The following is a 56,267-nucleotide window of genomic DNA, read 5'->3' as shown; positions in this document are numbered from 1 at the left end:
CTCGGCCCAGCGGCCGACGATGTCGATGCCATCGGACAGCCGCGGGGTGTGGAACCCGACCTCGACCTGAACCGGATCGAAGACCGGAGCGAAAACGGCGCCGCCGCGGACTTTGCTCTTGCGCTCGGCCTCTTCTTTCTCAGCGATCTGATTGCAGTAGAGCTCGAAGCGCGACAGCTGCTCGGGTGTGCCCGTGATCACTACCGAGCGGCGGCCGTTGCGGATCGACAGCACCGGGGGCAGCACGGTGCGGACGTCGGCGGAGAATTCCTCGAGCAGTTCGTAGATTCGCTCGGGCTCGGCGTTGGTGACCGACACCATGGGCGGCCGGTCGCCGAGCACCGTGATCCCGCGGCGCCGGGCCACGAGGGTGCCCGCGGCGCCGATCAGCTGAGCCAGCGCAAGCAGCTCGACGTCCTTGGCACCCTTGGCGGCGAGCGCCTCGACCCCCAGCACGCCCTGAGAGTGTCCTGCGACGGCGACCGGCGGGGTGGCGACCAGATCCATGCCCTGGCGCGCGAGCGCGCGCACGGCGGCGATCTGGGTCAGCAGCACGCCCGGCACCGACACGGCGGCCGAGGTCAGCTGCTTGTCGGACGGCACCGGCTCCTCGGCCGCATGCGCGCGAACCCACTGCAGTGGCTCGAACCCGATGGGCCGGACGACGACGAGCTCCTTGGCCACCGGCTCGAGCAGCAGTTCGGCCTCGCCGGCCAGGGTGGCCAGTTCGGCTTCGATGCCTGCCGAGGACACGAGTTCCTCAAGCGTCTCCAGCCAGGCGCTGCCCTGGCCGCCGAATGCGACGGCATACGGCTCGCCGGCACTGAGCCGATCGACGAGTGCGTGGGTGGCTTCGGTCTGCGAACCGTCAGATCCGGACTCGTCGCTCCAACCGGCGGACACCCGGTCGTGTTCGTAGATCGTCACTGGCGCTATCTCCTCGTGCTGCTCTCGTTTTGTCGCGTCTGCCTTGTCGCGTGTCTGCGTGTGTCTGCGGCGTTGTCTCAGGGGGCGGCCTTGCTCCCCGGGCGTCAGGCCAACGGCGATTCAGCGTCGAATCCGGCGGGGCGAGGTCCGCCCGGGCGTGGGTGGGTTCCGCTCGCATTCCCGCCGTACTAAGAGTGGCATAAGAGCACACGGGCTTTTTCCGCCCAGATTGGTTACTGGCGAGTTCTACGCATGGGTAACCGCCGGTAACGTAACACCGCGCCGAGTGGGGATCGAAGCCATTCGGGACAAACGTCCTGCATGCAGGTGGTTACGGTCGAGTAGCCACAACAGCGCAGATCAAAGCAGTATTGTTATCGAATCGTTATCTAAATTTTTCCCTCGGCAGAACGCCTGGAAGACGGCCGTGACGGGTCAACATTCGGGCTCGAACTGTCTAGCGAACCGTACTGGTTCTCAGCCATAGTTTGCTGGCAAGCCTTACTCGTCGGTAAGTTTTTCGGTCCCACCGCCCATGGCGCGGGTTCAGGATGAAGTTGATGTCCACCGCGACGGCACCGGCGCTGGTTACGGCGATCGCCACAATCACCACATCAAACGCCCCGGGATTCATACGATGAGCCATGCCCTCGGGGACGGTCAGCTCACCACTCGACCCGGCCGCCGAGACCACGCACACGACACCCGGCATCGAACTGCTCGGCGTCCGGAAAGTGTTCGGCGAGCACCGGCACCCCGTGGTCGCCATCGATCACGCAGACCTCGAGGTCGACGACGGCGAACTGTTCGCGATCCTCGGGCCGTCCGGTTCGGGCAAGACCACGGTGCTGCGCATGATCGCCGGTTTCGAAGCACCCACCGCGGGCACGATCAGGTTGGGCGGACATGACGTGACGACGACTCCCGCCCGCCACCGCGACGTCAACACGGTGTTCCAGGAGTACGCGCTGTTCCCGCACATGACGGTCGCGCAGAACGTCGAGTACGGCCTGCGGGTGCGGGGGGTCGCGAAGGCCGAGCGCAGGCGCCGCACGGCCGATGCTCTCGACATGGTTCGGCTGGCCGATCAGGCGGCCCGGCGACCCGCGCAGCTGTCGGGCGGTCAGCGTCAGCGCGTGGCACTGGCCAGGGCGCTCATCGGCCGTCCGCGGGTGCTGCTGCTCGACGAGCCGCTCGGCGCACTCGATCTCAAACTCCGCGAGCAGATGCAAGTCGAACTCAAGTCGATCCAGCGCGAGGTCGGGATCACGTTCGTCATCGTCACCCACGACCAGGACGAGGCACTGACCTTGTGCGACCGCTTGGCGGTGTTCAACAACGGACGGATCGAACAGGTCGGCAGGGCACGTGACGTCTACGAACATCCAGCCAACCGCTTCGTGGCCGATTTCGTCGGCACGTCCAACGTGCTCGACGGGCCAGCCGCCGCAGCGGTGTTCGGCACGTCCGGCACGCTGGCGGTGCGTCCCGAGCGGATTGCCGTGCTGGACAACGAATCCCCGCCCGCCGCCGGTTGCCGGACCGTTGCGGCGACGGTCACCGAGATCATCTACGCCGGCCCGCTCACCCGCGTCGTCGCCGCCACCGCCGGCGGCATCGCGCTCAGCGCGAGCGTGCTCACGGCGAACACCGCGCTTCCGGCCGGTCTCGCCCACGGCTCACCGATCACGCTGTCGTGGCCGGAATCTGCCGTTCACCACCTTGACGATTGATCGACGACGAAAAAGGATCCGACGATGAAATGGCCTGCCCTGCACACCGGTCTGGTTCTCGCGGCCTGTGCGACCCTGGTGGTCGCGTGCGCGGGATCGCAGAGCCCGGGCGGTGAGAGCGGATCTCCCCCGGAGCTGGAACCGCTGAGCGCCGTCGGCGACGGCGAGGGACAGCTCAACCTGGTGGCGTGGGCGGGCTACGCCGAGGACGGTTCCAACGACAAGGCCGTCGACTGGGTGACGCCGTTCGAACAGCAGACGGGCTGCCAGGTCAACGTCAAGATCGGCAACACCTCCGACGAGATGGTGCAGCTGATGCGCAGCGGTCAGTACGACGGGGTATCGGCATCGGGCGACGCGACGCTCCGGCTCATCTATGCCGGTGACGTGGCACCGGTCAACACCGATCTGGTGCCCAACTACGAGACGATCTCGTCGTTCTTGAAAGACCAGCCGTGGAACTCGGTCGACGGGCAGATGTACGGCATCCCGCACGGCTGGGGCGCAAACCTGTTGATGTACAACGTCAACGTGGTGCGCGATGCACCGAACTCGTGGGCGGCGGTGTTCGACGATGCGAGCAAGTACAAGGGCAAGGTCACCGCCTACGACTCGCCGATCTACATCGCCGACGCGGCGCTGTACCTGTCGAAGACCAAACCCGAACTCGGTATCACCGACCCGTACTCGCTGACCTCCGAACAACTCGATGCCGCAACCGAATTGCTCAAGGCCCAGCGGGAGAACATCGGCGAGTACTGGTCGGATTACACGAAGGAGGTGCAGGCGTTCGAATCCGGGACCTCGGTGATCGGCACGAGCTGGCAGGTGATCGCCAACACGATCGGCGCCGACAACAAGGTTCAGGTCAACACCGTGCTGCCCAAGGAAGGATCCACGGGCTGGTCGGACACCTGGATGGTGTCGGCGAAGGCCGCCCACCCGAACTGCATGTACAAGTGGATGAACTGGATCTCGTCGCCGGAGATCAACGCCCAGGTCGCGGAGTACTTCGGCGAGGCGCCGGCCCAGACCAAGGCCTGTGAACACACCACGCAGAAGGACTTCTGCGACATCTACCACGCGACCGACGCCGAGTTCGCGTCCCGGATCCACTACTGGACCACCCCGCAGACGCAGTGCGTCGACGGCAGCGGCGACGACTGCACGGCCTACAGCGAGTGGGTCGACAAGTGGCAGCAGATCAAGGGGTGACCCGCCGCGTGCGGCTCGCGTTGCTGTTGACGCCGCCGCTCGCCTGGCTCGTCGTGGCCTACCTCGGATCGCTTGCGGTTCTCCTGGTTTCGGCTTTCTGGAGCACCGATGAGTTCACCGGCGCCGTGGTCCGCACGTTTACCGGCGACAACATCGTGCGAGTCCTCACCGACGACGTGTTCCGCACCGCGGCGCTTCGCACCGTCGGCGTGGCGTTGACGGTCACCGTTGTCTGCGCGGTGCTCGCGGTGCCGATCGCGCTGTACATGGCCAAGGTCGCCACGCCGAGGCTGCGGCTGATGCTGGTGATCGCCGTGACCACGCCGCTGTGGGCGAGCTACCTGGTGAAGGCCTACGCGTGGCGCATGCTGCTGTCCCCGGAAGGGCCGCTGTCGTGGGCGACGGGCTACACCCCCGGCTACGGATTGATCGCCACCGTCATCACCCTCACCTACCTGTGGCTGCCCTACATGGTGATTCCGGTCTACGCCGCATTCGAACGCATACCGGACACTCTCGCCGACGCGAGCGCCGACCTGGGCGCATCGGACTTCGCGACCCTCCGAATGGTGCTGGCGCCATTGGTGTTTCCCGGCATCGCCGCCGGGTCGATCTTCACCTTCTCGTTGTCGCTGGGCGACTACATCGCCGTGACCATCGTCGGAGGCAAGACCCAGTTGATCGGCAACATCATCTACGGACAACTCGTCACCGCCAACAACCAGCCGCTGGCGGCTGCGCTGTCGATCATCCCGCTCGTGGCGATCGTGGCCTATCTGCTGGCGATACGCCGCACCGGCGCGATGGAGAACGTCTGATGTTCTCGCCGACCGGGCGCCGGGCGTTGCGGATCTGGACCGCGGTGGTCCTGGTGTTCCTCTACACGCCGCTGCTGTTGGTTCTGGTCAATGCGTTCAACGCATCCCGGACGTTTGCCTTTCCGCCGACCGGCTTCACCTGGGCGTGGTGGGCCGATGCCGCGCGCAGCACCGGAATGTGGAAGGCGCTGGCCAATTCCGTTGTGGTCGGGTTGGGTGCGACCGCCATCGCCTTGGTCCTCGGGACGATGATCGCGTTCGCGGTGCAGCGCTACCGGTTCTTCGGCCGCAGCGCGGTGAGTTTCCTCGTGGTGCTTCCCATCACGCTCCCCGGCATCGTCACGGGTATCGCGCTCAACGCGACGTTCACCTCGGGGCTGGCGATGACACTGGGTTTGGCCACCGTGATCATCGGCCATGCCACGTTCTGCATCGTCATCGTGTTCAACAACATCGCGGCCCGGCTGCGCCAGATGGGCACGAGCCTGCAGGACGCGTCTGCCGATCTGGGCGCGTCGTCCTGGCAGACGTTCCGGTTCGTCACGTTGCCGATGGCGCGTGGCGCGCTGGTGGCCGGCGCCATTCTGGCGTTCGCCTTGTCGTTCGACGAAATCGTGGTGACGACGTTCACCGCGGGACCTACCGTGCAGACCCTGCCGATCTGGATCTTCTCGAATTTGTTCCGGCCGAACCAGGCTCCGGTGATCAATGTGGTGGCCGCCGCGCTCACTGTGCTGGCGATCATTCCGGTGTGGCTTGCCGGACGGTTCGGCGGCGATCCCGGCACGCGGGGCGCGTAGACCGTTCGGCCGATACCCGAACGGAATCTGCGGGGCTTATTCGGCCGCGGCGAGCCGCTGTTTCAGGGCTCGGTCGAGGCTGTCGGCGACGACGGTCTTCGCGAGCTCGCGACTGCCGGGCGGTGCCGCGCCTTGCGTGAGTGCTGTCGCGGTCAGGTCGGCCAGACCGTTGACCGCGGCGACGGTCGATTTGGCGACCTGCACCATGGTGCGGACATACGACCGCCGATCGCTCGCATGCTCGATGAGGTCACCCAATGCCGGATCGGTCAGCACCACCGAACCGTCGGAGACCTCGGCCAGTCCGCAGTCGACGAGCGCGCGGGCATCGTCTCCGGCCGGGTCCATCTCGAGCGTGACCGTCTGTGTGCCGAGCTCGGTGCGCTCGATCCCGAGGATGTCGGCGAGGTCCTGGCCGCGGCGCAGACTGTCGAAGAACTCGGCGATGTGAGCGGAGTTGTATCCCTTGCCCAGTAGCTGACTGATCGCGTTCAACTGCGCCAGGTGCGGTTCGCCGTAATAGGCCGAGCGTCCGACGCGACGCGGCGGATCGAGTAACCCGCGCTCCCGGTATGCCCGGATATTGCGGGGGCTGACGCCGGACAAGCGCGCCAGGTCCTCCAGGCGATACTCAGCCAACCCGACGCCGCCCACGCCGACTTGAACAGCAATTCATACCGACACCCTACCTTCGGCCGAACGTTGCGAGCGAATTTGCTACCACTCTAGGCCATCCCCTCGCTGACCAATAGGCAAAGCTTTTATCTGCACGAATGTAGATTTATCCGCACCTAGCTCCACATCGTCGTGCAATTCCAGCCAACTCGCGAAGCGATTTGCCCCAGGCACGGTGAGTGAATTCACCCCGGCCGAATTGGAATCCCGGGCCGGTCCTGGGCGACGATGGATCAGGACATTAAGACAAATCTGCTCGGCGAAAGGCTCCGTGTGCGTCCCTGGATCGTTTGGACCACCGGACTACTCGCCTACATCGTCGCCGTGCTCGACCGGACCACTCTCGGCGTTTCCGGCCTGCAGGCCGCCGACAGGTTTGCCGCCAACCCGAGTGTGCTGTCGACGTTCGTCGTTCTCCAGGTCGTCGTCTACGCCTGCGCCCAGGTACCCGCCGGGGTTCTGCTGGACCGGTTCGGTTCGCGAGTGCTCATCGTCTCCGGTGCGGCGTTGATGGCCGCCGGCCAACTGGTCCTGGCACTCAGTGAGTCATTGCCGGCCGCACTCGCTGCGCGCGCGATCGTCGGCCTGGGCGACGCGGTCACCTTCATCTCGGTGTTACGCCTCGTACCGCACTGGTTCAAACCCGCCCAGGTGCCGTTGCTGACCCAGCTGACCGGCATCTGCGGACAACTCGGCCAGGTGCTCTCGGCGGTGCCGTTCCTGGCGCTGCTCACCGCGGCCGGCTGGACCCCCGCGTATCTGTCGGTGGGCGCGTTCGGATTGCTGGCGATGGCGTTGGCGTTCGCGTTGGTGCGCAACACCCCGCATGGCTCCGTGGTGGCTGCTGAGACCACCACCGTGCGCGACACGTTGGCCAGCGTGCGGACCGTGTGGCTGCGCCCGGGAACCCGGCTGGGCTTCTTCACCCACATGGGCACCCAGTTTTCGGTCACGGTGTTCGCGCTCATGTGGGGCGTTCCGTATCTGACCGTCGCGCAGGGACTTTCGACAACCGCGGCCGGCACGTTGCTGACCATCTCCGTGGTCACGGCGATTTCCGCGGGCATCGTCATCGGGATCTTCACCGGCCGCCATCCGCACCGCAGATCCCGCCTGGTGCTCGCGATCATCGCCAGCAACGCACTGGCCTGGACGGTGGTGCTGGCCCTGCCCGGCCCGGCTCCGCTGTGGCTGCTGCTGGTGCTCATCGTCGTCATCTCCGTCGGTGGCCCCGGTTCGATGGTCGGATTCGACTTCGCCCGCACGTTCAATCCGAGCGCGACCCTCGGCACCGCTCAGGGCATGGTGAACATGGGCGGATTCCTGGCCGCGCTGCTGGTGATGCAAGCGATGGGCGTGATCCTGTCCCGCGCCGGCAGTTACTCGTTCGAGTCGTTCCGGGTGGCCTGGACCGTGCAGTACGCGGTGTGGGTCCTGGCCACGATCGGCATTCTCATCACGCGGATGAAGGCCCGCCGACTGATGAAGGCCGAGCAGGAACGAATGCTGCTGGAGGGGTTCGAGGCTCACCCCTCACGTTGATCCGCCAGCCGCCTTGCGACGATTCGCCGGGCATGCCGATGGCCGATCACCTCGTAACCGACGACGACCACCACCGGCGCACCCGTCACCACGAGCAGACACAGGGCCATCGAGATGCCGGCCGAGGCCATCGCGACCGCTGCCCCCAACGCCACGCCGGCCAGCACCAGCAGCCCGGTGTGCAGGACGTCGATTTCGCCGACCAGGACCGAGTAGATGACGAACATCCCCACGAGGTAGATCCCGACCGGTATCGCGACCGCGAGCACCGTGGCAACCGAATCCAGCTCGGAATGATCCTCGATGTAATAGGCGGCCACGTGCAGGCCGGCGCCGGTCGCCACGATCGACCCGAACACCACCAGATGCAGGTAGCCGTACCAGAACGACAGCCTCCGGTGCGCATGCAGAAGTTCCGCCGCCGGCACCAGGAAGTAGACCCACCACATGCCGAACGTCAGGCCGGTTCCGGCGATCACGAGCAGGATCGCATCGGTGGACCAGCCCTGCTCCCCGACCGCGGCCGTCAACGAGGCGACCGTGCCGACCACACCCTCACCGAGCGCGATGATCGCGAGCAACCCGTACCGCTCGGCGATGTGATGGGCATGCCACGGCGTGCCGCCCATGCGCCGCTCGGCCAGGAACGGACCCGACATCTCCACCACGACGAGGACCGTCGCGGACAGGAAGAACACCAGAACCGACGTATGGGCGAAGATCTGAACGATCCAGCCGATCTGCGCCACGACCACCGCGGCCGCATAGGTCAGGCACGCCGACCGATGTTCCGGATCCTGTTTGGCCGCGCGTAACCACTGCCCCACCAAGGCGACTCGCATCACCACATAGCCGGCCACCAACACGGTGTTGTCGACGTGCCCGCCGTGCTCGACGGAGGCGAACATCTGGGGCAGACCGAGCGCGAGGATGATGACGCCGACCATCTGCAGCATGGTCATCGCCCGGTACACCCAGTCGTCGGTGTCGAAGGCCGACGCGAACCAGGTGAAGTTCATCCACGCCCACCAGATCGCGAACGACGCGAACCCGAACGCCACCAACCCGGCACCGACATGTCCTTCGGCCATCAAATGGGCCAACTGCGACGCGGCGACGCCGAAGGCGATCACGAACGTCAGGTCGAACAGCAGCTCCAACGGAGTGGCCACGCGGTGCTGCTCGTGTGGATCGCGTCCGGCCATCCGGTTGAGCCGGTGTGCACGCACGGGGAGCTTCGGTTCGCTGTCGTTCACCTGTTCCGTCCCTTTTCTGTTCGCCCGCGGGAAGGCGGCCGCCCTCAGCCGTCAGGCCCCCGCAACCGCTCCATTTCACCGCATAGTTGCCGCGCCCACACGGTTGCCGCCGGATGGGGTCCCGCCGACGAAAAACGAGTAGTGCACTACTGGTGTCACAGCGACTGCCGCGCTCGACGATTGAACGCATGTCCAAGCAGTTCGCGCTGAACCTGGTGGGTGAGTTCGCCGTATACCGTGACATGAAGCCGTTGGTGTTACCACCGTCGTGTCGCCGGGTGGTGGCTTTGGCCGCCGTGAAACGCCGGGAGCTGCACCGTAGCTGGGTGTGCGCCACGCTGTGGCCGTACAGTCCCCCGGCCAAAGCGGTCGCGTCGTTGCGTTCGGCGCTGTGGCGCCTGCGCCCGCTGGGCGCCGACCCGTTGCTGGTGGTGAATCGCCATCACCTGGGGCTCGCACCGCACGTGTGGGTCGACTGGCACGAGGTGCTGCACCTGGCCGGACGCATGAGCCCGGATTCGGATCCGCGACTGCGCCGCCTGCTGGGCGACGGCGATCTGCTCGACGGCTGGACCGAACCGTGGTGTGTGACCGAACGCGCTCGTTTCCGCGCGCTCAAGCAGGCGGCGCTGGCGTCACCCGCGATACGACATCCGAATTGCGGAGCGATGCCATGACTGCGTTACTCGTCGCCATGGCCATTGTCGGCGTCCCGCTCATCGCGTTCGGGCTCCATGAACTGCAGGCCCGGCTCGAGCGTTGGGAGTACGAACGCCACGCGGAGGACTGAAGCCGCGATTCGGCTCTACACCGGGTCGAACGTCGAGATCAACCAGTTGCCGTCGATCTTGCTCAAGCCGACTTTGACGCTGCTGACCGCAAACGCCCCGTCCGGGTTTTCTTCGCTCGTGGTCGTCTGGTTGATGAACAGCAGAACCACTGCGGAATCCGGCGTGATTTCCGCGACCGCGCCATTGACTACCGTGGCGTTCGTCTTCACCTTCTTCTGCTGGGCGGCCGGCGTGACGACCTTGGTGGTGAAGTCGGTGTAATAGGACAGGAAGTCCCCGGTCAGATGCGATTTCGCGTTGGCAAAGTCCTTGTCCAACGTGTCCGGGGCGTACGACAGCAACGCGACGGTGCCGTCGGTGGCCGCCTTGACGGCCACCTCCGCCGCTGCGGCGTCGGTCTGCTGATCGACCCGGAACTGGGTGAAGTACAGCACCGCCGTCACTGCCGCCGACGCGATCAACGCCACCGCAACCATTATCGGTACGAGCTTGCCCTTGATCCGCCGTGCGGCGATCCCTTTTCCCCGCTGGGGTGATTCGTCGTCGTCGGTGCCGGCACCTGCCGGCTCGTCCCGTCCTTCACCGTCTTCGAACTTGGCGGTGGACGGTTCGTCCACCGCGTCGTCGACTGCAGTGTCCTCGAAGGCGGCGGTGTCTGCGGTGTCCTGATCCACGGTCACGGTACGAACTCGACTTTCGACAACTTGATCTGGTCACCGTCGCGGGCGACGCTGACACTCAGGCGCCAGTTGCGTGGGTCCTGCTTGGCCCCCGCGGCATTGGTGATGTGGGACGTCGCGGCGACCAGGACGACGGCGGAGTCGTCGGTCATCGAATCGACGGCCGTCGAGTTGACGGTCACATCGGTGACGACCTTGGACTGCTCGGCCACCTTTGTGAAGTCGTCAGCGGTCGCCTCGAAGTCGGCTTTGAACTGTCCGGTCGAGCTGTCGATGATCCGCTGGACGTCCTCTTTGGCGTGGTTGAAGTCCAGCGACATCAACGTGACGACGCCCTGCCGTGCTGCGGCGGCGAACTCCGCGGCCCGTTGCTGCTCGGCCTGCACCTGGCGGTGATTGACGACCATGAAGCCGCTGGCCGACAGCAAGGCGATTGTCGCAAGGGCTGCCACACCGACAGCCAGGCGCTTCCAGAAGCGGCTCCCCGGTGCACGAAGTCGGCGATCATGCTCGATCGCAGGCGCTTCCTCGGCCGCGCTTTCCTTGATCTCATCGACGACGGCATCGTCGGCGTCGGCGTCGGCGGCCACCTGCGCGGTCTCAACGCCGTCGGACGGCGGGTCAGGTTCGCTCTTGGCCGCCTGCTCAGCTTCCCGGCGCAACCGGATGGCACGGGCCCTGGCCCGCGCGGCGGCGGCTATCGCCTCGGCCTCCTCGGCTTCGGCCTCGGCCTGCTCGGCCAACGCGAGCGGGTCGCTCGGCGACGCCGCGTCGACATCGATGTCGTCTCCGGTATCGAGTACCGGCGGCGAAGGCTTGCGGGACGGCATGTCGACCTCCTGTCCGTTCAGCAGCCTGCTTAATGAGAATCACGTTATCAGTTTTTGACAGTGTTCCGACCATACATCATTCACAAAGGGCACGGATATGCCGTTCTTACTGCGGAAATGATGTTTACATGCTGTGCGAACGCTCAGCCGATTCTGATTGGTCTTCCGTCCGTAACCGGGTCTGCAGCTGATCCTTCATGACCTTGCCCGTGGCGTTGAGGGGCAACTCGTCGAGAAACTCCACGTACCGCGGAACCTTGTAGCCGGCCATGCGTTCACGGCTCCAGGCAATCAGATCCTCGGCCGAAACGGAATCCCGCGTCGCATCCGGCCGTTGCTTGACGACCACGAAGGCCTTGCCGACTTGGCCGAGCCGTTCGTCGTCGACGCCGATGACGGCGGCTTGCGCAACGTCCGGATGCTCCAGCAGGAAACCTTCGATCTCCGCGGGGTAGGCATTGAAACCGCCGACGATGAACATGTCTTTCTTGCGTCCGACGATGCGCAGCCGACCGTTGTCGTCGAGCGTGCCGAGGTCTCCGGTGTGCAGCCAGCCGTCGCCATCGATGGCTTCGGCCGTGGCGGCCGGATCGTCGAAGTAGCCCTGCATCACGCTGTAGCCGCGGACCAGTACCTCACCGTCCTCGGCCACGGTGACCTCAACGCCGTCGCACGCGGTGCCGACCGTGGTGGCGATGTCCTCGAACGAATCCCCCGGCCGCGACAGGGTTGCGGTTCCGGCCTCGGTCAGGCCGTATCCGGTCGCCAGAGTTTGGAACGGCAGTTCCTCATGGATGCGGCGGACGAGTTCGACGGGTATGTCGGCGGCGCCCGTCACGCCGGCCCGCAGGGTGGCCAGCTTGGTCTTGTCCGCAACCGCAAGCAGCGAGTGATACAACGTCGGCGGGCCGGGCAGCATCGTGATGCGTTCGGCCGCGATCAGTTCCACCACGGCGTCGACGTCGAACACCGGAACGGGCAGCACCGTGGCGCCGCGGATGAGCGAGGCGATGCAGCCGGCCTTGTAACCGAACGTGTGAAAGAACGGGTTCACGATGAGGTAGCGGTCGCCCTCGCGCAGATCGGCGAGATCGCACCATTCGGCGTAGAGCCGCAGCGTCTGCCGATGGTTCATCATGACGCCCTTGGGGCGGCCGGTGGTTCCCGAGGTGTAGATGATGTCGGCGATGTCGGTGCCGCTCAGGTCCGGCGCTTCATACGCGGGCCCGCTTTCGAGGAAGTCCGACTTCAACTCGATCGCCGGTACCCCGGTGGGCACCTCGAACTCCTGGCCGAGAAAACCTTGTTGACGCAGAACGGCTTTCGCGCCGCTGCGCCGGATGACATCGCCGGCCTCCTCGGCCTTGAACCGGGTGTTGACGGGTACCACCACCGCACCGGCGGTCAGTGCCCCGAACGCGGCGATCATCCACTCCGCCGAGTTCGGCGCCCAGATGGCGATCCGATCGCCCCGGTCGACGCCGAGCCGGTTGAACGCGCCCGCCGCGCGGCGGACCCGCTCGGTGAGCTGGCTGAAGGTCAAGCGCAGCGGACCGTCGACGACGGCTTCGGCGTCGCCGAACCGGTCCGCTGCGCTCAGGACCATCTCGGGGATGGTCTGCCAAGGAACGCCGGTCACGTCGTGACGAGACGACCCAGGTTGCCACCCATGATTTTGGCCTGATCTTCGACGGACAGGTGCTCGAGCGCGGTCACGTAATGCGTCGGTTCGGCCAGGCCTTCGGGATGCGGCCAGTCCGAGCCGTACAGCACCTGATCGACGCCGATCAGGTTGATCAGATCGTCGATGCCCTCCTCATAGAACGGGCTGACGTAGATGCGGTTCTTGATCTCCTCGATCGGGTTGCCCAAGAACGCTTCCGGTGCCTTCTTCCACACCTCGGCCATGGAGTCGAGCAGCGGGAACATCCACTTGGACCCGGCTTCGACGATGCCCACCTTGAGCTTCGGATGCCGGAACAGCGCGCCGTGGATCACCCACGAGGCCACCGCGTCCTGGATCGGCCGCCACTCGTTGAGGATCGCCATGGCGTTGGTCTGGAACGGCAGCATCTCTTGCGCGGCGCCGTCCCACTCGGACGTGTACCGGGAGTAGCCGCTGTCCGAGGAGTGCATGCCGACGAACACGTCGTGGTGGACGACCCGCTCCCAGAACGGGTCGAACTCGGGCAGCGCGAACGAGCGCGGCCCGCGGAAGCCCGGCACCGGCGCGGGACGGATCAGGATGGCACGGGCGCCGCGCTTGACGCACCATTCCAGCTCTTCGATCGCCTTCTCGACGATGGGCAGGGTGATGACCGGGGTGGTGAAGATGCGGTTCTGGTAGTTGAAGCCCCACACCTCGTCCAGCCACTGGTTGAGGGCGTGGATGAGCACATGGATGGCGACCGGATCGTCGGAGAGGCGTTCCTCGATCAGGCTGGCCAGCGTCGGGAACATGAGGCTGCGGTCGACGCCGAGTTCGTCCATGACCTTGATGCGCGGCTCGGGCTCGAAGAATGCCGGGATGGCCTTCATCGGCTCACCGAACAGTTCGCGCTTGCTCTTGCCGTCCGGGTTGCCGTACTTGAAGTACTCCTCCCAGGCTCCCGGCTTGGCGACCACCGAGAACGTGGGGTTGGGGATGTAGTTGCTGATCTGGCCCTTGAGCGCAATCTTGGTGCGGCCGTTGACCTCGACGTACTGGACGACGTCCTTGTACTCCTTGGGCAGGTACTTGGTCATCGCCTCCGGCGGCTCGTACAGGTGGTTGTCCGCGTCGAACAGCGGGAACGGGATGTCAACCCGATGCGACAGTTGCCCCATGAAACACTCCTTTTCTTATCACGAGAATCGTATTCTCATTGTACGGATGTCGCAATATCCCCCGCGGCGGCCGACTCCCGTACGGCCTGGCGGACGCGGAATTTCTGCACCTTGCCGCTGGCCGTCCGCGGGAAGTCCTGACCCTCCGGCACCTCGTGCAGTTCCTCCGGCCATTTCTGCCGGGCGACCCCGGTGTTCTCGAAGTGCGCCCGCACCTGCTCCAGCGTGGGCATGGCCTCACCGGACTTGATCCTCAGCACCGCGGCGACGCGTTCGCCGAGACGCGCGTCCGGAGCGGCGACCACGATCGCCTCGATCACCTGCGGCATGGCCAGCAGCACCTCCTCGACCTCGAGCGCGCTGATGTTCTCGCCGCCGCGGATGATGAGATCGCCCGCGCGATCGGTGATCGTCAGATAGCCGTCGTCGTCGAGAATCCCGACATCGCCTGTGCGGTACCAGCCTTCGTCGTCGAACACCTTGGCGGTCAACGCGTCATCGGTATAGCCGAGGCACAGATCCGGTCCGCGGCTGAAGATCTCGCCGTCAGGGCCCAGCCGGATCTCGACTCCCGGACGCGGATTGCCGTCCGTGTACAGCCGTTTGGCCTCGGGTGCGGACGGGGACGAGCCGGTGATCGACGGGTGCTCGGTGCTGCCGTATGACCGGAACACGAAGATCCCGAGATCGGCCAGGCGCCGGGTGACCGCCGTGGGCACGGTGGACCCGCCCAGGCCGACGGTCTTGAAATGCGCCATGTGCTCGGGTGTGCAATCCGGGTGGTCCAACAGGCTGGTGACGAAATACGGTGGCCCGCCGCCGATCGACAAGCCGTCGGATTCGATCAGCTTGAGGACCTTGCCCGGATCCCATACGTCGCACAGGTCGATGGGCGCGCCTTCGAGCACGGGGATCAGAAAGGCACCCAGCATGCCGATGAAGTGTCCGACGGGCGTCGCGGTGAGCTGCCTGCCCCGGTCCGGCGGGTAGTTCTCCAGCAGCTGGCGCGTCTCGAAGCCGAGCGTCTGATGGCTGTGCACAACACCTTTGGGATCGCGCGTCGTACCGGAGGTGAATGCGATGAGTGCCGGGGCGGCCGGATCGGTGGCGACGGTGCCTGTCATGGGTTCGTCGGCGAGCAGCTCGTCGAACGACGGTTGGCCCACGAGCCCGACGATCGGCACCTCGGCACACAGGTCGGGGTGAAACGTCATGCGACCGAACCGTTCAGTGGTGAGGAAGACCTTCGGCTCGGCGGTCGCCAGGATGTGGCCGAGTTCCTTGCGACCGTAGAAGTGCACGATCGGCACCGTCACGGCACCGAGGAAGGCCGAGGCCCAGAATGCGGCCGCCGCCTCCATCCAGTTCGGCAGCTGCAACGCCACCACGTCGCCGGGTCCGACGCCTCGGTCCCGCAGTCCGGCGGCGAGCCGGCGGCCGATCAGCTCGACATCGTGGAAGGTCCCGGTGTATGGCCGCACGTCGGAGTGGACGTGAAACGCGGCGTCGGGGTTGGCCGCCAAGCCGTCGGCCAGTATCTGGCCGAGCGTCTCCGGCGTCCACCATCCTTCTTCGACGTACCGTTTGGTCAGCTCAACGGGGATGTCGCGCACGACGGTGATGCTATTCTCAGCCAGCGAGAATGCCAATACCGGAACTGGAGAACGATTGATGGTCGACCTGGAACTCGACGGTGAATTGGCGGTCGTCACCATCGACCGGCCCCATGCCCGCAACGCCATCTCGCTCGACACCATGGACGAGTTGAACAAGGCGCTGGACGGCGCCGTCGGATCGCGCGCCCTGGCGATCACCGGCGCAGGCGACCGGGCCTTCGTCTCCGGAGGCGACCTCAAGGAACTGGCCGCCCTGCGCACCGAGCTCGAGGCGGCGTCGATGGCGTGGCGCATGCGCGCGATCTGCGACCGCATCGCCGGGTTTCCTGGACCGGTGATCGCGGCCCTCAACGGCCACGCCCTGGGCGGCGGCGCCGAAGTGGCGGTGGCAGCCGACATCCGGATCGCCGCCGACGACATCAAGATCGGCTTCAATCAGGTCGCGTTGGAGATCATGCCGGCCTGGGGCGGCGCCGAGCGCCTGACCAAGTTGGTCGGCGGTAGCCGGGCGCTGCTGCTCGCCGGCACCGGGCGCATACTGGGCGCCGCCGAGGCCGAGCGCCTCGGCCTGATCGACCAGGTGTTGCCGCGCGCCGAGTTCGCCGACGGCTGGCGGGCCATCGCACGCTCGCTCGCGAGCAGGCCGGCCGGGGAGATCAAGCGCGTGATGGCCGGTGTGCCGACCACCGAGGCGGTGGCCGCGTTCGCGCGCCTGTGGGTCGCCGACGAGCATTGGGCGGCCGCCGACAAGGTGATGAACCGCGGGAAGTGACAGACCCTCGCCGAGTGGCGCGTCAGCCGGCGGTCAGTTCGCGGACCGGATCGCTGCCGTCCCACCGCGCTGCGGCCTGACGCACGAATGTGGCCATGCCCTGTGAGGCGTCGGTCAGTTCCATGATCTCGACGATGGCCGCCCCGGCGGGCGGCTCGAAGTAGGCGAAACGCACCCCGTCCTCTTCGCCGCCCCACCACACCTTTGGCCAGCCCGCGTCGTCGAGCTTGGCCATCGCGCCGTCGAAATCCGGTGCCCAATAGGCGAGTTGGTGAAACCCACCGCCCGTGGTGTCGAGGAACTCGGTGAAGACACTCCTGGTGTCGTCGAGCTGTTGGATCAGCTCGATCTGGAGATCGCCACTGTTGGACAGCGCCATCGACAGCGTCACCGCGCAGGGCTCGCCACGGAAGGTGACCCGCTGCGGCAGCCCGCGGATGACGAACCACGGGCCGACGCCCATCTGGAGCCAGCCGGAAATGGCGTCATCGAGATCGGGCACCACATAGCCGATCTGGCAGACCGTCCCGGGTAGGACGGACTTGTCGGAACCCATGCGTGCAGCCTAATTGGTAGTCGGTTCTCACTAGACGAGAATTGCATTTCCCATTATCGTCAGCGACGTGTCAACACAGAAAGCTCTGGCGCCGGAGATCTCCACCTGGCCCGAGGAGAACCCCCAGCTCATCGGTAGCCGTTGCGCGGACTGCTCGGCCACCACCTTCCCCGCCCAGGCCCGCTGCCCGCGCTGCAGCAGTGCCAACACCACCGAGACCCTGCTGCCCCGCCGCGGCACCCTCATCGCCTGGACCACCCAGGGCTTCCCACCCGGACCGCCCTACAAAGGCCCCACCGGAAAAGACTTCGTCCCCTTCGGCGTCGGCCTGGTCCAACTCGGCGACACCATCCGAGTCGAAGGCCGACTCACCGAAAACGACCCCGCCAAACTGCAATTCGGCCAACCCGTCGAACTCACCATGATCCCGTTCACCACCGATGAGGACGGCAACGAGATCGTCACGTTCGCCTTCACCCCGGAGGTCTCCCAATGACCAACGATGTTGCCATCATCGGGGTCGGCATCCACCCCTTCGGCCGCTTCGACAAGACCGCGATGCAGATGGGCGCCGAGGCGATCCAGGGTGCGCTGGCCGACGCCAAGCTGGAATGGAAGGACATCCAGTTCGGGTTCGGCGGCAGCTATGAGGTGTCCAACCCCGACGCGGTGACCCGCCTGGTCGGGCTCACCGGCATCACCTTCACCAACGTGTTCAACGCGTGCGCCACGGCCGCCAGCGCGATCCAGCAGACCGCCGACACGATCCGGCTGGGCAAGTACGACATCGGCATCGCGATCGGTCTCGACAAGCATCCCCGCGGGGCGTTCACCGACGATCCGGCCAAGCTGGCCCTCCCCCAGTGGTATGCCGAGAACGGCCAGTTCGTCACCACGAAGTTCTTCGGGATGAAAGCCAACCACTACATCCACAAGCACAACATCTCGCAGGAGACGCTGGCGCGCGTGGCCAACAAGAACTTCCGCAACGGCGCACTGAATCCAAACGCTTTCCGCCGCAAGGAGATTTCGGTCGACGAGATCCTGAACTCGACCGTGCTGAACTATCCGCTGACGCAGTACATGTTCTGCGCACCCGACGAAGGCGCCGCCGCGGTGATCATGTGCCGCGCCGACATCGCGCATCGTTACACCGACAAACCGGTGTATGTGCGGGCCAGTGAGATTCGCACCCGGACATTCGGCGCCTACGAGGTGCACGCCACCTCGGCCCCGCTCGACGAAGACGCCTCACCGACCGTGTACGCCGCCAAGGCCGCCTATGAGGCCGCGGGCATCGGGCCTGAGGACGTCGACATCGCCCAGTTACAGGACACCGACGCCGGCGCCGAGGTGATCCACATGGCCGAGACCGGGCTGTGCGCCGACGGCGAGCAAGAGAAACTCCTGGCCGACGGCGCCACCGAGATCCACGGGTCGATCCCGGTCAACACCGACGGCGGGCTCATCGCCAACGGTGAACCGATCGGCGCGTCGGGCCTGCGCCAGATGCACGAGCTGGTGCGCCAATTGCGCGGCGAAGCCGGCGACCGCCAGGTGCCCGGCAATCCGCGCGTCGGCCTGGCTCAGGTGTACGGGGCGCCCGGCACCGCGTCGGCCACGATCCTGTCGCTGTAATTCCTTGCACGAGCAGACGCAGACTCGCACCAGAACGCTTGCCATAGTGCGATTCTGCGTCTGCTCGCGGAAAGAGCGTCACCACAAGTAAATGGCGAGCACGGTCGCAGACAGCGCCGCGAGCCAGGCGTCGGTACCGAATCGCAGCCATGCCGGTGCGGTGCGCACCTCCATGAACTCGCGAATGATCAAGCGGCATTTGATCGCCGCGAGCGCCACGACCGACACGGTGATCGGGACGCTGGCCACTGCCGCGCCGTGACCGAGCCACCACGAGACCACGGTGACCACGCACAGGATTGCCCAGACGACGGTGATACGCCGAATCACGTTCATCGGTCACCTCATTACGTAGACGAGCGCGAAGATGACGACCCACAGCAGATCGACCATGTGCCAGTAGGTCGCGCCGGTCTCGATCACGGACATCCGATTGCGCGTCGAGGTTCGCAGCTGATACCAGCTGACCCCGAGGAACACCAGGCCGAGCGCCACATGGAAACCATGGATTCCGGTCAGCAGGTAATAGAACATGAAGAAATCGTTGCTGGGGAACGTATATCCCTCGGCGATCTTCGTCGACCACTCGAAGGCCTTGACCGCCAGGAACAACACGCCGCACAGACCGCAGTAGACCGTGAGGCGTGTCGCGCGGGCGATGTCGCCGTCGCGGGCGGCCATCACACTGCGCGCGACAAACCATGAACTGGTCAGCAGCACAAGAGTGTTGACGGCGCCGACGGTGAGATCGAGATGCTGCTGGGATTGCAGGAAGAGCTCGGGCTGCTGGGCCCGGTAAACCATGAAGACGACGAAGTAGCCCGAGAAGATCACGAGGTCGCCGAGGACGAAGACCCAGATGTCCTTGCCGCCCGGCACATGTGGCGTACGGGTGCCCGTCGACTGTTGGTGCAGTTCGGGCGTTTGAGTGTCCGTCATGGCTAGTCCTGAACCTGTTCATCGACGGGCTGGGTCTTGATCGCGGAGTAGAGCAACCGGATGATGCAGATCTCCCAGAGCACGAACACTGCGGTGCCCATCCAGAAGCTGATCGAGCCGTTCCACGCCAGCGGTCCGGCCTTGAAGATGAACACCGGGCCGGCCAGGATCTCGGTCACGATCATCCAGATGCACATGTAGCCGAACCACTTCGGGAAGATCTCGTTGCGGTCCAGAAAGATCGCCAGGGCGAGCACCATGTTCTGCGTGGCGAAGCAGCCGAGCGACCCGACGAAGGACAGCAGTGCCAAGTCGTAGAGCATCGCGATGATCTGCGGGTCGCGATCCGGCCGGAACGCCGCCACAAGGAATGCGAACGCGGGGATCAGGCACCCGGGTACCGCTCCGACGACGAGAGCGGCAATGTAGCCGTAGGCGAAGACCGGTGCGACCGACATCCGTTTGATCTGATAGGCGATGAGGCCGTTGGCCACGCCGGTGAATCCGATCAGGAACATCAACAGCGCAAAGCCGATCCGGATCGTCAGCGAATGGTCATCGAAGAAGCCGGCGATCTGATCCGGGCCGATGTCGGGCCGCGGGGGCGGCATCACGCGGGTGAGGACGCAGAAGATGAGCCCGAACAGGTTGTAGAACACCGGCAGTGTCCACCAGCAGATCCACAGGTCGAGCTTGGGCCGGTCGGCCCAGTCCGAGCGGGCGTTCCCGGTGGACAGCGCCAGCGTGGCACTCACGACGCAACCACCGCGGATGCCTTGTCCGGCAAGGTTTCCTCGGCACGCTGTCGACGGATCGCGCCGTGCACGGCGACGAACATCAGCACCAGATAGACGACGAACGCGCCCCACCGCAGCCAGAACGAGACCACTCCGTCCCAGGCGAACGGACCGGACTGCACGATCACCGAGCCGACCGCGGGCGTCATCGCAGCCGCCGCAACGAGATTGACAACGACCACCCACCGGGCGAACACCGGCTCAGGCCGGGCATCGAGCCAGACCGCCAGTGCCAGAATGAGATTAGCGACGACGACGAATCCGACCGGTGCGACGAATATGAACCAGGCGAAATCGTTGAGCAGCATGGTCAGTTGCGGATCGCGCTCCGGCCGGAATGCGGCGACGAGCCAGAAGATGTCGGCGATCGCGAACATGGTGGCACCGGTGGAGACCGCGGCAAGATAGCTGTAGGCCAGCACCGTGCTCGGTGTCGCCATCCGCTTCATCTGCACCACGATCACCATGAAGAACGGGACCAGCATGATGGCGCACAGGTTGAGCGTGATCATGCTGAACCGGATCATCGTGCTGTTCTGCCGGTAGAACTCGGCAACCTGCTCGGCGGTCAGTTGCGGTGACATCGGGGGCCAGAAGCCAGGAAAGGCGAGGACCGCGATGAGCAGGACACCACCGAAGAACGGGGTGATCCACAGGCTGATTCGCTGCGCGGTGGTGTTCATCGGTGCACCACGTCCCTTCGCGTCGGCAGGGCCCTAGCCGATCGGCTACTCTCGGCGACCGTAGCCGCACGGCTACCCGGGAGTCAACGTCTCGGCGGATAAAAATCGGCCTTACCGTAACGCCGTACGGAAATGACGTTCTACAATACGAAAATGATGTTTCCGCACGCTGCCGCGCCGGCGGGATGAGCGGCTCAGGCAGACACTTCGATCGGCTGCGGTTCGCCCTCCAGGCGGCGCAGCCAGCTTTCGCAGAACTCCAGGACCTCGGCGTGACCGGCGGACATGCCCAGGGCCTGCTCCATGACCATCACGCGCGAGACGCTCGTCGCGAAGATCGTCCAGACGATAGGCGGCACGTCGGAGGAGTCGACGCCGTACCGCCGAAGCGCAGCCGTCATCGCCTTGGTCTGCTCCTCGCGGAATTTCTCGGCGTAGTGCGCGATCTCGGTGCGCAGCGCCTTCCGATGATTGGCCAGACCCATGATCTCCATCGTCAGACGCGTGGCGCCAGGGTCGGTGCCGAACCGCCACAACGCCCACAGCGGTTGCGCCGAATCCAGTGCGCGCGCCTGTTCGACGAGGCCCTCCTCGGCACGCCTGCGGAACACTGCGAGGAACAGGTCGTCCATCGTCCGGAAGTAGTAGTGCACCAGCTGGGGCTTGAGACCGGCGTGCTCGGCGACGCGGCGCGACGTCACCGCGGCATAGCCCTCTTCGATCATCAACTTTTCGGCGGCGTCGAGCAGGACGATGCGGTTCTTCGCGTCCGGCGCCCCGATCCTTCGCGCCGATGCCATACCCCGGCCCCTCTCCTCGCAACTCGAACGATGCCTCAGCCAGATCGTAACTTCGGCGCGCCGAGTGATCTTGACCACGACTCTAGCGCCATGCTAAGCAGGTGCTCAGCACTTTTCGTGTTTTTCCATTCGCGCGGTGCAGCCCGCCGCGAAAACGCCGCAGCGCATATTGAATTCGGAGGCAGTGCATCATGACCGAGGCCGCGACGCCCGACTACGACTCGATCGATTACTTCACCGACCCGTCGTTGGTGCCCGACCCGCATCCGTACTTCGACCACCTGCGCAGCAAATGCCCCGTGGTGCGCGAGCCCAACTACGGTGTCCTCGCGATCACCAGCTTCGAAGAAGCCACCCACGTACTCAAGGACACCGACACGTTCTCGTCCTGCATCGCGGTGGCCGGTCCCTTCCCGCCGCTGCCTTTCACCCCCGAGGGCGACGACATCACCGAGCAGATCGCCGAGCATCGCCCGCAGATGCCGATGTTCGAACACATGGTCACCATGGATCCGCCCGACCACACCAACGCCCGCTCCCTGCTCAATCGGCTGCTCACACCGCGGCGGTTGAAGGAGAACGAGGACTTCATGTGGCGACTGGCCGACCAGTGTCTCGACGATTTCATCGCCGACGGCAAGTGTGAATTCCTCAGCGCCTACGCAAAGCCGTTCTCGCTGCTGGTGATCGCCGACATGCTGGGCGTCCCGGAGGAAGACCACGAGGAGTTCCGCACGGTGCTGGGCGCGCCCCGGCCCGGTGCGCAGGTCGGGTCCCTCGACGGCGACCTCGTGTCGAGCAACCCGTTGGAATGGCTCGACGAGAAGTTCATCGGTTACCTCGAAGACCGTCGGAAGACACCCCGCGACGACGTGCTCACCGCACTCGCCACGGCGAACTACCCGGACGGTTCCGTACCACCCGTCATCGAGGTCGTTCGGTCTGCGACATTCCTCTTCGCGGCCGGTCAGGAGACCACGACCAAACTGCTGTCGGCGTCGCTGCGGGTGCTCGGCGACCGCCCCGACGTCCAGGAGGCACTGCGGCAGGACCGCAGCCGCATCCCGACATTCGTCGAGGAGGCCTTACGGATGGATGCCCCGGTCAAAAGCCAGTTCCGGTTGGCCAAGAAGCACACCCAACTCGGTGGGGTCGACGTGCCTGCCGGGACGACGTTGATGGTGTGCCCCGGCGCGGTCAACCGCGATCCGGTCCGCTTCGAAGACCCGCACACGTTCAGCCTGGACCGCAAGAATGTCCGTGAGCACATCGCCTTCGGCCGTGGCGTACACAGCTGCCCAGGCGGGCCGCTGGCCCGGGTCGAGGGCCGGGTGTCCATCGAGCGGATTCTCGACCGGATGGCCGACATCTCGATCGACGAGGAGTACCACGGCCCGGCCGACGACCGTCGCTACACCTACGAGCCGACCTTCATCCTCCGCGGCCTCACCGACCTGCACATCACGTTCGACCCGGTGCGGTAGCCGGCCGACCCGTTCGGAATCTCGCCAGCGTCGCGTTGCTATTCTCCGACAGTGAGAATGTGACTCTCACACCGCGAGGGTGAGATTCTGGTTCCGGCCTGCTGGAGCTGGTTCTCGTTCTATAGTCAGCCGAGCAGCTCCGAAACCTGGAGGGGGCCCGTGAAGTCCGGCTTGTTCAGCACAGCGATGAGCGCCGTTCTCGTATCGGCAGCAGTCCTCTTCGCGCCGCCCGCTTCCGCCGCCATGCCGTTTGGCAACTATGACCTGCACATCCCGGATCGGCGGGATTTCCACACCTGGGTGTTGTCGGCCATTGCCCCGTGTCGAGGAGAGAACAACTCGAAACGGCACGACTGCCTCAACGTGGGACTGATCCCCAGGCCGATTGCCAAGGCCGTGCAGCCCACCGGCGAGGCCAATCTGGTCGACGGTCGCTACACCTTTGTTGTCAATGACCCCTTCGGGCTGCGCTGCGGCGACATCTATTACGGTCCCACCATTCCCACCCACGATGTCTACAGCTGGGACGCCAATACGCTGGCCGGCGAGATGGTTTCAACCTTCGACGTCGGGTGCGACAACGCACCGGGCGGTTCATTCACCTATCCCATCACCCTGACGAGGATGTGATCGATGCGGCCCGTCTCAGCCCTCGCCACAGCCGCTGGTGCGCTGACGTTGATCGGCGGTGGATTGACGGTCGCGGTCCCGGCGGCCGCCGATACCCCGGCGCTACATCACGTCCGATATACCGTGACGGCAGACGCCCCATTCTGGGCCGAGATCTACTACCGCGCCACCGATCCGCCCACCTGGTCTGATTACAGCCACAACCCCTACCAGTTCAGCCCAAAGGCGGAAGCCGACATCGGGCCGAACCAGCCCTGGGTGTACGACGCGATGCTGGCCGATCCAGACTCCTGGGCCATGGTCACCGTGCAGAGTGGCGACGCGCCGAGTATTGAACCGCCACGGTTCCACTGCCGACTCGAGGTCGACGGTGCTGTCGTCAAGACCAACAGCGGCAACAAGGGCGCGCTGTGCTCGCTACGCAACTGGTGAATGCACGACCCGGGCACCAAAACGCCTGAGCCTCAAGGCTCTGGCTCAGTGCTTGTACTCGCGTTGTGGTTCCAGTTGCCAGAGAATTCAGTCCCCACGGCGCCACAGCGCGTCGCCGTTCATGGGAACGCAGGTGAGGAACAGACCATCAGGGGCCTGGGCGACCATATTCAGCTCGGTCGAGCAGGGCGTGTTCTCATCCCGGATTCCTGCCATCGGAGGAGAACGGAACCAGCGTGGCTCGTACCGGCGGGGCGAACCGCAGAACACCAGTCGGCCGGGCCGGATCGACGGGCCGGCCACGGCCACCCCGAAGACGAAATAGGTGGTGTTGTCGCAATAGGAGCCCAGCACCACGTTCGGCCTGATACCGGGCACGCAATACGCGTCGTTGCAGGCTTGAGGTCCGGCATTCGCCGGCGGGGCAGCCATCATTCCGGCGAAAATTGCTGAAGCGGCCGTCGCCGCCGCTATCACGCGCACCCTGCCACTTTCCCACACTTGGAAACGAAATTCTCTATCTCTGAGAAGATTACTCACGCGGATGAGAGCAAGTTTAAGCGGCCGCCTCGTGAAGCTGACAAACGTCCCTCGAATCGAAGGGCCGCCACTGGCGCGACTGATATTCTCCAAATCTGAGAATAGCGCTTTCGAGCAGAGGAGTTGGTGCATGCCGGCAGCTACGAGAATCGCCACCGCAGCGGTCGTCGCCTCGACCACGATGGTCGGTCTCGGCGCCGCACCCGCCGGCGCGGACCCCGGCAGCTGGGGTATCAACGGAACATTCGCCACATCGGTCAACGGCGATTGGGCCAAGGTCAACGAACGCTATGAGGACCAACCCTCGGAGCGGCAAAACTGGACTGTCGCCACCGAATGCATATCCCCCACCGACTGTGCCGGCACTGTCACCAGCGACCAGGGTTGGTCGGCCCCGATCTACACGGTCAACGGGCTCTACTACGTCAAGCGTTCGGTCCCGGAATGGCGGTTCTGTGCCGACGGCACACCCATCGAAGGCCTGCAGGTATACAAGCTCTATCCGGTGGGCTTCGACGGGCATGTGGACCTGTCGTCGAACGAGTACACCGGAGAGCAGCAGACCACCGGCCCCAGCGGATCGTGTGGCCGCAATCAGTGGCCTGCCATCCGCGCGCCCTTCTACATGAAGAAGATCTAGCGAAAACCGCTTCTGCACAACACAACCGGCCGCGGGCCAGGCCGTGGCCGGTTCTGGTCGGCGTCGACTAGGAGTCTGCTGAATTAATCCCGCGTGGCGGGGGTGGTTGTGCTGGGGTTTTCGCCGATGATTGGTGGGTGCAGGGTCGATCTGATGATCAGCGTGAGTTGTTGGATGCCGAGTCGGTTGCCGGGCATCTTCTGAAGTCCGACAGCATGTTTGCGTTCCTGGCGGCTCATCGGGGCCAGTTGTTTCCCGAGGAGATGTTCGCCGATTTGTTCCCGTCGCGGCGGGGCCGACCCAGCGTGCCGGCTGAGGTGATGGCCTCGGTGATCACGCTGCAGTCCCTGCACGGGCTCTCCGATAACGAGACCGTGGAGGCGGTGACGTTTGATCTGCGCTGGAAAGCCGCCTGCGGGTTGCCGATTACCGCGCCGGCGTTTCACTCCACGACGTTGACCTATTGGCGGCGCCGGCTGGCGGCCTCGCAGCGGCCGAACCGGATCTTTGAGGCGGTCAAAGCCGTCGTGGCGCAGACCGGGGTGCTGGCGGGCAAGACGCGGCGAGCCTTGGATTCCACGGTCCTCGACGACGCGGTGGCCACTCAAGACACCGTGACGCAGTTGATCGCCGCGATCCGCCAGGTGCGCCGTGAGATTCCCGCCGCCGCTGCGGTCATCGAGGCTCACTGCAGCGCCCACAATTACGACGATCCAGGCAAACCGGCGATCGCGTGGAACGACAAGGCTGCCCGCGACCTGCTGGTCGACGGGTTGGTTGGCGACGCGCACCGGCTGCTGGGGCATCTGCCTGATCAGGAACTCGGGCCGCGGGCCGCCCAGGCGGTGGCGTTGTTGGCGTTGATCGCCGGCCAAGATGTCGAACCCGTGGAGGGATCTGATGGCACCGACGGGCACTGGCAGATCGCGCAGAAGGTGGCCCCGGATCGGGTGATCTCTACCGTGGATCCCGAAGCCCGCCATGCCCATAAGACGGTGCATCGCCGCCAGGACGGCTTCAAGGCCCATATCGCCGTCGAACCCGACACCGGGATCATCACTGACTGCGTCCTGACCAGGGCCAATGGCCCAGACAACCACGAAGCGGTCGTCGGACTGGCCCTGCTCGACGACGAGCAGTCTCCGGTGCGGGTGCTGGGTGATTCGGCCTACGGCACCGGGGCCGCGCGGGCCGCACTGGCCGCACGTAAGGACTTCGCGGTGATCAAGCCGATACCGCTGCGGACACCGGTGCCCGGCGGATTCACCAGCGACGACTTCAGCATCGACTTCGACGCCCGCACCGTGACCTGCCCAGCCGAGCACACCGTCGCGATCACGCCCAGCGGCGGCGCCAAATTTGAAAAGCACTGCCGCTCATGTCTTTTACGGACTCAGTACACCACCGCCAAGCGTGGACGCAAACTCACCATCAGTGAACACGAACATCATCTACGCGCAGCACGGGCAATGGCGCGCACACCCAAATGGCAGGCCGAGTACCGCCAGCACCGACCCATGGTGGAACGCTCGATCGCCTGGTTGACCCGCAACAATCGCAAGGTTCGCTACCGCGGCGTGGCGAAGAACGATCAGTGGCTGCACCACCGCAGCGCCGCGTTGAACCTGCGCCGCCTGCTCACGATGGGGTTGAACCACACCGGCACTGCATGGGCAATCGCCTGACACCGCGGGTTGTCTTGTCACCCCCAACTACGGATGTCACCCTCGATATCGGCGGGGCGATCTCGTCAATGTCGACCTCCGGGTCTGACTTCAACCACGCGCCACTGAGCGCTTGAGACGCCCCGCCCCCAAAACCCACTAATTCAGCAGACTCCTAGATCGGCAGCATGTCCTGCCAGGTGTTCGCCTCGCCGATCAGGTTGGTCTGCTTGTAGAGCAGGCCGTCCTGACCCTGATACTGACCGGTGCGTGGGTTGTACTTACTAATCGCTAACGACGGTCCGCTCGGCTGACCGCCGGAGAATCCGGAGGGTGCGATCACCGGGTCCATGGACGTCGGTGGAGCCGAAGGGTCGATCGGCGTACCCGCCGGCGGACCATGTGGCACCGGAACCTCCCGCGGTAGATCCGCCGGCGGTATCGGTACGGTATCCAGATTCGGCGCAGGCGGTGGCGCCTGCCCCGGGACCGGGGGTTCTGGAAAGGTCAACGGTCCCGGCGGAAGCGGTCCCGGACCCATGGCCGGGAAGCTCGGGGGCCCTTGCGGTTCCGGCAGCGGCGCGTTCGGCCGCACGGCCACACCCGGTGGCAGCGGCGTGCCCTCCAGCGGCCCGAAGGTGTTGTCGTCCAGTTCCACTCGGGAGTCTGGTGCAATCCCTTGCGAGACGAGGTTCGGGTCGAAGGGGTACGGGCCGAGAGTGTGCTGACGCTGCGCCAAGGGTTGGTAGCCCCTAGGGTCGTTGCACAGTTCCACGGTGGGGGCGCGCTTGCCCGGGTGCTCCATGCATGGATAGTTACGTGCACCGCGCACCGCGATCGGAGAATCCTGCGGCAGCTTGCAGTAGATGTTGTCCGGGGTGTCGATGATCGACTCATCGGTCGGCGCCCGCCATGCCGACGGCGGCAGGAATCCGACCGTGCACGAGTTCGGATCACCCAGGCCCAACGAGAATTCGCCGTCAGGCATACCCGACGGGCTATTGCCCGGCAGATAGGTCTGTGTCTGGGCAACGTACGGCGGGAAGAGTACCAGCACTTGCTCGACCGATGCGTTGTAGGTCACGAGCACCTGTCCCAGGGTGGTCATATTCGCCAGCAACACAGGCAAAGTGGGCTTGATCTGGTCGAGCAGACGAGAGGTCTCCTGCGCGAAGCCCGGACCATTCTGCAGAACGGACCGGAACTGCGCGTCGTTTGCAACCATCTGGCCGGTGATGCCGGCCAGGCTGGCGGCCCAAGTGCGGATTGAATCGCCAGTCTGCGCCTGCGCATCCAGGAACGGCCCGGAATCGTCGATCAGCTGGCGGGTTTGGTCGGAGATCTTGTTGGCGTCGTTGGTGATGGTCGATGCCGAGTCCAGCAGCGAGCCGAAGTCGTAGCCGGTGCCGTTGAACGCGTTGTACGACTCATCGAGCAGCTTGCTCAGCGAATCCTTGGGAATGGTGTCCACCAGCGCACTGAGCTGATCGAGCATCGGACCGACCTGCTGCGGCACCTCGGTGTTGTCCACCGAGATCACTGAGCCGTCCTGCAAATACGGGCCAGAATCGGTACGCGGCAGCAGGTCCACGTACTGCTCACCGACCGCCGACATACTGCGGACGGCAGCCTTCAAATCGGCCGGGACCTTCGGAGAGCGATCCAGCGACAACGTCGCCTCGGCGCCTCTCCCGGTCAGTTCAACTGAGGTGACCTTACCGATCTGCGAACCCCGATAGGTCACGTTGCTGAACTGGTAAAGCCCACCTGTGGCGGGCAGTTCCAACTTCACCGTGATCCGGCCGATTCCGAGCAGGGTCGGCACCTGCATGTAGGCGAACAACATCACTGCGACCCCGACAACCGACGCGATGGTGAACAGAATCAACTGAGTTCGGACAAAACGCGTGAGCATTTATCCGCCACCCCCTGTCGTCGGAGCCGGTGGGGCTGCGGGAGCCGGAACCGACGAATTCGGTTGGGCTGCATATGGTCCGGCAAATATCTGCCCCGGCTGACCCGATGGAGATGTCGGCGGCGGCGGTGCGCCGCCCGTCAACGCGAGCGGTTGCTGCGGGACCACCGGGAGCACCGGGCCCGCATACGGGGGCGGTGGGCCCGCCGCAGCCGCAGTATCAACCGGTGCCGGTTCCGGCTCCGGCGGGAATGCATCCGGCGGTGGTGGATTTACGCCGGTCTTGAGCGGGTCGTAGGTGTAGTTCAGCCAGGAGGGATCGCCCGGAGCCGGAACGAGCTCGGCGTTCTCCTGCTCCCAGCGGGTTCCGAGCATGAGACTGCGCTTCAGCCGCGGGATGGTCAGGTCGATGGTGGCGAACAGGTTGAAGTAGTCACCGCGGATATCCCGATCGATGAAGCCCTGGGTGAAGGGATAGTGCGCTGCGAACTCGAGAACGCTGGGCAGTTCCGGTCCCACATCGGCGAGCGCCGCAATCGCCGGCTCCAAGTTGCGCAGGTTACGCACCAGGTCCTCCTGCGATTCGTTGGCCAATCTGTTGGCCGTGTCGCTGAAGGTTCCGAGCTTCTGCAGGGCTGCGGTCAGCCGCGGCCGCTCCTTGATCAGCACATCCATCGCCGGCGGGATCTTCTGCAGCGCACGGGTGATGACGTCACGTTGACCGGCGAACGTCGATGCCAGCCGGTTGAGCGAGTGAATTGAGTCCACGATGCTGTCGCGCTGCGCGTCGAGGGTCCCCACGAACGTATCCAACCGGGTGAGCAGGTTGCGGATATCGGTGTCTCGACCGTTGAGCGCGGCACTGAAATTGTGGATGATCTCGCCGGCCTGACCCAGCCCGCCACCGTTGACCACGGCAGCCAACGAGGACAGCGTCTGCTCGGTGGTCGGGTAGGTCGAGGCGTTGTTCAACGGAATCGTCGAGCCCGGCGGCAGGCTGCCCTCCGCCTCCTTCCCGAGCGGTGCGTTGATCGCGAGGTGCATCGAACCCAGCAAGCTGGTCTGCCCGATGCTGGCCACCACGTTGGCCGGCACCACCACACCGGGTTGCACCGAGAATTCGACGTCGGCATGCCAGTCCCTGACCGACATGCTGCGCACGCTGCCCACGACGACGTCGTCCATCATCACGGGCGAATTCGGTTCCAGCGTAGCCACATTGGCGATCTCGACGTGGTAGACGGTGGACTCCGGCCCGCGCCCCACCGCGCCGGGCAGCGGCAGCGAATTGACGCCCTGGAAGGCGCAACCGCTGGCCAGCGCAACGCAGGAGCCAGCAATGATCGACAACCGCAGCTGCTTTCCGCTGATCATGCCGGTGGCATCCCCTCTGCCGGAAGTGGCGGTGTATCGGCCGGGGCAAGCCCGGTGTCAGCGCCAGGAGCCGAACCTGCCGCCGGCGCGAACGGAGCCTCGGCCGGTAACGGCCCGGGTGCCGGACCCGGTGCAACGGTCGCCGGATTGAGCATGTCCCGCAGCGAGGACGGCACATTGGGCTGGACCACCGGTGGAGCGCCCGGAAGCATCTGCTGGGCACCTGGTGGCGGGGTTCCCGGTGGGCGACCCGTGAACGGCGGTGGAGGCGTTGGTCCCGGCACATAGGCCGACTGAGACGGCGGAATCGGATTGTCGGGCACCTCCGGCGACCCTCCGCCACCGCCGGGCGCCAGGCCAGGTTCCGAATAGACAATGTTCTCCGGATTGGCTGACGGTGCCAGGTACGGCTGGATCGGAAACGGAAAGTTGTTGAAACTCAACAGCCGCAACGCCGGGCCGAGGTACTGCGCGCACAGTTTCGCCGTCTCGGGCGCCGTCGTGTTCTCCACGGCCCCGATGGCACCGCAGATGAACTGCACTGGGTTGGAGAAACCGTGCAACACGAACTGGCCCACCGGGCTTCCGGTGTCGGGGTTGTAGATGTTGTACGCATTGACCAACGCATTCGGTGTGATATGCAGCAGGTTCTCCACATTCATCTTGTTGTCGACCAAGATCTGGGTCACGTTGGCCAACCGTTGCACCTGCTCGGAGGTCTGGGCGCGGCTGCCCGCGACGAACCGCTGCACCTCGACGACCGCAGTCGACAGTTCTCTCAACGCCGCATCGAGATCCGAACGGCTGCCGTCGATCACACTGGTCAGTGTGGCCAGTCGGTTCTGGAATGACACCACCTGAACGTTGCTGTCCCGAAGCGCGGTGACGAAGATCTGCAGATTCTTGATGACGTCGACGATATTGCCGCTGCCTTCGGCGAGGATTCGCGCCACCCCGGACAGCTGCGAGATGGTCTCGTGCAGCTTCACCCCGTTGCCATCCATGGCTTTGGCGGCGCTGTCGATGAAGCGCGACATCGAGGTGCCTTCCACACCGTTCTTCGGGCCCAGTTCGGTGGACAAGCGCATCAGCTGCTCTTTGACCTCGTCCCATTCCACCGGCACCGCGGTGTCGTCCAGCCCGATGACCGCGCCGTCGGACATCGTCGGCCCCTGCGACCGATAGGGCGGTGTGAGTTGCACGTACCGGGCCGCGACCAGGTTCTGCGCGACGATGATGGCCTTCGCCTCTGCCGGAATGTCCACGCTCCGGTCGACACTGAGAGTCAACCGGGTCTGAGTGCCCTCCGGGTCGATCGCCTCGATGGTGCCGACCTTCACCCCCGACACCCGGACGTCGTCGCCGGGATAGATGCCGGTGGCCGAGGTGAACAGGGCCGAAATGGTTCTCGGCGCCAAGAACAACTGGCGCACCAGGACTGCCGTCCCCGCGACAAGCAACGCCACCAGCGCCACCGCCAAACCGGTGATCAGTCGCTTGCGGTTCATCAGCGCGAACCTCCGGGAATTCCGTTGTAGGGAAACGGGAACTCCGCTCGCGGTCCGACATTGTCCGGCGGTTGACCGGCGTTGTTGCCGCGTCGGAACCCGAAGGCGTAGTCCATGAACGGTTGCAGCATGGCCTGACTTACCAACAAATTTGGCACGAACGCGTTGTAGTACGGGCCATTCGCCAGTGTTTCGGCTTGAGCCAGCCAGAACTTCTTCATGTCCGGAAGCATCTTGTTGATGTTGTCGCGATTCTTCTCGAGGATCTCGGTTACCCGGTTGAGCCGCTCCAAGGTGGGCGCCAGCTCCTGCTCGTTGTCGGCGACCAGCCCAGTGAGCTGTTGGGAGACGGCCGCGGTGTTCGCCAGTAGGTCCACGATTGCCTGCCGACGATCGTTGAGCACGCCAAGTAGGTCGTTTGCGTTCAGGATCAACGTGTTCAGCTGCTGGCTGCGCGCGGAGAGGACGCCGGTGATATCGGCGGCGCTCTTGAGCAGGCTGGCCAGGCTCTCGTTGCGGCCGTTGATGGATTTCGACAACCGGCTCAGACCATCGAACGTCGGGCCGAGCCGCGGGGCCAGCTGATCGATGATGCCCGAGAGGGTGTCCAGCGACTGGTTGAGCGACGCGGTGTCGGTTCCCGCGGTGTTGGTGGTCAACTCGCTGACCGCATCGGTCAGCGAATAGGGCGACGAGGTCCGCGAAGTCGGTATGACGTCTGTCGACCGCAGCGTGCCGCTGCCCGCGGGCTCCAGCGTCAATACCCGCTCACCCAGCAGCGAGCCGGTGCGAATGTGCGCGGTGGTCAGCGAGCCGAGTTCCTGTTTCCCCTCGATGGTGAAGGTGATCAGCGCATCGCCGTTGTCCAACGAGATGCCCGTGACCGAACCGACTTTGATACCCGACAGGGTCACGTCGTTACCAACTGCGATCCCGCCGGCCTCGGTGAACAGCGCCTGGTGGCGCACCGATGTCGCCCACTGGGCCAACCGCTCGGGCTGCAGGCCGACGGCGATCACCAAGATCATCAGTACGGTGCCGATGAAGCCGGCCTTGATCAGTTTGGATTCGCGGTACTTGAGCATCAGGGCTCTGCGCACCTCCCGCCTTCTTGTTTGATCCAGGGGAAGACTGCGGTCCGACCCTGAAGGTCGGTGACGCGCAAGTTGATCCCGCAGACGTAGTACATGATCCAGCTGCCGTATGCCCCGAGCCTCGCCATCTTGCGGTAGTTGTCGGGGCCCTTCTGCAGACCACGATCAAGGACCGCCTTATTGTCATCGAGCAGTGGCGCGAGCCGATTGAGCTGATCGACGGTGCCAGCTAGCGGCGGGCGCGCCTGCGTGAGCAGGCTGGCCATGGATGCGGTGCCGTTGTCGATGGAGGTGATCGCATTGCCGATTGGATCGCGGTCCTCCGACAAGCCGCTGACCAACTTCTCCAACCGATCGATGGTGGCCGAGAATTTGTCGCCGTCTTTGTTCAGGGTGCCGACCACTTGGTTGAGGTTGTCGATCAGTTGCTGAATGACCTCGTTGTTGTCGCCCAGGGTGTTGGAGAACGAGGAGGTCTTGCTCATCAGTGAATCCAGGGTGTCCCCCTGGCCCTGGAAGATGTTGACCAGCGAGGACGTCAGCGCATTGACGTCCTGGGGGTTGAGCCCCTGGATCACTGGGCGCAGGCCACCGAGCAGCAGGTCCAGGTCCAGCGCACTCTGCGTACGCTCCACCGGGATCTGGGAACCAGCCGCCAGAAGCCGGGTCGAGTCAGGCGTGTCGAGCAACTCCAGGTAGCGGTCACCAACCAGGTTCAAATACCGCACGGCGGCATTGGTTCCGGTGGTCAATGCGACACTGCGGTCGGTGTCGAACTCGACCAGCACCGACTTGTCCGGTTGCAGCGACACACTTTTGACCGTGCCGACCCGAACGCCGGCGACGCGCACCGAATCACCGGCCTCCAGTCGCGAGGCATCCTTGAACACCGCCGAGTAGCTCGAGTAGGTGCCACCGCGGTACTCGGAGAACGTCATGAACAGGAACGCTGTGAGTACCGCCATCACAATGGCGAACGCCCCGAACTTCAGGAATGTGCTTCTGCCGCGCGTCATCCCGGTTGTCCGATCTGTGCGGTGTTGCGCGGAGGACCGTCCAGCGGCCCGAACAGCAACTGCTTGAGACCGTCGGAGTTGAGCAGGATGCCCTGGTTGCCGTACTGCCAGGGGTTGGCATTGGTGTCGGTCACAAGGTATTTCGCTCGGTTCCCGAAGCCGACATTAGGCAGCCCCATGCAGTGTGGTCCACCCTTGGCCGCGACCTTGGGCAGGTTCTGCGGGTACCGGTAGCGTTCGACGCCCAGGGTGAACGCCAACTGGACGACGATGCCCGGATCCATTGCCGGCGGCTGATTCTTGACGGTGATCATGCCCTGCAGCGAGCATTCGAGCGCCGGCGAGTATTCGTTGAGCAGATCGGTGGTGGGCGTCAGCAGCTCAAGGGTCTTGCTCAGTGCGGGCCGGTTTCCGCCGACGACCTCGTTGCCGATGTCGGCCAACCCGATCATGCTGACCAGGAAACTGTCGAGGTTCTTCTCCTGGTCGACGATGGTCTCGCTGAGGCGGTTGGTGTTGTCGACGGTCCGCAACAGATCGGGGGCTGCGTCGCCATAGGCGTTGGACACCGTAGACATCGCCTCGATGTCATGCGACAGGTTCGGCAGACTCGGTTCCAGCTTCGCGAGCAAGGCCTCGAAATCCGTCAGCGTCTGCCCCATCTTCTCGCCACGCCCGGAGAAGGCCGATGAGATAGCGCCAAGTGTTTCGTTGAGCTTGGCGGGATCGATCTTGTCCAGCACCCGAGTGAGCTGTTGAAACACCGTGTTGATCTCGACGGTGACATGCTCGCCCTCCAGCACCTGTCCCGGCTGTATGGTCCCGGACGGATTCTCAGGTGCGACGAGATTGACGAACTTCGCACCGAATACGGTCGACGACGCGATGTCAGCCCGCACATTTCCGGGTATCAGGCGCAGCTGCGAGGGATCCATCTCCAGGCGCAGCGCCGCCCGGCCGTCCGGCAACGACTCGATCGAGGACACCGTACCCACCTGCACGCCGCGCATCTTGACCTTGGCGTCCGGGTTCATCACCAGACCGGCGCGATCCGAGATCACGGTGACGGGTTCGGTTTTGGTGAAGCTCCCGCGGAACAGGGCGACCGCCAGCGCGATGATCAGGCCGACGACGACCACCGTCCCCAGACCCGCCAGCGGACGCGCATAACCGCTCGCCCCGAAGCTGCGTCCCGGCCGCGCCGCGACCGGCGCTGCCGCGCTGGTGGTTTCGGACCGGTGGGCCGGGCCCGGGCCGATGTTACGTGTCACTGTGTTCTCCCTGCCCGCTAGCCGCTCAGGTTGAAGTTTCCGTTGGAGCCGTAGACCGACAGTGACACCAGGAGCGTCACCGACACCACGACGATCAGCGACGTGCGCACCGCGTTACCCACGGCCACCCCCACACCGGAGGGTCCGCCCGAGGCGAAGTACCCGAAATAGGTGTGTATCAGAAGGATTGTGAGAGCCATCAGCACCGCCTGCAGGAACGACCACAACAGGTCGATCGGGTTCAGGAAGGTGTTGAAGTAGTGGTCGTAGAGGCCACCGGATTGGCCGAGCAGCACCACTGTCGTGAACTGCGATGCGAGGAACGACAGGATCACCGCAATCGCGTACAGCGGGGTGATCGCGATCATTCCGGCCACGATGCGCGTACTCACGAGATACTCGACCGGCCGGATCGCCATCGATTCGAGCGCATCGATCTCCTCGTTGATCCGCATCGCACCGAGCTGCGCGGTCACGCCCGCACCGAACGTCGCGGCCAGGCCGATGCCGGCCACCACGGGGGCTGCGATCCGGACGTTGATGAATGCCGCGAGGAATCCGGTCAGTGCCTCGATGCCGATATTGCCGAGCGACGAGTAACCCTGGATCGCCAGGACACCACCGGTCGCGAGCGTCAAGAACCCCACGATCACGACGGTGCCGCCGATCATCGCCAATGTGCCCGCACCCATGGAGATCTCGGCGATCAACCGCACGAGTTCCTTGCGGTAGTGGATCGCGGCGTGCGGCGTGCCGGCAAGCGCCTTGACATAGAACAGGGTGTGGTCGCCGACCCGGCTCAACGTCGAGACCGGCTTGGTGAACTGCCGGGCCAGCCGCGGGTAGGTGCTCCGCAGAATCGTCGTCGTACCCATGCGCTAGCTCGCCGTCATCCGGATGCCGATGGCCGTGACCACCACGTTGATGACGAACAGCGCCATGAACGCATACACCACCGTCTCGTTGACCGCGTTGCCCACCGCCTTCGCGCCGCCACCGACGATCGTCAGACCTCGATAGCACGCGACCAGACCCGCGATCAGCCCGAACAACGCGGCCTTGACACAGGAGATGATCACCTCGGGCACGCCGGTCAGCAGTGTGATGCCCGCCGCGAACGCTCCCGGGTTCACATCCTGGATGAACACCGAGAACACGTAGCCGCCCAAGATGCCGATGATCACCACCAAGCTGTTCAGCAGCAACGCGACCAGGCCGGAGGCGAGGATCCGCGGTGTCACCAACCGCTGCACCGGATTGATGCCGAGCACCTCCATGGCGTCGATCTCCTCGCGGATGGTGCGCGACCCCAGGTCGGCGCACATGGCGGTCGCGCCGGCGCCCGCCACGATCAGCACCGTCACCATCGGCCCCAGCTGGGTGACGGCGCCGAATGCCGCACCCGCACCGGACAGGTCGGCCGCGCCGAGCTCGCGCAAGAGGATGTTCAACGTGAACGACACGAGCACCGTGAACGGGATCGCCACCAGAAGTGTCGGCGCCATCGAAACCCGCGCGACGAACCAGCACTGGTCCAGGAATTCCCGGCCCTGGAACGGCCGTCGGAACGCGAACCGGATCGCGTCGAGCGACATCGCGAACAGGGCCCCGACGGCCTGCATCGGCCCGGACATGTTACGCACCAGGGGCACGCCGATCGACCATCTATCTGCCATTGGCGTGTGGTCCTTCCAAGATGGTGACCGCCGACACCGCTGTCGGTCCGCCGATGTTGTGGGCCAGACCGATTCGTGCCCCGTCGACCTGGTTGGCCGCCTCCCCGCGCAACTGCTCGAACAGTTCGACGCACTGCGCTACGCCCGTCGCACCCGGCGGGTGACCCTTGGCCTTGAGCCCACCGCTGGTATTCACCGGTAGCGCTCCGCCCATGCTGGTGACCTCGGTCTCGACGAGCTTGTGCGCCTCGAAGCGGTCGGCGAATCCGAGATCTTCGTAGCTCATCAGCTCGATACCGGTGAAGTAGTCGTGCACCTCGGCGACGTCGATGTCGCCCGGTGTCAGACCGGCCATGCCGAACGCCCGCTTGGCCGCACGGACGGTGGCCGGAAACGTCGTCATGTCGGGCTTGTGCGGATACATCACCGAGTCGAGGCCGAGCCCGACGCCACGGACCCACACCGGGCGGTCGGTGAACCTGTCGACGACGTCCTCGGCGGCGAGCACCAGGGCCGCCGCACCGTCACTCTGCGGCGCACAGTCATACAGCCCGAACGGGTTCACCACGATCGGGGCGGACAGCGCCTGCTCGACGGTGATCTCGAAACGCAACCGCGCCTTCGGATTGTCGACCGCGTTGCGGTGGTTCTTGACCGCGATCATCGCGAGATGTTCGCGGGTGGCCGGCGACTCGTGCAGATAGCGCCGGACATGCATGGCGAAGCCGGCCGGGGCGACCAGCCCGAGCGGGTAGTCCCACGCCATGTCGCGGGTCTGGGCCTCCCAGCCCCACAGCATGCTGTTGGTCGCAACCTCACGCAGCTTGTCGGCACCCATCACCAACGCGACGTCCGCCGCACCCGACGCGATGCCGTACAACGCGTTGCGCACCGCATCATTGCCGGTGGCACAGGAATTCTCGATGTGGGTGACCGGGATGTCGGTCAGCCCGAGCGTGTCGGCGAGGACACCGGACGGAAACCCGTCCGTCGTTCCCATCGCCCCGAACCACGCCGCGTCGATGTCGTCCCGGTCGATGCCCTTGTCGACACTGGCAGCACACTCCGAGAACGCCACGGGCAACAGATCTTTGATGCCGAGTGCGAAATGCTCGGCGAAGGGCGTCATCCCGGCGCCGACCACGGCGACGCGCCTCACGCCGCCATCTCCGGCTGGAATGCATAACCGTAGTCGGGCACACCGGACCGGACGGCGATGCGACGCAACACCATTCGGCCCCGGTCGCCGATGTCGACCGAACCTGGCTCGGCCCCGGTGACTTTCACGAGCGCACGGACGCCGACACCGTCGAGTTCGACGATGACGAGCGAGTACGGCGTGCGCAGGCCGGGAACCGGGATCTGGACGGTCACCTCGGTGTAGACCGTCCCCGTCCGCGGCAGCGGTACGAGCTCGTACTCGGTGCTCAGCGTCCCGTCCGCGCCGACGCGGAAGCGGGGCGGGAAGTCCAGATCACCCGGTGATCCGGCGTATTGCCCTGCCTCCCAACGAACTTTGGCCTCGAACGCACGCTCGTACGCCGCAAGCGAGATCTGCAGGTCCGCACCGGGAGTAACCGTGCCCTCGGGCATCTGGCGCACCTCCCGCTCATTTCGGATCACCTGTGCCGTGCCGCCCGCGACGGTGACACCTGACAGGCTTGCCTGCTCGACCGCAACCAAGGGGCCGATGGTATCCGACTCGGCCAATGACGCGAGGGCAAATAAGCCAGAACTTGCTCCGGTAGTTGGTAATTGACGCGGAGTGCCCTGACACAACTCCACGGCCTTGTCATGATCAACCCCGGCCAGTTGCACCGGCGTGTCCAGCCAGGCCGCCGCCAGTGAGGTCAACAGGCCGCGCTCGTGCAGCAGCCGCGGATCGCCGTAATCGTGCACGACGCCGCCCACATTGCGGGTTCGCACCGGCAGGCTGCGCGCAACCCGTGCCGCGGTCCGCACCCGCAGTCCGTCCTCCGCGGTGAGGATCGCCGCCGCCCCCGCCGGGTCGAGGTCGACGCCGATGATCAGCGTGCGCGGTCGCGCCGAGCTCACCGCGTCGAGGGTGGCGGGCGCACCGCCGAGACGTTCGTTCACCTCGAGCTCCGGATCGAGGCCGAGACCGGCGAGCAGCACGGCCGCGTTACTGCTTTCCACCAGCGGAAGATCACGGCTGACCAGCACCACCCGCTCGACGGCACCACCCGGACTCAACGCCGCCCGGCCGGCCTCGACGGCCAGGGTGATGGCGTCTTCGTCATCGCCGGCTGACCGCCGGTGCTGGGTGCCCCAGCACGGCAGGTAAGTCCCGATGGACGTGATGTACGGCATGACGAACCTGGACTAGGTGACGGCGCCGGCCGTCTTGAGCTCGATGATGCGGTCCCAATCCAGTCCGAGTTCGACCAGGATGTCGTCGGTCTGCTCGGCGAATCCCGGCGCCGGTCCCGTGCGCGGCGCGGTGACGTCGAACTGCACCGGGTTGGTCACCAGTTCGAGTTCGCCTGCCTGCACGAGATATTCGTTGGCCCGGATCTGGGCGTCCTGCCCGGCCTGCAAGGTGTCCTGCACGGGTGCCCACGGCCCGGCCAGTGTCGCAAATCGCTCGCTCCACTCCGGCAAAGTCCGCTTCTTCATCGCCTCGGTGAGGATCTCGACTGCGGCCGGAGTGCTTTCGGCGAAGGATTCCGCCGTCGCGAACCGCGGATCGTCGATGTAGCGCTCGAGATCCATGTGTTTGCACACGTCGGCCCAGAATTTGGTCGGCTGCATCATCACGAACGAGATGTAGCGGTCGTCAGCGGTCCCGTAGAGCCCGACGAGCGGGTTGATCGGCGAGCCGTGCACGCCGGGTGGCGGTGTGACCATCAGCTGGTTCAGGTGCTGGGTCAGCGCCACGGTGTGGCCCATCGACCACAGGCCACTGCCGAGCAGCGACACGTCGACGACTGAAGGTTCACCGGTCCGTTCGCGCTTGAGCAGGGCCGCGGCGATGCCGCCTGCCAGGTTGGTTCCCGAGATCGTGTCGCCGTACGCCGGTCCCGGCGGCGCGATCATCCCCTCCATCCCCGCCGGGGTGATGGTCGCCGCGGTGCCGGCCCGGCACCAGAAGGCGGTCATGTCGTAGCCACCCTTGACCGATTCCTCGCCACGCGGGCCGAGCGCACTGCCCCTGGCGTAGATGATGTTCGGGTTGACCGCGCGAATGTCGTCGACGTCGATGCCGAACTTCTGCCGGTGCCCGGGCAGGAAACTCGTGAGGAACACGTCGGCGCGCCGCGCGAGTTCAAGCAGGACCTCGCGTCCCTCTGGCACCGACATGTCCAGCCCGATGCTGCGTTTGCCCCGGTTGGCATGTTCGATGTTGGGGTTGGGATCGCCCTCGACCCGCAGTGGACCCGTCTGGCGCAGGCCGCGCTGGGGATCGCCGGTGACGGCATGCTCGACCTTGATGACGTCGGCTCCCCATTCCCCGAGAACTGCTCCGGCCGACGGTACGAAGCCGTACATCGCGACCTCGAGGACGCGGATGCCTTCCAGCGGCGCGGTCACGACACCACCCGTGCGAACGTCTTGGTCTCGAGGAACTCTTCGAGACCGGCCTTGCCCATCTCCCGCCCGATGCCCGACTGCTTGTAGCCACCGAACGGACTGTCCGGACTGAAATAGTTCCCGCCGTTGATCGAGAACGTTCCCGTCCGGATCCGGCGAGCCACCGCGAGTGCGCGGTCCTCACTGCCGAACACCGCACCCGACAGCCCGTAGATCGAATTGTTGGCGATCCGGACCGCGTCGTCGTCGTCCTCGTAGGCGATGACCGCGAGGACCGGCCCGAAGACCTCCTCCTGCGCGATCTCGCTGTCGGGATCCACGTCCGCGAGAAGCGTTGGGGTGTAGAAGAACCCGGGTTCGACCTTCTCCCCTCCGGTCACGAGCGTCGCGCCGGCCTCGACCGCGCGTTTGACCATCCCGTCGACCTTGTCGCGCTGCTTCTCACTGATGAGCGGGCCCATGTAGGTCTTGGGATCGGCCGGATCCCCGTATCGGACCAGGCCGAAGTTGTTCTTGATCAGCTCGACGATCTCGTCCTTGTGCTTGGCCGGGACGAGCAGCCGCGAGGTCAGTGCGCAGCCCTGGCCGGCGTGCGTGACCATGCTGAACGCGGAAAACAGTGCGGCAGTGTTGAAGTCGGCGTCGTCGAGCACGATCGCGGCCGACTTGCCGCCCAACTCCAGGAACACCTTTTTGAGCGTCTCGCTCGCGGCGGCCATGATCCGGCGGCCGGTCGGCGTCGAACCGGTGAAGGTGACCATGTCGACGTCGTGGCTCGTGGTGAGGACGGCGCCGACCTCTGGGTCCGCGCCGGACAGGACGTTGACGACGCCCGCCGGGATGTCGGTGTGGTTGGCGATCAGCTCACCGAGCGCCAGCGTGATCAGCGGGGTGTCGGGGGCGCTCTTGAGCACCACCGTGCATCCCGCGGCCAGTGCCGGAGCGAGTTTGGCGAGCGCGAGTTGATTCGGGTAGTTGTAGGCGATGATCGCGGCCACGACGCCGCCTGCTTCCTTCTCTACCCAGCGGTGGTGCTGAGCGCCCCGGCTCTCGATGTTGCCGAGATCCTCGGTCATCGGATAGGTCTTGAGCAGTTCGGCGTAGTACCGGACGATGTCGACCGGCTGATCGAGTTGCGCACCCGCGCACAGCGCGGCGGTGGCCCCCACTTCGGCGATGGTCAGTGCGGCCAGTTCGTCGCGATGGTCGATCAGCGCCTGATGGAACTGCTCGAGACAGCGGATGCGCAGTTCGGTGTTGGTCGACCAGTCCGTGTTGTCGAAGGCGTCGCGTGCCGCGGCGACCGCGGCCGCGGCGTCGGCGACGGTCGCGTCCGGCGCGTAACCGAGAACGTCTCCGGTTGCCGGGTTGATCGAGGGGAACGTCCGCGGCGTATCCCGCAGCTCACCGCCGATCAACAGCCTCCGGTCAGCCTGGCGTACGTCCGCGATCGTCGGCGTTTCCTGCATCATCCTCCTCAGCCGATCAGCGAGTGTGATGGAAACTTCATTCTCATCACCGGCGAATCATACATTCGCCACATGAGAACACAAGCGAAAGCTAGACCGGCTAGTCATGCCCTATTCGGGGCCGTTCCCGCCCATATCCAGGTGCCATGCGGGACGGGCTCAGATCTTGCGAGATCTACAGCTCCGAGAGTACGGTTCTCATAATCGGAAGGATGATTCTTGATGGTTGAGAGACCCGGGTTCCCCCCAGCGCCCGGAGGTTTGTCGTGAAGAACGCCGTCGTGACCGGAGGGGGATCGGGGATCGGCGCGGCCATCGCAGCGCGCCTGCGCGCCGACGGGCTTCATGTGGCGACATTGGATCTGCAGCCGTCAGACGACGAGTTCGCCCATGTCGCCGACGTCACCGATCGCGCCGCGGTCGATACCGCGCTCAACGCCGTCCGTGCGCAATTGGGCCCGATCTCGGTATTGGTCAACGCGGCCGGGCTGGACTGCTTCAAACGCTTCACCGACATCTCGTTCGAGAAATGGCAACGCGTGATCGACGTCAACCTCAACGGCGTCTACCACTGCGTCCAGGCAGTACTGCCGGACATGATCGAGGCCGGCTGGGGCCGCATCGTCAACATCTCGTCCTCCAGCACGCATTCCGGCCAGCCCTTCATGTCGCCGTACGTCGCGGCCAAATCTGCGGTCAACGGGCTGACCAAGAGCCTTGCGCTCGAATACGGGCCCAACGGCATCACGGTCAACGCCGTACCACCCGGCTTCATCGACACCCCGATGCTGCGGAAAGCCGAGGAGCGCGGATTCCTCGGTGACACCGAGCAGCAGATCCAACAGACACCGGTGCGCCGGATCGGCAGGCCAGAAGACATCGCCGCCGCATGCGCCTTCTTGATCTCCGAGGAAGCCGGATACATCACCGGGCAGATTCTGGGCGTCAACGGCGGCCGCAACACCTAACCGACAGGCAGGGAGGACATTTACATGGGACGTGTAGAAGGCAAGGTCGCGTTCATCACCGGGGCCGCGCGTGGCCAGGGCCGCAGCCACGCGATCCGGCTGGCCGAAGAGGGCGCCGACATCATCGCCGTCGACATGTGCAAGGACGTCGACACGGTCGGCTATGCGATGGCCAAACCCGAGGACCTCGAGGAAACCGCCCGGTTCGTCGAGAAGACGGGCCGCCGCATCGTCACCGCGCAGGCCGACGTGCGGGTCGAGAACCAACTGAAGGAAGCGCTCGACGCCGGGCTCGCCGAATTCGGGAAGGTCGACATCGTGGTCGCCCAGGCCGGTGTCGCGGCGATGAAGGGCCAGCCCCCGCTGCAGGCCTGGACCGACGGCATCAACACCAACCTGGTGGGAACCATCAACGCCATCCAGGTCGCGCTGCCCCACCTGAACGAGGGCGCGTCGATCATCGCGACCGCGTCGGCCGCGGCCCTGATGGACGCCCACAACAAGCCCAACCCGGGCGGCGATCCCGGAGGCATGGGCTACATGGTCTCCAAGCGGATGATCTCCGAATACGTGCACTACCTGGCCACCGAGGTGGCGGTGCGCGGTATCCGGGCCAACGTCATCCATCCGACCAACTGCAACACCGACATGCTGCAGAGCGAACCGATGTACCGCTCGTTCCGGCCGGACCTGGAGCACCCGACGAAAGCCGATGCCGAGCCGGTGTTCTACGTCCAGCAGGCCATGAAGGTGCCCTGGATCGAGCCGCAGGACATCAGCAACGCGGTGCTGTGGCTGGCCTCCGACGAGTCGCGGTACGTCACCGGCATGCAGCTGCGGGTCGACGCCGGCGGCTACCTCAAGTGGTACGACTACCACGTGTGATGCGCCGCAACGGATTTCACCGGTGTAGAAGGAGTTGACGATTGTGAAGGTCTCAGTTGACGGACAACGCTGCCAGGGCCACACCCTGTGCTCGATGATCGCGCCTGATTCGTTCGAGCTCGACGACGTCGACGGCCACGCCTCCCCCGTTTCCGAGGTGGTGCCGGCCGATCAGGAAGACGCCGTCAAGGAAGCCGCACACTCCTGCCCGGAGCAGGCCATCGTCCTCGAATAGCCGAGGGCAACAGATCGCCGTCCTATGCCCGCCCGAATACCAAGGGAGACAACGCCGTGAGCATCCAGGATGTCACGACCGACGACGACCGCAAGAAGAACACCTATCACTTCGACCGGCACACGCCGGAATACCGGTTGCAGTTCGAGAAGATCACCGAGGAGATGCAGTCCCGGTGCCCGATGGCGTGGACCGATGCGTACAACGGGCACTGGGTCGCCGCCGACAGCAAGCACGTGTTCGAGTTGGCGCGCTGTCCCGTGGTTTCCAATCACCACGACATCAGCGGCGAGACGCCCTTCCAGGGCATCACCATCCCGAAGGCCAGCCGCGCCACGGTGGTTCGCGGCGGCATCCTGGAGATGGACGAGCCCGAACACAGTGCCTACCGGGGTGCGCTGAACCCGTACCTCTCCCCCGCGGCGATCAAACGGTGGGAACCGTTCGTCGACGAGATCACGCGCGCCGCACTCGATGAGCACATCGAGTCTGGTCACATCGACTTCGTCGAACACCTCGCGAACGTGGTGCCCGCGGTGTTCACCCTGGCGATGATGGGCATCGAACTCAAGAAGTGGAACGTCTACAGCGAGCCCACCCATGCCTCGGTGTACACCCCAGAACACGCGCCCGAACGGGAAAAGATCAACGAGCAGCACCGCGAGATGGGCATCGATCTCATCAACAACATGATGGAGATCCGCCAGAACCCGCGTCCGGGTCTGGTGAACGCCCTGCTGCAGTTGCGCATCGACGGTGAGCCCGCGCCCGACATGGAGATCCTGGGCAACCTCGGATTGATCATCGGCGGCGGATTCGACACGACCACCGCACTCACGGCACATGCCCTGGAATGGCTCGGCGAGCATCCCGACGAACGGGAACGGCTCAGCCGGGAACGGGACACGCTGTTGCATCCCGCCACCGAGGAATTCCTGCGGTTCTTCACCCCCGCCCCGGGCGACGGCCGCACGTTCGCCGAGGACGTCGAGGTCGAAGACCACAAGTTCAAGAAGTACGAACGCCTGTGGCTGTCGTGGGCCATGGCCAACCGGGACCCGTCGGTGTTCGAAAAGCCCAACGAGATCGTGATGGATCGCAAGGGCAACCGGCACTTCAGCTTCGGCATCGGTGTGCACCGCTGCGTGGGGTCCAATGTGGCCCGCACAGTGTTCAAATCCATGCTCACCGCGGTACTCGACCGGATGCCCGACTACGTGTGCGACCCCGAGGGCACGGTGCACTACGACACCATCGGCGTCATTCAGGGCATGCGCAATCTGCCTGCCACCTTCACCCCCAGCAAGCCGCTCGGACCCGGGCTCGACGAGACGCTGGAGAAGCTTCAGCGGATCTGCGACGAGCAGGAACTCGCCCGGCCGATCACCGAACGCAAGGACCGCGCCGTCATCGACTGAAGCCATCCTCCCTGGTCAAGATCGAGAGTCAGCGGATTGTCGCAGCGGCCTGTTAACCTCGAACGAGGTCGGGTCTCGTAGACGTCTGAGCAAACTCACCGCCTGCGGGCGGACGGAATGGGGGTGGCGACACATGGTGAAGCTGTCACGCATGAAACTGGCAATCGCGGCAGGTGGGTTCGCCTTGGCGGCCCTGCCCTTCTCGGTCGGTGTCGCATCCGCGGAGCCCGACTTCGGGGCGGTCGTCAACACGACTTGCACGTACGAACAGGTCATGGCCGCGCTCAACGCGCAAGAGCCCGCGCTCGCCCAGCAGTTCAACGCGTCGCCGTTCGCACAGAGTGCGCTGCGCAGCTTCCTGGCCTCGGGACCCGCGGAACGCCAGCGGACTGTGACACAGCTGCAGGGCAGCCCCATGGCTGCGCAGTATTTCGGCCCGATCCAGTCCATCGCGGGTAGCTGTAACAACTACTGAGCCGTGCATTTCCAGATGTCCCCGGGATCGCCTGATTCCGGGGACATCTGTTTTCACCGGGTCTTGACCGGCAGTTGGGCCCACCCTCGCACACTCGACGTGCGCGCTCGGCGCGCGTTGTCGTAGTCGACATCCCAATCGGTCCACCGGTTGAAGACCTCCTCGAATGCGACGCGGGCTTCCAGCCGGGCGAGAGCCGAACCGAGGCAGAAGTGCAGCCCCTGCCCGAAGCTGAGATGACCGCCTTTGCGGTGGATGTCGAAGCGGTCCGGGTCGGTATACCGCGAGTCATCGCGATTGGCCGATCCATTGAGCAGCAGCATGTACGACCCTTCGGCGACCGTGTGTCCGTAGAGTTCGACATCGATGGCCACGTACCGCGCCTGTACCGGTGACGGCGGCTCATACCGCAGCGTCTCCTCCACCGCCGCGGGGATCAACGACGGATCCGCGACGAGTTCATGCCGTTGCTCGGCATGTTCGCCGAGCAGTTGGCCCATGAACCCGATCAGCCGCGCGGTGGTCTCGTTTCCGGCGCCGGCGATCATCGCGGTGTACGCGAGCACCTCGGTGCGCTCGAGCCGACGCCGGCTTCCGTCCGATTCCTCCACTTCCGCATTGAGCAGCTCTGTCATCAAGTCGTCGGAGGGATGGGTCGCACGCCACTCGATGTAGTCGGCGAACATCGCGAGCGAATCGGCGAACACCGTCGCGCTGACATCGCCGGACTCATACGTGATGCTGCGGTCGGTGAGATCGCGAATTTGTTGTTGGCCGTCTTCCGGAATGCCCAACAGGTAGCCGATGGTGCGCATCGGCATGATGGCGCCCAGGTCGGTGACGAAATCGAAGCCATCGGCATCGCGTAGCGGATCCAATGCGCGCGAACAGAATCCGCGTACCAGGTCTTCGACGGCCAGCATCCGGCGAGGAGTGAACACGCGCGACAACAGGCGCCGGTGCAGATCATGCAGCGGCGGGTCCTCGAACAGCAGGATCCCGGGCGGCACGTCGATGCCGCTGAACAAGATGTCGGCGGTCGTGCCGCGACCCGACCGATAGGTCTCCCAATCCGGCAGGGCGCGCGCGACGTCGTCGTAGCGGCTCAGCGCGTAGAACCCGTACTTGTCGTTGAAGTACAACGGGGCGTGCGCTCGCATCCGCTTCCACACCGGATAGGGATCATCGTCGATGTCGTAATCGAATGGGTCGTAATACAACTCGGTCGTCGGGTCGACTGACACAGCCTGCTCGCTATCTGGGTTGATTGGGGACGCCGGGGAACAGTTGCTCGGTGGGGCCTTCCGTCACCCACCCACCGAGCTTCGTCACCAGATGCGGCGCGAAAACCGATGCGTAGACGGCGTGTCCGACGACGATCGCCGCGAGAACGGACACCAGCGCCGATTGCAGGCGGGTCTTGGAGACCTTGTCCGCCCACATCTCGATGACGTTGCGGCCGTCGGAGTCGGTGCGGCCCAGCAGATAGGTGAACACCATCATCTGCACACCCATCGCGATGGCGTCGTAGACCGGGTACTGGTGCTTGGTGCCCTCCCACAGCGCCAGTCCCTCGATCACATAGCCGTAATAGAACAGGCCGAGCCGTGCCCCGATGATCGCGTTGAAGAACAACGCCCAGCAGAACCCGACCGCGAAGCCCACCACCAGTAGTGTCTGCGGACGATGCCACTGCCGTGTCCGACACACCCAGCGCCCCAGTGCCGCACCGATGATGGCGGGCAGCACGAAGTAGCCCATATAGCCGACGGGTACCGCCGACGGCAGGCCGCCCCACGTCATGTTGAGTGGCCACCACGACGGCATGCGCGGGAGCGCCGGCGGGAACTGCGCATACATCGCCCAGTCATACGGCGCCTCGATCCAGGAGAACGAGAGCGCCGAAATGCACAGCAGGAGCAAGGGATGCAGCCGTCCGCGCCGGTAGCTCAAGTAGATACCGGTCGCAAGAAATCCCAAACCGGTGACGTAGGCGAATGCGACCCCGGCGTTGATCAGGAACTGGACGTTCACCGATCCTCCTCCGAGTCGGGACGACGCGCCTCGGGATCGAAATACAGCACCAGGCCGACGATCAGGGCGATCAAACCAAAAAGGGTGCCGAGCATGATGATTGCGCCCACACCTGCCTCCTTCGGACGCCGAAACCAGCATTAATAGTGGACACTATTACAAATGGAACGGTCAAGGGCGGACTATGGTGAATGTCGGTGTCCCAGCGAAGTTCGTCGAAGAAGCAGACCGCCGTCGAGGTCCAGGCCGTCCGGCGGCCGCGCGGCGAGGTGCGCCGACTCCTGTTGGACGCCGCTCGTGAGCGGTTCGCCCGCCAGGATTACCGCGCGACGACAACCCGCGAGATCGCCGAGGCCGCCGGCGTCACCGAGTACCTGTTGTTTCGCCACTTCGGCTCGAAGGCCGGGCTTTTCCGGGAAGCTCTGGTGCTGCCGTTCACCCAGTTCGTCGATGAGTTCGGTGAGACCTGGCAAGCTATCGACCCCGAGGAGACCGACGAACAAGAGTTGTCCCGACAGTTCGTCGGCCGGCTCTACGACGTACTCGTCGAGCACAAAGGGCTCCTGCTGACACTCGTCGCGTCGGATGGACTCAGCGAGGACGAGATCGAGAGCGCGGGCATCGCCGACATCCGGCGAGCACTGCAGGTGCTCGGCCAGATCAGCACCGAGGGCATGCGCCTGCGCGGATTGCATTCGGGCCAGCCCGATCTGCCCGCCCATTCGACGGTCGCGATGATCGTCGGCATGGTTGCACTGCGGTCGACGTTCTTCGGGAACACACCCCCGTCGCGCGAGGCGATCGTCGATGAACTCGTTCAGGCGGTCCTGCACGGGTTCCTGCACCGACCCGACTGACCGCTAGCCCCCAGGTCCGTTGGGCCACTTGAGAAGTGAGCCGGCATCGACGCGGATGTGCTGCCCGGTGATGTAGCGGCTGTCGTCGCTGGCCAGGAACACACCGAGCTTGGCCGTGTCCTCAGGTTCGATGTAGGGGATAGGCATCGCCTGGAAAAGCGAGAACAGCGGTTCGGCGTCCTCTCGGGTCGGCGTCTTGCCCTCGGCTTTGAGGTCGGGCCGGAACACGCCGTACATGCCCTCGTTCTGCAGCAGGTGAGTGTTGCAGTTGGTCGGATGGATGGCATTGACGCGAATCATCCGCGGCGCCAGATGAAGACACATCTCGTCGACGTACTCCATGACGATGCGCTTGCTCCAACCGTAGCCGGCACCGCCGGGGCCCATGTCCGGACTGGTGGTCGTGCCGCGGATCATCCCGGCGGTGGACCCGGTGACGATGATCGACGCACCGTCGGGCAGGTGCGGGATCGCCACCGCGACGGTGTTCATCACGCCCACCAGATCGACGTCCGACGCATCGACGAATCCCATCGGATCAGGATTGCCCATCGCCATCGGCAGGATGCCGGCGTTGGCGACGACGATGTCGACCCCGCCGAGATCCGCGATTCCCGCCTCGACGGCATCGCGCAACTCGTGGCGCTCACGAACGTCGGCCACCCGCGCGACGATACGGCGCCCGAGTTCTTTGATCGCCCGTTCGGTCTCGGCAAGGTCCTCCGGTGTGGCCAGCGGGTAAGGGTTGGACGGGATGTCGCGACAGATGTCGACCGCGATGATGTCAGCGCCTTCGTTGGCCATCGCGATCGCGTGGGCGCGTCCCTGCCCGCGGGCCGCGCCGGTGATGAACGCGACCTTGCCGTCGAGTTTTCCGGTCATTGTGCTCCTTCTCTTCTCGCGAGCAGACGCAAAGTCGCACAATCAGCGGCGATTCTGTGCGAGTCTGCGTCTGCTCGCCGGTTCAGGTGATCGGCGTGAAGGTGATGTGCAATTCGCTCAGCCCGCGCATGATGAAGGTGGGCTCGTAGGTGTAGTTGCGGTTGCCGGGTGGGCCGTGGTGCTCTTCGGAGATCGTGATATCGCTCATGCGGTCGAGGATCCGGTTCAGCGAGATCCGGCCCTCGGTGCGCGCGAGCGGCGCACCCGGGCAGGAGTGGGCCCCGCGGATGAACGCGATCTGCTCACGAACGTTGGGCCGGTCCGGGCGGAACATATTGGGATCGTCGAACTTTCGTTCATCCCGATTGCATGCCCCGGGAAGCAGCATGACGGTGGTCCCCGCCGGCACCTCGACTTCCCCGATCTTCGTGGTGGTGCGCGCCATCCGGAAATGCGACTTGACCGGGCTCTCCAGCCGCAGCGTCTCCTCCAGGAAAGCGGGGATCTTGCTGCGGTCATCACGAAGCTCTTTCTCGATTCCCGGGTTGTCGCCGATGAATCTGACCGCCGAACTGACCAGCTTCGTCGTCGTCTCGGTGCCCGCGGCGAACAGAAACGTCGACAGGTTCATCACGTCTTCGACGTCGGGCGTCGATCCGTCCTCATGTTTGGCTTGCGCCAGTTCGGTCAGCACGTCCTCGCGCGGTGAGCGCCGTCGGCCTTCGATGTAGGCGTAGAACTTGTCGTTGAGCCACTCCAACGGGTTGTGCGATGTCGGTGCGTCCTTGCCCAACTCCCCGACCGTCTCGAGCGCGAAGACCGACTTGAACTCGTCGTGATCGTCGTGCGGCACACCCAGGAGGTCGGCGATCACCAGTAGCGAGAAGGGTTTGGCGTAGTCGGCGAGGAACTCGCAGCCACCCTTCTCTATGAAGGTATCGAGCTGTTGGTCGGCCAGCCGCCACATGAAGTCTTCGTTTTCCTTGAGGCGCTTGGGCGTGATGAGCCTGCTGAGCAGGCCGCGAGTTCGGGTGTGCAGCGGAGGGTCCTGCGAGGTGATGTGCTCGGCCATCGGAACCTGACCGCGGTGCTGCTCGATCAGGTCCGAGACGTCGTCGCTGTCCCCCGGCCCGAAAGGCAATCCCGAGAACGGTCCTGCGACCGAGACGCACGACGAGAACGCCGGGTCCTTGTAGACGGCCAGCGCCTCGTCGTAGCCGGTGACCGCCAGCACGTCGAACGGGGTGGCTTGGGTGACAGGGCATTTCGAGCGCAGGTGATCGAAGTACGGGTACGGGTCGGGTATGAGCGCCGCGTCGGTGAAGAAATCCACGTTGTCGAAGTCGGTCATGTGCGGCATCCTTTCTCTGCGCGAGCAGTCCCCCGCAAGCGGGAGGAGCCCCCAGCGCAGGTACCCTGGAAGACGCTTACCCGGGTACACACGCGTCTGCTCGCGGGTCGAACAGCACCGGCAGCGACGTCGGGGAACGGAACACCTGCCCGCGGATATGGGGATCGTCGCCGTCCGGGTCCAGCCGCAGGTTGGGTAATCGGTCCAGCAGAAGGTTGACGGCAGTGCGCATTTCGAGGCGCGCGAGATGCATACCCAGGCACACGTGCACACCGTGTCCCCAGCCGAGGTTGCCCTTCGGCGTGCGGAAGATGTCGAACTCGTCCGGGTCTTCCCATCGATCTTCCTGTCTGTTCGTCGAACCGAGCATCGGAAGCACCGAACACCCCGCGGGAATGTGAACGCCGCCGAGTTCGGTATCGCGGGTGGTGGTGCGGGTGATGGTCAGCAGCGGCGGATTCCAACGCACTGCTTCCTCGATGGCCTGCGGCAGCAGCGACCGGTCGGCGCGGACCGCGTCCAGCTGCGTTGTGTCCGAAAGCAATCCGAAGAGCAGGTTGCCCAGTGAGCGGTACGTGGTCTCCACGCCCGCGGGCAGCAGCAGCCGGAGGAACGAGAAGATCTCCTCGTCGGTGAGCTTCTCACCGTCGATCTCGGCCTCGGCGAGCAGGCTGATCATGTCTTCCTTCGGCTCGGCGCGACGGGCCTCGAGGATCGGCGCAAAGTACTCGCACAGCGCAGTCGACGCGGCCAGTCCGCGTTCCGGGTTCATGATCCAGCTCAACAGCGATATGGACCAGCGTTGGAACTGCGGATAGTCCTCTTCCGGCAGCCCCAGCAGGCCCGCGATGATCCGGCTCGGATAGTCGAATGTGAACTCCTTGACCAGGTCGGCCTTGCCGTTGTCCGCGAACCTGTCGATGAGTTCGTTGCCGACGCGCCCGACCAGTTCGTCTTCCCAGCGCGCCAAGGCCTTTTGCGAGAACGCCTTCGATACCAGCGAGCGGAGCCGGCCGTGTACCGGTTCGTCCATGCCCAGCATCACGCGCTCACCGAGCACCGGGCCGAAGGCGGCGATGACGCCGGACGACGAGAACGTCACGTTGTCCCGCAGCATCTGCTGGGCGTCCTCGTAGCGGTACACGATGAAGACGGGTTTGCCCTCTTCCCCGGGCATCGCGGACATGTCGATCCGCTGGATCGGTTCCTCGCGCCGCAGCCTGGCGAGTTCCGGGTAGGGGTCCCGGACATCACCGGAGACGGCATCGTCGAAGGACCCGAAGTCCTCCAGGTCGTCAAAAAGTTGTTCCATGCTGCTCCTAGCCGGCCGGATACGCGACGGATTTGATTTCGGTGTACTGCTCGAATCCGGCGATCCCGTTTTGACGGCCGACACCGCTCTCCTTGTAGCCGCCGAACGGGGTATCTGCGCCGTAACCCGCGGTGCCGCTCAACCCGATGAACCCGGCACGAAGCCGACGTGCCACGGCAAGCGAACGCTCCAGGGAGCCCGACATGACATTGCCGGCGAGCCCGTACGGGCTGTCGTTGGCGATCCGGACCGCGTCGTCGTCGTCCTCGTAGGGTATGACGACCAGGACGGGTCCGAAGATCTCCTCCCGGGCGATGGTCATCGCGTTGTCGACGTCGGTGAAAAGCGTTGGGTTGACCCAGAACCCCTTGTCGAACCGTTTCGGTGGTTCGGTGCTGCCGACGAGCATCGTGGCGCCTTCGTCGACACCTTTGCGGATGTAGCCGAGGATGCGTGCCTGCTGCTTGGCCGAGATCACCGGGCCGCAGATGGTGCCGGGATCCTGCGGGTCGCCGGCGGAAACGTTCTCGTATATGGTCTTGAGGATCGCGACACCCTCGTCGTAGCGGGACCGCGGCAGCAGCATCCGGGTGGGCGCCGCGCAGCCCTGCCCGGCATGCATCAGCGGGCCGATGCCGATCAGGCAGGCGGTGTTGAAATCGGCATCGTCCAGCACGATGGTCGCCGACTTGCCGCCGAGTTCGAGGAACAGCCGCTTCATCGTTGCCGCACCCTTCTCCATGATCCGCTTACCGACGGCCGTGGAGCCGGTGAACGAGATCATGTCCACCTTGGGAGACAACGTGAGTTCCTCGCCGACGAGGTGGTCGGAAGCGGTCACGACATTCACCACACCCGCTGGGATGTCGGTGTTCTCGGCGATGAGCCTGCCGAGTCGCGTGGCGTTGAACGGAGTGTCGGGCGCGGGCTTGAGCACGACGGTGTTGCCGGTCGCCAGGGCCTGACCCAGTTTGTTGATCGTCACCTCGAACGGGAAGTTCCAAGGCGTGATGGCGCCGACCACGCCGACGGGCTCGCGCCACACCTTGCGGGTGGTGTTGACGCCGGTGACCGAGACCACGGTGTCGCCTAGATCGGTTTCCCACGGGAAAGTTTCGATGAGCCGGGCGGGGTACTTGAGTCCGTCGACCAGTGGGGCGTCGAGTTGCGGGCCGTGTGTGACGGCTCGTGGAGCACCGACCTCGGCGATGAGTTCCTCGCGGAGCTCCTCGATTTCGCCCTCGATCGCGTCGTGCAACTGTTCGAGGCACTGCTTGCGGAACCCGTGGTTGGTGGACCAGTCGGTCTCGTCGAATGCCCGCCGGGCGGCGTCGACGGCCCGGTGCATGTCGGCCTTCGAGGCATCCGACACCTCCCCCAGCACTTGCTCATTGGCCGGGTTGATGTTGGTGAACGTCCCTGCCTCGCCGTCGACGAGCTTGCCGTCGATCAACATCCTCGATTCAGCCATCACTCTTGCCTTTCGGTCGCAGAGCACCGAACCGCGGAATCCCCATCATCAGGCGTGTCATCTGGTGCAGGCCCGCTGAAGGGAGTAACCGGCTGGCAATCAACAACATTCGTGCATCGGGTCCGATTGCGGTCTTGACGAACGGTTTCGAGCTGTCGAGCGCTTTCGCCAGCCCGGCGGCGAACTTGTCGGGAGAGCGTGCCGCCATCCGCATGGCCGCACGGCCGCGCTTGTCCATGGTCTGGTGATGACGGGCATACGGTCCGTCGAGTTGACGGCAGTCGGTGGTCCCCGCATCGGTGATGATCTCGGTGTCGTAGGTGCCCGTGACGATCACCGTCACCCCGATCCCGAACGGTGCGACCTCCCCGGCCATCGACTCGCCCCACCGCTCGAGCGCCCCCTTGACCGCGGAATACGGTGCGGTCGCGGGCATTCCCCGCACACCACCCTGGCTGGACACCAGCACGATGCGTCCGGTACCCGCGGCCCGCATCGACGGCAACAGCTCCTTGGTCAACTGGACCGGGCCGAAGATGTTCGTCGCGAACATCCGCTCCCACAGATCGGCCGGCGTCTCCTCCACCATCCCCGCGGCGGAGATTCCGGCATTGTGCACGACGGCGTACGGCGCGCCGACGGCCGCTTCGATCGACTTGGCCGCCGCGGTGACGGACGCGGCATCGGTGAGGTCCAATTGGACCCCGATCAGGCGGTCGTCGTCCTCGACGGCTCCGGTCGCCTCGCGCAACAGTGGCATGCCCCGGTCGGGGTTCCGCATCGCCGCGACCACGCGCCACCCCTCGCCATACAGGCGCGTGGCCGAGGCGAAACCGAGCCCGCGAGAGGCGCCGGTAATGACGACGCTGCGAAGCTCACCCATGCGCCTTCTCCGATGCGCATCGGTCGCTCGTCGAACCCAGCTCGACGTCGACGTTGCCGAACGGCCCCTGCTGCCAGGTGGACCACTTGCCTACCGAGTAGGGACCTTCTGCTCCATTCGCCCGGTAATACCCTTGCGGGTCATAGACTTTCGCTTCGGGATATGGCCAGGGACACGCGACCGCCGTGGCCTGGCCGCTGGCCTTGATGGCCCAGAACCAGGCACCGTAGGCGAAGTACGCGACGTTGATGATCGCGAACATCACCAGGAACGTGCCGAGTACCGGTCTGGTCGGGAAGATTCTCGCCTTGGCCGCGAGCTTCTCCGCGACCGACTTTCCGGTGTCGTCGCGGTAGACCAGGATGCCCGCCGGAATCATCACGAAGGTTACTGCGAGGGATTCCCAGATCAGCGGGAACTGGAACGGCGTACCGACGAAGATCGAGCCGAACGGGATCACCTGCGAGTAGATGTACATGCCGGTGCGGATGGAACCGATCTCCAGTGCCGCGTCGAACACGAACCCGATCACCAGGATCAGCAGCCCCAGGCTGATCAGCGGATGCCGCCAGACGAACGCCCCGGGATCCCGCTTCGCCTGCAGCTTGCGCAGAATCCACACCGCGACGAAGTACGGGCCGAAGTAGAACGTCACGTAGCCGAACACGATGAACGGTTCGACCGTCGGCGACATCATGATCAGCGGCCACGATTCCGGCCAGTGCAGCAGATCGGGGTTGTACACCGCGAACGGCGCCCAGTTCATGATCGGGTCCTGCCACACGATCAACGTGGTGACCAGGAACATCAGCATCACCGGACTGCCCGGGTTGCGCCGCCACCCGATGATGAAGACGACGACGAGCGTCACCAGCAGCAGCGCGGTTCCGAGTTGGACGAACCACATCCAATGGTCGAACCCGAACAGATACTCGACCGGACGAGGTCTGCCTTCCACGTTCGGATTGGCCACGCGAGGGTCGAGTTCGGTGCGCGAAACGGCCAGGAACAGCCCGACGAACGCCAGCAAGCCGATGCCCGCCAGCCATGATCCCAGGCTGCCGCGGTTCTTCTTGGCTCCCGCCGGCGCTCGCTCTTCCTGGACCGTCATGCCGTCACTCCGCACCGAAGCGGTCGACGAGATGCGAATTGACCCCGTCCGGATCCAGGGTGCGGGCGACCAGATATCCCGAGCCCATCCATGCGCGTCGCGTCCACTTGCCCAGGGACACCCGGGTTCCGGGCGCCCCGGAAGCGGCGGGCATCATCTTGACGCGCTCGAGCGCCTCCTTGACCCCGCGCGGGCTCAGCGGATGCGCGTCGGTGAAGGCGCGCAC

General features: G+C 65.0%; 56 protein-coding genes (2 of these 56 cut by a window edge). 20 read left to right on the top strand and 36 right to left on the bottom strand.

Annotated features, from left to right (window positions below; all coding sequences use genetic code 11):
• Positions 1–927, bottom strand: the beginning of a protein-coding gene (locus tag ACOI2T_RS11520) for a fatty acid synthase subunit beta domain-containing protein (RefSeq protein WP_409501305.1). It extends 8,307 nt beyond the left edge of the window; only the first 927 of its 9,234 coding nucleotides appear in the window; its start codon is at positions 925–927; the stop codon falls past the left edge of the window.
• 644 nt (positions 928–1,571) lie between these two features.
• On the opposite strand from ACOI2T_RS11520, the gene ACOI2T_RS11515 reads away from it, so the two are divergent.
• Genes ACOI2T_RS11515 through ACOI2T_RS11500 form a run of 4 tightly spaced genes read left to right on the top strand, consistent with a single transcriptional unit; the run spans position 1,572 to position 5,493 of the window.
• The gene (locus ACOI2T_RS11515; protein WP_409501304.1) at positions 1,572–2,660 is read left to right on the top strand and encodes an ABC transporter ATP-binding protein; all 1,089 of its coding nucleotides are present in this window, start codon (positions 1,572–1,574) and stop codon (positions 2,658–2,660) included.
• 24 nt (positions 2,661–2,684) lie between these two features.
• The gene (locus tag ACOI2T_RS11510) at positions 2,685–3,875 is read left to right on the top strand and encodes an ABC transporter substrate-binding protein (protein ID WP_409501303.1); all 1,191 of its coding nucleotides are present in this window, start codon (positions 2,685–2,687) and stop codon (positions 3,873–3,875) included.
• Positions 3,854–4,693 carry an ABC transporter permease gene (locus tag ACOI2T_RS11505; protein WP_409501302.1) on the top strand — a complete coding sequence of 280 codons (840 nt, stop codon included), beginning with the start codon at positions 3,854–3,856 and terminating at the stop codon, positions 4,691–4,693. Before ACOI2T_RS11510 ends, ACOI2T_RS11505 begins: the two co-directional genes overlap by 22 nt.
• Positions 4,693–5,493, top strand: coding sequence for an ABC transporter permease (locus ACOI2T_RS11500; RefSeq protein WP_409501301.1), 801 nt, complete (start codon positions 4,693–4,695; stop codon positions 5,491–5,493). The genes ACOI2T_RS11505 and ACOI2T_RS11500 overlap by 1 nt, the downstream gene beginning before the upstream one ends.
• Before the next feature lie 36 nt (positions 5,494–5,529).
• Here ACOI2T_RS11500 and ACOI2T_RS11495 read toward each other — a convergent pair whose 3' ends face one another.
• Positions 5,530–6,132 carry a MerR family transcriptional regulator gene (locus ACOI2T_RS11495; RefSeq protein ID WP_067847954.1) on the bottom strand — a complete coding sequence of 201 codons (603 nt, stop codon included), beginning with the start codon at positions 6,130–6,132 and terminating at the stop codon, positions 5,530–5,532.
• Positions 6,133–6,441: 309 nt separating this feature from the next.
• Between ACOI2T_RS11495 and ACOI2T_RS11490 the strand changes: the two genes are divergently transcribed.
• Complete coding sequence (locus ACOI2T_RS11490; protein ID WP_409501300.1) at positions 6,442–7,710, top strand: MFS transporter; 1,269 nt, start codon at positions 6,442–6,444, stop codon at positions 7,708–7,710.
• Here the strand turns inward: ACOI2T_RS11490 and ACOI2T_RS11485 are convergent.
• On the bottom strand, positions 7,695–8,915 hold the full coding sequence (locus ACOI2T_RS11485; RefSeq protein WP_409501883.1) for a low temperature requirement protein A: 1,221 nt from the start codon (positions 8,913–8,915) through the stop codon (positions 7,695–7,697). The two genes, ACOI2T_RS11490 and ACOI2T_RS11485, sit on opposite strands and share 16 nt — an antisense overlap.
• A gap of 239 nt (positions 8,916–9,154) precedes the next feature.
• On the opposite strand from ACOI2T_RS11485, the gene ACOI2T_RS11480 reads away from it, so the two are divergent.
• Entirely contained in the window at positions 9,155–9,643 is a 489-nt protein-coding gene (locus ACOI2T_RS11480) for an AfsR/SARP family transcriptional regulator (RefSeq protein WP_409501299.1), read from the top strand.
• Positions 9,644–9,771: 128 nt separating this feature from the next.
• On the opposite strand, the gene ACOI2T_RS11475 is transcribed toward ACOI2T_RS11480, so the two are convergent.
• The 5 genes from ACOI2T_RS11475 to ACOI2T_RS11455 form a co-directional block, all read right to left on the bottom strand.
• Entirely contained in the window at positions 9,772–10,437 is a 666-nt protein-coding gene (locus ACOI2T_RS11475) for a twin-arginine translocation pathway signal (protein ID WP_409501298.1), read from the bottom strand.
• The gene (locus ACOI2T_RS11470; RefSeq protein WP_409501297.1) at positions 10,434–11,267 is read right to left on the bottom strand and encodes an Rv1363c family protein; all 834 of its coding nucleotides are present in this window, start codon (positions 11,265–11,267) and stop codon (positions 10,434–10,436) included. Before ACOI2T_RS11470 ends, ACOI2T_RS11475 begins: the two co-directional genes overlap by 4 nt.
• A 124-nt stretch (positions 11,268–11,391) precedes the next feature.
• Positions 11,392–12,873: a FadD3 family acyl-CoA ligase gene (locus tag ACOI2T_RS11465; RefSeq protein ID WP_421877265.1), complete on the bottom strand. Its 1,482-nt coding sequence runs from the start codon at positions 12,871–12,873 to the stop codon at positions 11,392–11,394.
• Between the two features lie 29 nt (positions 12,874–12,902).
• Positions 12,903–14,093, bottom strand: coding sequence for an amidohydrolase family protein (locus tag ACOI2T_RS11460; protein ID WP_067847621.1), 1,191 nt, complete (start codon positions 14,091–14,093; stop codon positions 12,903–12,905).
• A gap of 35 nt (positions 14,094–14,128) precedes the next feature.
• Complete coding sequence (locus tag ACOI2T_RS11455) at positions 14,129–15,706, bottom strand: AMP-binding protein (protein WP_409501295.1); 1,578 nt, start codon at positions 15,704–15,706, stop codon at positions 14,129–14,131.
• A gap of 58 nt (positions 15,707–15,764) precedes the next feature.
• On the opposite strand from ACOI2T_RS11455, the gene ACOI2T_RS11450 reads away from it, so the two are divergent.
• Positions 15,765–16,481, top strand: a complete 717-nt coding sequence (locus tag ACOI2T_RS11450) for an enoyl-CoA hydratase/isomerase family protein (protein ID WP_409501294.1) — start codon at positions 15,765–15,767, stop codon at positions 16,479–16,481.
• Between the two features lie 22 nt (positions 16,482–16,503).
• On the opposite strand, the gene ACOI2T_RS11445 is transcribed toward ACOI2T_RS11450, so the two are convergent.
• Complete coding sequence (locus ACOI2T_RS11445; protein WP_409501293.1) at positions 16,504–17,037, bottom strand: VOC family protein; 534 nt, start codon at positions 17,035–17,037, stop codon at positions 16,504–16,506.
• A 55-nt stretch (positions 17,038–17,092) separates the two neighbouring features.
• On the opposite strand from ACOI2T_RS11445, the gene ACOI2T_RS11440 reads away from it, so the two are divergent.
• Together ACOI2T_RS11440 and ACOI2T_RS11435 are read left to right on the top strand one after the other, a co-directional pair.
• Positions 17,093–17,533, top strand: coding sequence for a Zn-ribbon domain-containing OB-fold protein (locus ACOI2T_RS11440; protein ID WP_409501882.1), 441 nt, complete (start codon positions 17,093–17,095; stop codon positions 17,531–17,533).
• Positions 17,530–18,675: a thiolase family protein gene (locus ACOI2T_RS11435; RefSeq protein WP_067847634.1), complete on the top strand. Its 1,146-nt coding sequence runs from the start codon at positions 17,530–17,532 to the stop codon at positions 18,673–18,675. The genes ACOI2T_RS11440 and ACOI2T_RS11435 overlap by 4 nt, the downstream gene beginning before the upstream one ends.
• 78 nt (positions 18,676–18,753) lie before the next feature.
• Here the strand turns inward: ACOI2T_RS11435 and ACOI2T_RS11430 are convergent, their stop codons facing one another.
• From ACOI2T_RS11430 to ACOI2T_RS11410, 5 genes are all read right to left on the bottom strand, one after another.
• A complete protein-coding gene (locus ACOI2T_RS11430; RefSeq protein ID WP_409501292.1) occupies positions 18,754–19,011 on the bottom strand; it encodes a cytochrome C oxidase subunit IV family protein in 258 nt (85 codons plus the stop codon).
• 3 nt (positions 19,012–19,014) lie between these two features.
• Entirely contained in the window at positions 19,015–19,614 is a 600-nt protein-coding gene (locus tag ACOI2T_RS11425) for a cytochrome c oxidase subunit 3 family protein (protein ID WP_409501291.1), read from the bottom strand.
• A gap of 2 nt (positions 19,615–19,616) precedes the next feature.
• Positions 19,617–20,369, bottom strand: coding sequence for a hypothetical protein (locus ACOI2T_RS11420; RefSeq protein WP_409501290.1), 753 nt, complete (start codon positions 20,367–20,369; stop codon positions 19,617–19,619).
• A complete protein-coding gene (locus tag ACOI2T_RS11415; RefSeq protein ID WP_409501289.1) occupies positions 20,366–21,094 on the bottom strand; it encodes a hypothetical protein in 729 nt (242 codons plus the stop codon). The genes ACOI2T_RS11420 and ACOI2T_RS11415 overlap by 4 nt, the downstream gene beginning before the upstream one ends.
• Positions 21,095–21,288: 194 nt before the next feature.
• Positions 21,289–21,894 (bottom strand): TetR/AcrR family transcriptional regulator, encoded by a 606-nt coding sequence (locus ACOI2T_RS11410; RefSeq protein ID WP_409501288.1) that lies wholly within the window; start codon positions 21,892–21,894, stop codon positions 21,289–21,291.
• A 191-nt stretch (positions 21,895–22,085) separates the two neighbouring features.
• Here ACOI2T_RS11410 and ACOI2T_RS11405 point away from each other — a divergent pair, with 191 nt between their 5' ends.
• The 3 genes from ACOI2T_RS11405 (at position 22,086) to ACOI2T_RS11395 (ending at position 24,440) form a co-directional block, all read left to right on the top strand.
• Positions 22,086–23,378, top strand: coding sequence for a cytochrome P450 (locus ACOI2T_RS11405; RefSeq protein WP_067847649.1), 1,293 nt, complete (start codon positions 22,086–22,088; stop codon positions 23,376–23,378).
• Between the two features lie 186 nt (positions 23,379–23,564).
• Positions 23,565–24,008, top strand: coding sequence for a hypothetical protein (locus ACOI2T_RS11400; RefSeq protein WP_409501881.1), 444 nt, complete (start codon positions 23,565–23,567; stop codon positions 24,006–24,008).
• A gap of 3 nt (positions 24,009–24,011) precedes the next feature.
• On the top strand, positions 24,012–24,440 hold the full coding sequence (locus ACOI2T_RS11395; protein WP_409501287.1) for an Rv2576c family protein: 429 nt from the start codon (positions 24,012–24,014) through the stop codon (positions 24,438–24,440).
• 87 nt (positions 24,441–24,527) lie between these two features.
• Here the strand turns inward: ACOI2T_RS11395 and ACOI2T_RS11390 are convergent, their stop codons facing one another.
• Entirely contained in the window at positions 24,528–24,875 is a 348-nt protein-coding gene (locus tag ACOI2T_RS11390) for a hypothetical protein (protein ID WP_409501880.1), read from the bottom strand.
• Positions 24,876–25,110: 235 nt separating this feature from the next.
• Here ACOI2T_RS11390 and ACOI2T_RS11385 point away from each other — a divergent pair, with 235 nt between their 5' ends.
• Positions 25,111–25,620, top strand: a complete 510-nt coding sequence (locus ACOI2T_RS11385; protein WP_409501286.1) for an Rv2253/PknI dimerization domain-containing protein — start codon at positions 25,111–25,113, stop codon at positions 25,618–25,620.
• A gap of 137 nt (positions 25,621–25,757) precedes the next feature.
• Complete coding sequence (locus ACOI2T_RS11380; RefSeq protein WP_409501285.1) at positions 25,758–27,305, top strand: IS1182 family transposase; 1,548 nt, start codon at positions 25,758–25,760, stop codon at positions 27,303–27,305.
• Positions 27,306–27,459: 154 nt separating this feature from the next.
• Here ACOI2T_RS11380 and ACOI2T_RS11375 read toward each other — a convergent pair whose 3' ends face one another.
• The 12 genes from ACOI2T_RS11375 to ACOI2T_RS11320 are packed head-to-tail and all read right to left on the bottom strand — an operon-like array spanning position 27,460 to position 42,159.
• Positions 27,460–29,199 (bottom strand): MCE family protein, encoded by a 1,740-nt coding sequence (locus tag ACOI2T_RS11375; RefSeq protein WP_409501284.1) that lies wholly within the window; start codon positions 29,197–29,199, stop codon positions 27,460–27,462.
• Positions 29,200–30,573 carry an MCE family protein gene (locus tag ACOI2T_RS11370; RefSeq protein ID WP_409501283.1) on the bottom strand — a complete coding sequence of 458 codons (1,374 nt, stop codon included), beginning with the start codon at positions 30,571–30,573 and terminating at the stop codon, positions 29,200–29,202.
• Positions 30,570–32,081 carry an MCE family protein gene (locus ACOI2T_RS11365; protein ID WP_409501282.1) on the bottom strand — a complete coding sequence of 504 codons (1,512 nt, stop codon included), beginning with the start codon at positions 32,079–32,081 and terminating at the stop codon, positions 30,570–30,572. The genes ACOI2T_RS11370 and ACOI2T_RS11365 overlap by 4 nt, the downstream gene beginning before the upstream one ends.
• Positions 32,081–33,166: an MCE family protein gene (locus ACOI2T_RS11360; RefSeq protein ID WP_409501879.1), complete on the bottom strand. Its 1,086-nt coding sequence runs from the start codon at positions 33,164–33,166 to the stop codon at positions 32,081–32,083. The genes ACOI2T_RS11365 and ACOI2T_RS11360 overlap by 1 nt, the downstream gene beginning before the upstream one ends.
• On the bottom strand, positions 33,166–34,191 hold the full coding sequence (locus ACOI2T_RS11355) for an MCE family protein (RefSeq protein WP_409501281.1): 1,026 nt from the start codon (positions 34,189–34,191) through the stop codon (positions 33,166–33,168). The genes ACOI2T_RS11360 and ACOI2T_RS11355 overlap by 1 nt, the downstream gene beginning before the upstream one ends.
• Entirely contained in the window at positions 34,188–35,462 is a 1,275-nt protein-coding gene (locus tag ACOI2T_RS11350) for an MCE family protein (protein ID WP_409501280.1), read from the bottom strand. The genes ACOI2T_RS11355 and ACOI2T_RS11350 overlap by 4 nt, the downstream gene beginning before the upstream one ends.
• Before the next feature lie 17 nt (positions 35,463–35,479).
• On the bottom strand, positions 35,480–36,337 hold the full coding sequence (locus ACOI2T_RS11345) for an MlaE family ABC transporter permease (protein ID WP_067847678.1): 858 nt from the start codon (positions 36,335–36,337) through the stop codon (positions 35,480–35,482).
• Between the two features lie 3 nt (positions 36,338–36,340).
• A complete protein-coding gene (locus ACOI2T_RS11340) occupies positions 36,341–37,138 on the bottom strand; it encodes an MlaE family ABC transporter permease (RefSeq protein WP_085143727.1) in 798 nt (265 codons plus the stop codon).
• Entirely contained in the window at positions 37,128–38,297 is a 1,170-nt protein-coding gene (locus tag ACOI2T_RS11335) for a thiolase C-terminal domain-containing protein (protein ID WP_409501279.1), read from the bottom strand. Before ACOI2T_RS11335 ends, ACOI2T_RS11340 begins: the two co-directional genes overlap by 11 nt.
• On the bottom strand, positions 38,294–39,469 hold the full coding sequence (locus ACOI2T_RS11330) for an OB-fold domain-containing protein (protein WP_409501278.1): 1,176 nt from the start codon (positions 39,467–39,469) through the stop codon (positions 38,294–38,296). Before ACOI2T_RS11330 ends, ACOI2T_RS11335 begins: the two co-directional genes overlap by 4 nt.
• A gap of 12 nt (positions 39,470–39,481) precedes the next feature.
• Complete coding sequence (locus ACOI2T_RS11325; protein ID WP_409501277.1) at positions 39,482–40,690, bottom strand: CaiB/BaiF CoA transferase family protein; 1,209 nt, start codon at positions 40,688–40,690, stop codon at positions 39,482–39,484.
• Positions 40,687–42,159, bottom strand: a complete 1,473-nt coding sequence (locus ACOI2T_RS11320; protein WP_409501878.1) for an aldehyde dehydrogenase family protein — start codon at positions 42,157–42,159, stop codon at positions 40,687–40,689. Before ACOI2T_RS11320 ends, ACOI2T_RS11325 begins: the two co-directional genes overlap by 4 nt.
• A 266-nt stretch (positions 42,160–42,425) precedes the next feature.
• Here ACOI2T_RS11320 and ACOI2T_RS11315 point away from each other — a divergent pair, with 266 nt between their 5' ends.
• The 5 genes from ACOI2T_RS11315 to ACOI2T_RS11295 all read left to right on the top strand — a co-directional run bounded on the left by ACOI2T_RS11315 (position 42,426) and on the right by ACOI2T_RS11295 (position 46,140).
• A complete protein-coding gene (locus ACOI2T_RS11315; protein WP_085143731.1) occupies positions 42,426–43,127 on the top strand; it encodes an SDR family NAD(P)-dependent oxidoreductase in 702 nt (233 codons plus the stop codon).
• A 24-nt stretch (positions 43,128–43,151) separates the two neighbouring features.
• Positions 43,152–44,012, top strand: a complete 861-nt coding sequence (locus ACOI2T_RS11310) for a mycofactocin-coupled SDR family oxidoreductase (protein ID WP_409501276.1) — start codon at positions 43,152–43,154, stop codon at positions 44,010–44,012.
• Positions 44,013–44,055: 43 nt separating this feature from the next.
• Positions 44,056–44,247: a ferredoxin gene (locus ACOI2T_RS11305; protein ID WP_085143733.1), complete on the top strand. Its 192-nt coding sequence runs from the start codon at positions 44,056–44,058 to the stop codon at positions 44,245–44,247.
• A 56-nt stretch (positions 44,248–44,303) separates the two neighbouring features.
• A complete protein-coding gene (locus ACOI2T_RS11300; RefSeq protein WP_409501275.1) occupies positions 44,304–45,665 on the top strand; it encodes a cytochrome P450 in 1,362 nt (453 codons plus the stop codon).
• Positions 45,666–45,798: 133 nt separating this feature from the next.
• On the top strand, positions 45,799–46,140 hold the full coding sequence (locus ACOI2T_RS11295; RefSeq protein ID WP_085143735.1) for a hemophore-related protein: 342 nt from the start codon (positions 45,799–45,801) through the stop codon (positions 46,138–46,140).
• A gap of 53 nt (positions 46,141–46,193) precedes the next feature.
• On the opposite strand, the gene ACOI2T_RS11290 is transcribed toward ACOI2T_RS11295, so the two are convergent.
• Together ACOI2T_RS11290 and ACOI2T_RS11285 are read right to left on the bottom strand one after the other, a co-directional pair.
• Positions 46,194–47,384, bottom strand: a complete 1,191-nt coding sequence (locus tag ACOI2T_RS11290) for a cytochrome P450 (protein WP_409501274.1) — start codon at positions 47,382–47,384, stop codon at positions 46,194–46,196.
• 10 nt (positions 47,385–47,394) lie between these two features.
• A complete protein-coding gene (locus ACOI2T_RS11285; protein WP_409501273.1) occupies positions 47,395–48,174 on the bottom strand; it encodes a spirocyclase AveC family protein in 780 nt (259 codons plus the stop codon).
• A 191-nt stretch (positions 48,175–48,365) separates the two neighbouring features.
• On the opposite strand from ACOI2T_RS11285, the gene ACOI2T_RS11280 reads away from it, so the two are divergent.
• Positions 48,366–49,031 (top strand): TetR/AcrR family transcriptional regulator, encoded by a 666-nt coding sequence (locus ACOI2T_RS11280; RefSeq protein WP_409501272.1) that lies wholly within the window; start codon positions 48,366–48,368, stop codon positions 49,029–49,031.
• A 3-nt stretch (positions 49,032–49,034) separates the two neighbouring features.
• Here ACOI2T_RS11280 and ACOI2T_RS11275 read toward each other — a convergent pair whose 3' ends face one another.
• From ACOI2T_RS11275 to ACOI2T_RS11245, 7 genes are all read right to left on the bottom strand, one after another.
• Positions 49,035–49,913 (bottom strand): mycofactocin-coupled SDR family oxidoreductase, encoded by an 879-nt coding sequence (locus ACOI2T_RS11275; protein ID WP_409501271.1) that lies wholly within the window; start codon positions 49,911–49,913, stop codon positions 49,035–49,037.
• 82 nt (positions 49,914–49,995) lie between these two features.
• Complete coding sequence (locus ACOI2T_RS11270) at positions 49,996–51,264, bottom strand: cytochrome P450 (RefSeq protein ID WP_409501270.1); 1,269 nt, start codon at positions 51,262–51,264, stop codon at positions 49,996–49,998.
• A 76-nt stretch (positions 51,265–51,340) separates the two neighbouring features.
• Positions 51,341–52,576, bottom strand: coding sequence for a cytochrome P450 (locus tag ACOI2T_RS11265; RefSeq protein ID WP_409501269.1), 1,236 nt, complete (start codon positions 52,574–52,576; stop codon positions 51,341–51,343).
• Between the two features lie 7 nt (positions 52,577–52,583).
• Entirely contained in the window at positions 52,584–54,047 is a 1,464-nt protein-coding gene (locus ACOI2T_RS11260) for an aldehyde dehydrogenase family protein (protein WP_409501268.1), read from the bottom strand.
• A complete protein-coding gene (locus ACOI2T_RS11255) occupies positions 54,040–54,930 on the bottom strand; it encodes an SDR family oxidoreductase (protein ID WP_409501267.1) in 891 nt (296 codons plus the stop codon). Before ACOI2T_RS11255 ends, ACOI2T_RS11260 begins: the two co-directional genes overlap by 8 nt.
• Complete coding sequence (locus ACOI2T_RS11250; RefSeq protein ID WP_409501266.1) at positions 54,923–56,041, bottom strand: spirocyclase AveC family protein; 1,119 nt, start codon at positions 56,039–56,041, stop codon at positions 54,923–54,925. Before ACOI2T_RS11250 ends, ACOI2T_RS11255 begins: the two co-directional genes overlap by 8 nt.
• Before the next feature lie 4 nt (positions 56,042–56,045).
• A protein-coding gene (locus ACOI2T_RS11245) for an ABC transporter substrate-binding protein (protein ID WP_409501265.1) crosses the window boundary here: on the bottom strand, positions 56,046–56,267 show its 3' portion. Its footprint extends 894 nt past the window's final position; 222 of the gene's 1,116 nt are visible here — the last part of the coding sequence; the start codon falls outside the window, past its right edge; it ends in the stop codon at positions 56,046–56,048.

This window comes from Mycolicibacterium wolinskyi str. Jessa 2025 (genome assembly GCF_049241375.1).
GTDB lineage: Bacteria > Actinomycetota > Actinomycetes > Mycobacteriales > Mycobacteriaceae > Mycobacterium > Mycobacterium wolinskyi.
This window is presented reverse-complemented; position numbering and strand designations above follow the sequence as displayed.

What these genes read in the sequence shown, in the direction of transcription:
- ACOI2T_RS11515 (WP_409501304.1), top strand. Translation starts at nt 1,572, where the DNA reads ATGCCCTCGGGGACGGTCAGCTCACCACTCGACCCGGCCGCCGAGACC.
- ACOI2T_RS11510 (WP_409501303.1), top strand. Translation starts at nt 2,685, where the DNA reads ATGAAATGGCCTGCCCTGCACACCGGTCTGGTTCTCGCGGCCTGTGCG.
- ACOI2T_RS11500 (WP_409501301.1), top strand. Translation starts at nt 4,693, where the DNA reads ATGTTCTCGCCGACCGGGCGCCGGGCGTTGCGGATCTGGACCGCGGTG.
- ACOI2T_RS11485 (WP_409501883.1), bottom strand. Translation starts at nt 8,915, where the DNA reads ATGGCCGGACGCGATCCACACGAGCAGCACCGCGTGGCCACTCCGTTG.
- ACOI2T_RS11480 (WP_409501299.1), top strand. Translation starts at nt 9,155, where the DNA reads ATGTCCAAGCAGTTCGCGCTGAACCTGGTGGGTGAGTTCGCCGTATAC.
- ACOI2T_RS11470 (WP_409501297.1), bottom strand. Translation starts at nt 11,267, where the DNA reads ATGCCGTCCCGCAAGCCTTCGCCGCCGGTACTCGATACCGGAGACGAC.
- ACOI2T_RS11465 (WP_421877265.1), bottom strand. Translation starts at nt 12,873, where the DNA reads ATGGTCCTGAGCGCAGCGGACCGGTTCGGCGACGCCGAAGCCGTCGTC.
- ACOI2T_RS11460 (WP_067847621.1), bottom strand. Translation starts at nt 14,093, where the DNA reads ATGGGGCAACTGTCGCATCGGGTTGACATCCCGTTCCCGCTGTTCGAC.
- ACOI2T_RS11450 (WP_409501294.1), top strand. Translation starts at nt 15,765, where the DNA reads ATGGTCGACCTGGAACTCGACGGTGAATTGGCGGTCGTCACCATCGAC.
- ACOI2T_RS11445 (WP_409501293.1), bottom strand. Translation starts at nt 17,037, where the DNA reads ATGGGTTCCGACAAGTCCGTCCTACCCGGGACGGTCTGCCAGATCGGC.
- ACOI2T_RS11435 (WP_067847634.1), top strand. Translation starts at nt 17,530, where the DNA reads ATGACCAACGATGTTGCCATCATCGGGGTCGGCATCCACCCCTTCGGC.
- ACOI2T_RS11430 (WP_409501292.1), bottom strand. Translation starts at nt 19,011, where the DNA reads ATGAACGTGATTCGGCGTATCACCGTCGTCTGGGCAATCCTGTGCGTG.
- ACOI2T_RS11425 (WP_409501291.1), bottom strand. Translation starts at nt 19,614, where the DNA reads ATGACGGACACTCAAACGCCCGAACTGCACCAACAGTCGACGGGCACC.
- ACOI2T_RS11415 (WP_409501289.1), bottom strand. Translation starts at nt 21,094, where the DNA reads ATGAACACCACCGCGCAGCGAATCAGCCTGTGGATCACCCCGTTCTTC.
- ACOI2T_RS11410 (WP_409501288.1), bottom strand. Translation starts at nt 21,894, where the DNA reads ATGGCATCGGCGCGAAGGATCGGGGCGCCGGACGCGAAGAACCGCATC.
- ACOI2T_RS11405 (WP_067847649.1), top strand. Translation starts at nt 22,086, where the DNA reads ATGACCGAGGCCGCGACGCCCGACTACGACTCGATCGATTACTTCACC.
- ACOI2T_RS11400 (WP_409501881.1), top strand. Translation starts at nt 23,565, where the DNA reads ATGAGCGCCGTTCTCGTATCGGCAGCAGTCCTCTTCGCGCCGCCCGCT.
- ACOI2T_RS11395 (WP_409501287.1), top strand. Translation starts at nt 24,012, where the DNA reads ATGCGGCCCGTCTCAGCCCTCGCCACAGCCGCTGGTGCGCTGACGTTG.
- ACOI2T_RS11390 (WP_409501880.1), bottom strand. Translation starts at nt 24,875, where the DNA reads ATGATGGCTGCCCCGCCGGCGAATGCCGGACCTCAAGCCTGCAACGAC.
- ACOI2T_RS11385 (WP_409501286.1), top strand. Translation starts at nt 25,111, where the DNA reads ATGCCGGCAGCTACGAGAATCGCCACCGCAGCGGTCGTCGCCTCGACC.
- ACOI2T_RS11375 (WP_409501284.1), bottom strand. Translation starts at nt 29,199, where the DNA reads ATGCTCACGCGTTTTGTCCGAACTCAGTTGATTCTGTTCACCATCGCG.
- ACOI2T_RS11370 (WP_409501283.1), bottom strand. Translation starts at nt 30,573, where the DNA reads ATGATCAGCGGAAAGCAGCTGCGGTTGTCGATCATTGCTGGCTCCTGC.
- ACOI2T_RS11365 (WP_409501282.1), bottom strand. Translation starts at nt 32,081, where the DNA reads ATGAACCGCAAGCGACTGATCACCGGTTTGGCGGTGGCGCTGGTGGCG.
- ACOI2T_RS11360 (WP_409501879.1), bottom strand. Translation starts at nt 33,166, where the DNA reads ATGCTCAAGTACCGCGAATCCAAACTGATCAAGGCCGGCTTCATCGGC.
- ACOI2T_RS11355 (WP_409501281.1), bottom strand. Translation starts at nt 34,191, where the DNA reads ATGACGCGCGGCAGAAGCACATTCCTGAAGTTCGGGGCGTTCGCCATT.
- ACOI2T_RS11345 (WP_067847678.1), bottom strand. Translation starts at nt 36,337, where the DNA reads ATGGGTACGACGACGATTCTGCGGAGCACCTACCCGCGGCTGGCCCGG.
- ACOI2T_RS11340 (WP_085143727.1), bottom strand. Translation starts at nt 37,138, where the DNA reads ATGGCAGATAGATGGTCGATCGGCGTGCCCCTGGTGCGTAACATGTCC.
- ACOI2T_RS11330 (WP_409501278.1), bottom strand. Translation starts at nt 39,469, where the DNA reads ATGCCGTACATCACGTCCATCGGGACTTACCTGCCGTGCTGGGGCACC.
- ACOI2T_RS11320 (WP_409501878.1), bottom strand. Translation starts at nt 42,159, where the DNA reads ATGCAGGAAACGCCGACGATCGCGGACGTACGCCAGGCTGACCGGAGG.
- ACOI2T_RS11310 (WP_409501276.1), top strand. Translation starts at nt 43,152, where the DNA reads ATGGGACGTGTAGAAGGCAAGGTCGCGTTCATCACCGGGGCCGCGCGT.
- ACOI2T_RS11295 (WP_085143735.1), top strand. Translation starts at nt 45,799, where the DNA reads ATGGTGAAGCTGTCACGCATGAAACTGGCAATCGCGGCAGGTGGGTTC.
- ACOI2T_RS11280 (WP_409501272.1), top strand. Translation starts at nt 48,366, where the DNA reads ATGTCGGTGTCCCAGCGAAGTTCGTCGAAGAAGCAGACCGCCGTCGAG.
- ACOI2T_RS11275 (WP_409501271.1), bottom strand. Translation starts at nt 49,913, where the DNA reads ATGACCGGAAAACTCGACGGCAAGGTCGCGTTCATCACCGGCGCGGCC.
- ACOI2T_RS11270 (WP_409501270.1), bottom strand. Translation starts at nt 51,264, where the DNA reads ATGACCGACTTCGACAACGTGGATTTCTTCACCGACGCGGCGCTCATA.
- ACOI2T_RS11265 (WP_409501269.1), bottom strand. Translation starts at nt 52,576, where the DNA reads ATGGAACAACTTTTTGACGACCTGGAGGACTTCGGGTCCTTCGACGAT.
- ACOI2T_RS11260 (WP_409501268.1), bottom strand. Translation starts at nt 54,047, where the DNA reads ATGGCTGAATCGAGGATGTTGATCGACGGCAAGCTCGTCGACGGCGAG.
- ACOI2T_RS11255 (WP_409501267.1), bottom strand. Translation starts at nt 54,930, where the DNA reads ATGGGTGAGCTTCGCAGCGTCGTCATTACCGGCGCCTCTCGCGGGCTC.
- ACOI2T_RS11250 (WP_409501266.1), bottom strand. Translation starts at nt 56,041, where the DNA reads ATGACGGTCCAGGAAGAGCGAGCGCCGGCGGGAGCCAAGAAGAACCGC.